This window comes from Streptomyces sp. NPDC006435 (assembly GCF_040612315.1).
Lineage (GTDB): Bacteria > Actinomycetota > Actinomycetes > Streptomycetales > Streptomycetaceae > Streptomyces.
Genome location: NZ_JBEXPY010000038.1, coordinates 1 through 57,671 on the forward strand (window position 1 = coordinate 1; position 57,671 = coordinate 57,671).

Consider the following 57,671-nt stretch of genomic DNA (forward strand, 5'->3'; position numbering starts at 1 on the left):
CGGCGCGCCACGGGGCTGAGTACGCTCGCCCCGTGCGGGCGGCGCGCCGACGCGGACACCGCGGAAGCCCGACCGGCCCGGCCGAGGGACGGAACACGGTGGCAAGGGGGAGCGGGCAGTGTGGCGGATCGGTGAGGTCGTCGACGGCCGGTACGAGGTGATCCGGGTACTGGGCCAGGGAGCCATGGGCGTGGTGCACCGGGTGCGGCACCTGGGCTGGGGCACCGACCTGGCGGTCAAGAGCCCCCGGGGCGAACTGGTCCGCGACCCGCGCGGCCGGGACCGCTTCGTCGCCGAGGCCGAGGCATGGGTGTCGTTGGGACTGCACCCGCATGTGTGCGGCTGCTACTACGTCCGCACGCTCGACGGAGTGCCCCGGGTGTTCGCCGAGTACGTCCGCGACGGAAGCCTGCGGGACTGGATCACCCGGGGCACCCTGTACGAGGGGAACCGGGACCAGGTCCTCGCCCGCATCCTCGACCTCGCCGTCCAGGCGGCCCACGGTCTGGAACACGCGCACGCCCAGGGGCTCGTGCACCAGGACGTCAAGCCCGCGAACATCCTCGTCGACGCCGGCGTCGCCAAGGTCGCCGACTTCGGCCTCGCCCGTGCGCGGGGCCCGCTGCCGTCCCTTCCGGGAGGATCGGGGGACGCGAGCACACTGGTCACCAACGGGGGCCTCACCCCCGCCTACGCGTCCCCGGAACAGGCCCTGGGGAAGCGGGTGGGGCGGCGCAGCGACATCTACAGCCTGGCCGTTTCCGTACTGGAGATGTTCACCGGCGAGATCGTCTGGGCGTTCGGATCGGTCGCCGGGCAGTCCCTGGAGGAACTGCGGGGGTCGGACGGGTTCGCCTTCCCGCTCCCGGACCGGGTCGCCTCCGTCCTCGCCCGGTGCCTGGCGGCGGATCCGCGGGACCGGCCCGGCTCCATGGCCGAACTCGCGGCCGAGCTGGGCGAAGCGGCCGAGCACCTCACGGGCGGGACCGCGCCGCGGACCCCGCCCCGAGCGGCCGACCTGCGCGCGGGCGAACTCAACAACCGTGCGCTGTCCCTGCTCGACCTCGGCCGGCCGGAGGAAGCGGTCGAGACCTTCGAACGGGCGGCGGCGACCGATCCGCACCACGCCGCCACCCAGTACAACGCCGGACTGCTGCGCTGGCGGCGCGGGGAGATCACCGACCGCCGGCTCGTCACCACCCTGGAAGAGGCCAGGGCATCGGCGGACGGCGACTCCCCCCTCGCGTTCCTGCTGGCCCAGGTGCACCTGGAACGCGGGGACCTGGAGGCGGCACGGGCCCTGCTGGAGAACCTGGCGGAGCACCCGGAGGCCCCCGATGCCGCCGAGGCCGAGACAGCGCTGAACACCGTCCGCTCGGGAGACGTACCGGACGCCCGCTGCACCGCGGTCCGGGAAGCGGCCTGGCAGACCTTCCCCTTCTCCCGGATGAGGGACGAACGGAAGCGCCTGTCCATGGAGATCCGGATGCGGATGGCCCCGGACGGGAAGACCCTGCTCACCGGAAGCTGGGACGGCACGCTCCAGCTCTGGAGCACCGGGGACGGCAGGAGCCTGAGCGTCATGCGGGGGCACACGGGCGCCGTGCGCTCCCTCGACCTCGGCCGGGACGGGCGCCTCGCGCTCTCCCTGGACTGGGACGGCGTGCTGCGCTGGTGGGACCTCGACGACGGCAGTTGCCTGCACGAGCTCTCCCTCACCGCGGCGGACCACGGCCGGGCCCGGTATCCGGTGGTGCGGCTGATCCCGGGGAGCAACGCCGTGCTGTGCGGAACGGCCGACGGCCGGGTGGTCCGCCTCCACCGGGACGGCCGGGTCGTTCCCGTCACCCACCCCGCCACCCCTGCCACCCCCGCCACCCCTGCCACCCCTGCCACCCCTGCCACCCCTGCCACCCCTGCCGTTCCCGCCGACTCCGCGGATTCCGCCGCTCCGGCGTACTCCGACGGCGAACCGGTCCTGGCGCTGGAGGTGAGCGCCGACGGCCGCAGAGCCCTGGCGGGCGGGACGCACGGCAGCCTCTGGCTGGTGGACCTCGTCGAAGGTTCCACCCGCCTGCTCCCGGACACCGGGGGCGGATTCGTCCACGCGGTGTGCCTGAGCGCGGACGGACGCCGCGCGTTGAGCGGCCACGGACGCTCCATCCGGCTGTGGGACATGGACTCGGGGCGCTGTCTGCGCACCATCGGCGGCCCCTTCCACGGCGCCCACTCACTCACCCTGAGCGCGGACGGACGCCGCGCGCTGTCCGGCCGGTCCGGCGCACTGCAATGGTGGGACCTCGACACCGGGCGCTGTCTGCGCACCTTCCACGGACACCGCGGAGAGGTGAGCGCGGTGTGGCTCTCGCCGGACGCCGGGCACGCGCTCTCCGCGGCCCAGGACAACACACTGCGCCAGTGGTCGCTGCCGGGCACCTACACCGCCCCGCCCCATCTCGACCGCCCCCGCCCGCCGGTCGATCTCAACCGGTCCCGGGAACACGTCACCGACCTGGTCGTGCGCGCGGAACAGGCCCTGGACCGAGGCCGGTTGACGCAGGCGCTGGACTGCCTCACCCGGGCCCGCTCCGTCCGGGGCCACGAGCGCGACCCGAAGGTGCTCGACGTCTGGCACCGGCTCGACGGCCGAGCCACCCGCGTGGGCCTGCGCGCCGGATGGCAGGCGCGTGAACTCACCGGCCACACCGCCTCGGTGAACTGGATCGACCTCACGAACGACGGGCGGATCGTCGCGTCCGCGAGCGCCGACCGCACGATTCGCCTGTGGCGGACCGGGGACGGCGAGTGCCTCTCGGTCCTCGAAGGGCACGACCACCTGGTCGACCGCGTCGCCTTCAGCCCCGACGGCGGGCGCCTGCTGTCCCTGGGCCGGGACCGCAGGGCCCGCCTGTGGGACGTCGCCACCGGCAGGTGCCTGCGTGTGCTCGACGCCTCGGCCTTCGGCACGGCGGCGAGCTTCTGCGGCGACGGCAGCCGGGCCCTCATCGCCGGCCAGGGACGGATGTTGCGCCTGTGGGACCTGGACGAGGACCGCCCGCTGCGCGGCTTCGACGGCTTCGACCTCTCGCTCAACGCGGTCTGGACGACCCCCGACGGCCGCCTCGCCGTCACCGGGGGCGACGACCGGACCGTACGGCTGTGGGACCTGGACAGCGGGCGGTGCGTGCGCACCATGACCGGGCACGCGCACCACGTGATGTCCGTGTGGCTCAGCCCCGACGGCCGGTACGTGCTGTCCGGCGGCACCCATCGCGAAAGCGTGATCCGGCTGTGGGACACCTCGTCGGGTACGTGCCTGCAGACCTTCGAGGGGTACACGCACTTCGGAGCCCGCCTCACCGCCGACGCCCGCTTCGCCGTGTGGAGTTCCGCCGGTGCCGTGCAGGTGTCCGACACCAGCACGGGACGCGTCGTCCACCGTATCGACGGCCACAGCCGGGGACTCTTCACGGCCGTACCGACCCCCGACGGCCGCCATGTGGTGACCGGTGACATGGAGGGGCTCGTCCGGATGTGGGAGCTCGACTGGGAGCTGACCGTGTGACCGGACCCGGCCCGGCTCGACGGGGCTCGACTCGACCGGGCCAGGCCCGGTCCGATCAGGCCAGGCCCGGTCCGATCAGGCCCGGTCCGATCAGGCCCGGCCGGGTCCGGTCCGGGCGGGGTCAGCCGGTGGCGGTGGAGCGGGGCGTTCGCGGGCCGCCCCGCTGTTCGCGCCACTCGCGGAAGGGGGCGACCTCCGCGAGCCCGGAACGCACCGCCACCAGGCCGTCGGCGAAATCGGCGGCCAACTCGCCCAGCATGGTGAGGAGTTCGTCCTGCGGCAGTCGTTCGCATTCCGGGTCGGGCACCCACCGCGTGCGCGAGGCGCAGTGGATGGCCACGATCCCGGCTTCCGGGCGGAAGGCCAGTGTTCTCTCCAGGCCCTGGGAGTAGAGGTCGACCTCCACTTCCCGGTGCGCCCGCACCCCCGCGAGCAGGTCCGGAAGCTGCTCCATGAACGCGGACAGGTCGTACGCCACGTCCACCGGCCACTCGGGAGTGCCGAAACCACCCATCCGGAAGCTGCCGTCCCCGGCCTCGGCGAGGACCTCGCACGCCTCCATGACCAGGGTCTCGTACTCCTCGTCCGGCTCCGGGGAGACCGGGTCGCCGACGGGGGTGCTCCTGGGGGCGGGCGGGCGGAACGATACCGAGAAACTCATGCTCCCAAGTCTCCTACTCCAGGTCGACGACTGGGTACGCCGTGCGGTAGAAGCCGCCCGGACCAGGGACGAGGGTCGCAGCCCGGGCGGGGGAGACGGTTCCGTCCGGCATGATCACCTGTCCGAGCCCGTCCGGGATGCGCACCGTACGGGGACCGGAACCGGGTACGTGGACACTGCGCAGGAACTGCGCGGCGGCCTCGTTGTCCAGCCACTGGCCCTGCTGGTTGCCGGTGCTGCGGGCGCGGTCGGTCAGCGCCCTGGTGTTCTTCGCGCCCGCGCCATGGGTCTTGAAGGTGTGCCCGAAGGTCTTCACGCTCCTGGAGGACCAGTTCACGCAGTTCTCGTCACCGACGGGCTGAGCCATGGGCAGCGCCACGGGGCGGGCCGGGCGATCGCGACGGGTGAACGCCGCGATGTACCAGGCTTTCAGGAACCCGCCCCGGACCGACCGCCCGGGAACGCCGGAGACGTCGGAAACACCGGAGACGTTGGGAACACCGGGGGCGCGGTAAGCCACCCCCGAGGCGCTGCGGGAAACGGGGCAGTCGGCGCCGTCGCGTTCCTGCCGCACCTTGTCGACCAGCTTCTTGACCTCGGTCGTCGCCAGGGCGCGGGCGGTGATCAGGGTGTCGGCGCGGTAGGGGATGCGGTACTGGACCGGACGGCCGCCGCTGGCCCGGGAACGGGCCCGTGCCTCGGCCTTCTTCCGTGACTCGATCGAGGCGAAGGTGGGACCGGCACCCGGGTTGGAGCAGGACAGGCTCCCGGAGACACCGGTGCCGGTGACCGCGAAGGAGCGCTGCGGGCTGGTGCACCGGCCCGCGGACCTGCCGTCGATGCTGAAGGAGGCGGCCATCACCGCAGTGACCTTGCCGCCCACGAGGCGGCTCCTGGCGTCGGTGGTGATCCGCCCGGCGAAACTGTTCCTGGCCGTGCACCCGCCCGAACCGCACTTCACCGTTCCCGAACCGCTGAGGGCCAGGGAAATGCCGCTGTCGGTGGCGCCGTTCAGTTCCTTGGCCTGCTTCTCCAGGGTGTCGAACATCGGATCGACGGCATCCCCGGTGACCGGCGCCAGGTCCAGGCCCCCGGAATCACTGCCGTCGAGCGGGCCCTCCGTGACCTCCGGGGTTTCGGAGGGGTCCTCGTCCCCGGAGGACGCCTGGACCTGTTCCTGGACCTGGACCTGGACCTGTTCCTGGGCCTGGTTTTGTTCCTGGGCCTGGACCGTGGTGGGGGCCGCCGATCGGGCCGAGACCGCTCGGGCCCGGCCGTCGGAGGGCCCGGACGAGGGGGAGGAACCGTAGGGCTCCAGGCGCAGCACCCGATGGGGCTTCTTGTCGGTGACGAGCAGACGGCCCATCGAGGTGTCCGCCACGAGTGCGGGCGTGCCGTTCACCGTGGGGGGCTCGGCGGGTTCGTCGGGAGCGGGCGTGTTCTCCAACCTGTCCAGGGACTTGGAGAGCTGGATCGCCAACAGGGCCGGGGACGGCCTGCGTTCCACGAGTTCCCGTGTCTCGTCGTCGCTCTCCTGCGCGACCGTCCACGTGCCGGAGGCCCGTGCGTCCGACCCCGTTCCGGGGGCCGGGTCCTTCTGCCGGGTGAAGGTCCTGCCACCGATGTCCAGGATCTCGCGGGCGAGTTCGGTGTCGCCCGACCCCGTGGTGCCGAAGCGGCTGCCGGAGGCGGTGACCGTGACGTCCCGCTTCGTCGGACCGGTGGCGGAGTCCTGGTACCGCAGGCCGGGGGCGCCTGCCAGTGCGGCCACGGCTTGCCGGAACGGCTTCAGGTCCCGTTCGGCCTCCGCTTTCTCCGGGCCGAGGACGCCGTTCCAGATCAGCAGCCCGGCCAGCAGCGCCACGACCAGTGCACCGATGCCGCCGAACAGCAGGAAGCGCCCGCGCCGTCGGGCGAGCGGTCCCTGCCCACCCGGCCCGCCCGGTGGCAGAGGCTGAAAACCGTACGGGTGGCCGGGCACCGGACCGTGGGGGGCGTGGGGGAAGTGCGGCGGTGGTACGGGCGGCGGGCCCTGCGGGGAGTACGGCCCTTGCGGGGAGTACGGGCCGTGCGGGGAGTACGGGCCCTGTGGCGGGTACGGGCCCTGCGGCGGCCCGAAAGCGCCGGTCGGTGCGGCGTGCGGGGAGTGCTGGGGCGGCACGGCCGGCGGGGCCGGAGCCGGGGGCGGTGGCCCGAAAGCACCTGGTGGCGGGCCGTGGGGAGAGCCCTGCGGCGGGTGGCCCGCCGGGGGCCCGGGTGCGTCTTCGTGCTCCGTCATGGTCGTTCCCCCGTATGTGGGTTGTGGGCCGGGCCGCCGTCCCGCGGGCGTGGCATCGCGCCTCCGGCCGTCGTGGACTCCGGGGCCGTAACAGGCGCCGGAGGCGGCGGGACTTCGATCGTCAGGGGAACAGTGTGGAGGTGACGCGACATCAGACGCTGCCGGTTTTCGGATATTCGACCGGAAGTGAGGTGGTGGCAAGGCCGTGTTCGCGCCCCTGCCGGACACACCCGTCGACTGCGTGGTCCGGTCGGGGCCCGGAGGATTTATCGGGGCCCGGTGGAGAGGGCGCTCGCGGTATCGTGCGGGGGCTCGGGCTCGGGCTCGGGCTCGGCAAGGAGTACTCGTATCTCTTCAACGTGGTGAACGTGAAGGAAGGCGTGACCTTTCTCGACGGACAGTTTGGGTGCGCCGGGCCGGGTGTCTACCGGAACTACGAATTCCTCGGGACCGGCCAGTGATCAGTCCCGAACACGCGGCGGAGTTGGCACGGCGATACGTGGACGAGGATCCCCTCAACTCCCAGGTGGACCCGGTCCCCCGGCTGGCGCACCGAGTGGTGCGCCTCATGCCACCTCTGCCACGAGGACGGTGACACATTCGTGCCGGACTACTGGCGGTCTCCGTACGACGTGCCCGAGGCATTCGAGATGAAGTTCGCCCCGCGCTGCATCGAGGCCGCTCGCCGGGCGAAGCTCGAAGCCGACACCGATCGGAACGGCTGAGACAGGCAACGACGGCCGTGCTTCCCACCACATGATCGGCAGGGAAGCACGGACCGCCGGCCCGGCCCACCGGGCGTTGCTTCGCGTGAGGAGACGGAACGCCGGGCGATCCCGCCCGTCGGGCTCATGGGAGGCAAGCCCGCCGGGTACGGCCGGAACACGTCTATTGGGCCGGGACACTGCTCCGACGACCCCGGCCGGGCAGGAGCCGCCCGCCGAGCAGCAGCACCGCGCAGGCCCCGGCCGCCAGCAGCCCGCCGGCGAGGAAGGTGCCGCGGACATCGGCGAGCGGCAGGACCAGCCCCCCGAGCGCGGCGCCAACCGCGATGCCGGCGTTGTAGGCGCCGGAGTTCGCCGCGAGCGCGATGTCGGTGCGGCCCGGTGCGCAACGCAGCATCTCGTTCTGGGTGGCCATGAACACCGGTCCGAGCGCACCGCCCATCAGAGCCAGGAACACCACCGCCGCCACCGGATGGGAGCCGGCGGCGTACAGGCCGAGCATGCCCACCACCTGCACGCCCACGGCGGTGGTCAGCGCGGTCTGCGGGAAGCGGTCCAGCACCGCCCCGGTGATGCCCACCCCGACCAGGCACGTGATGCCGAAGACCATGAGCAGGGCGCTGATCGCGCTCGGGGAGAACCCGCCCACGTCGCCCAGGAACTTCACGATGTAGGTGAACCCCGCGAACGCCCCGGCGGCGGACAGGGTTCCCGCCGCCAGCACGATCCCGAACCGGCGGGCGTCGGGGCTCGTCGCGTAGGCGGCGGACTCCTCCTCCGGGCGCGAGGTCGGCAGCAGGACGGCGACCGTCACGAGGGAGACGAGCCCCAGGGCCGCCGGTATGCCGATGGGCACCTCCCAACGGCTCTGCTGGCCCAGCCAGGTACCGACGGGAACACCGAGCACGAGGGCGAGCGAACCGGCGACCGACAGCGCCCCGACCACACGTCCGCGGACCGAGGGCAGGAACAGTCCCACCGCGACCGGCCCCATCACGGCCCAGAACAACGCCTGGGCGAGCGCGGTCAGCAGCCGTGCCCCCAGGAGCAGCCAGTAGGAGGCGGCCAGCGCCGCGACGAGACTGGACACCACCAGCACGGCCAGCACCCCCGTGAGCACATGACGCCGGGGCACGGCCCGCATGGCGTGGGCGAGCGGCAGGGACGCGACGGCCACCGTCACGCCGTACCCGGTGACCAGGAGACCGACCGCCGACGTGGACACCCGGAGGCTTTCGGCGATGAGTTCCAGAAGGCCGACCGGCAGGTTCTCCGCGGTGTTGAAGGTGAACGCGGCGAGCATCAGCGCCGCGAGCACCGCGAACCTGTGCCAAGGAGCCGGCCGCGGCGCGCCCCCGCGGTCCCGCTCTGCCCCGGACCGTCGGGCCTGCTCCGTGTCACCGTCCATGCAGGCACCCCACTGGTCCCGCACGCCCTTCCGCAACCGAATTTGCTTGCCATGCGGGGGTGTTCGAACAAATCGAGTCGATTTCCGGGATCGGCCGGCCGCATCACGGAGACCGTCGGGACAGGTCCTGGGCGGTGAGTCGGCCGATCCCGGGCAGGAAGCGTCCGGTCCGGGCGGCGTAGGTCCGGTACGCGGGGCCGTGCGTGCCGGTGAGGTACGGCTCCTCGACGACCCGGACCTGGAGCTGGACCGCGGTGACGAGGGCGGCCAGGGCGAGGAGGGAGACCCCGTTCGGCACGGTCAGGGCCAGGCCGGTCGCGGTCAGGGCCATGGCGGTGAAGACGGGATTGCGCACGTGCGCGAACAGCCCGCCGGTGACCAGCGCGGTCCGTTCGCCGGGGCCGACGCCGACGCGCCAGGAGGCCCCCATGTTCGTCTGCGCGGCCAGGGTGGCCGTCATCCCCGCCAGCGTGATGCCCAGCCCGGTCCACTGCACGGCGGGGAGCGCGGCGGTGGGGAGCCCGGCGAGCGTGGCCACGGGGGCCGCGATCCCGCAGGCCAGGGCGGCCGCGAACAGCACACCGGCCCACCAGGAGGCTTCGCCGGGGCGTCCGGAGATGCCGCGGAAGCCGGCGTCCCCGGTGCGGCGGCGCTGGAGGACGGCGCGGATGCCGAAGGCGAAGAGTGCCCATGCCGAGTAGAGGACGAGCGCGGTCAGGGCCCAGTTGCTCATCGGGTTCCCGCCGTTCCGGTCGTACGGCTGTCGCAGCCGATCGGGGCAGTGGTGGGGGAGGGGGAGGAGGGGAGCAACGGGGGTGTCCTGGTGGTCACGATCAGCAGCAGCCCTTCTCGTCGGCGTCCGGACAGGTGCGGTCGGTCTCGACGGCGAGCACGGCGGTGCGCAGGTCGTCCAGCGCGTGGCCGAGGCGTTCGTCGGAGAGTTCGTAACGGGTGCGGCGGCCGTCGGGCACGGTGACGACCAGACCGCAGTCGCGCAGGCACGCCAGGTGGTTCGACAGCCGGGTACGGGAGATGCCGAGGGTGTCGGCGAGGTCGGAGGGGTAACCGGGGGCGTCGCGCAGGGTGAGCAGGATGCGGCAGCGGATCGGGTCGGCGAGCGCGCGGCCGAAACGGGCCAGCACCTCGATGTCGGAAGCGATGATCGGCACATCACAACGGTACATATAATCCTGAATTCAGGAAATCCTGAATCATTTTTGGCTTCGGGCCGTGGGCCGGGGCGCACCACCCCTTGACCTTCGAGCCGGGTCGAGGGTTTACCGTCGGCGTTGTGAGCACCATGCGGATCTCCCGGCTCGCCGAACGCTCCGGCGTTCCGGCCACCACGCCGCGGTTCCACGAGAGCGCCGGGCTGCTGCCCGCCGTCCGGCCGGTCGATGTGGTGCTGCTCCACGGTGCCGAGCGGCACGAGCGGCAGGAGACCGGTGGGGCATCCGGCTCACCCTGCCCTGCTTCCGTTCCGATCCGCTCCCTGCCCCCGTTTCCCGTTTCCTCGTTCGTCAGAAGGTTCCGCACCGTGCTCGTCGCCCGCTCCGTCGCCCTGTTCGTCGTCGCCGCCCTGTTCGAGATCGGAGGCGCCTGGCTGGTGTGGCAGGGCATCCGCGAGCACAAGGGCTGGATCTGGATCGGTGCCGGTGTCGTCGCGCTCGGTCTGTACGGCGTGGTGGCCACCTTCCAGTCCGACGACGACTTCGGGCGCATCCTGGCCGCGTACGGCGGGATCTTCGTCGCGGGGTCGATCGTCTGGGGCATGGTCGCCGACGGCTACCGCCCCGACCGCTTCGACGTCATCGGCGCCCTGGTGTGCCTCGCCGGAATGGCCGTGATCATGTACGCCCCGCGCGGCCACTGACCGGCCGGGCCGCTGCTCGGTGATCCACCGGGCGGCCAGGAGGCCGGAGGCGGCGGTGAGGACGGCTGCGGCGATGACGGTGGCGTCCAGGCCGAGCCGGTCGGCGAGGACACCGGCCACGAGGGCTCCGGCGGCGTAGCCGATGTCGCGCCAGAAGCGGTAGGTGCCGAGGGCGTTGGCCCGCCACGCGGGATGGGCGTGGTCGGAGACCGATGCGATGAGGGCCGGGTAGACCATGGCGGTGCCGAGGCCGAGGGCGACGGCGGACAGGACTCCGGCCAGCAGCGGACGGTCGAGGAGGACGAGGGCGAGGACGAGTCCGCCGGCCTGGACGAGCATGCCGTGGACGATGAGGGGCTTGCGGCCGAAGCGGTCGGCGAGGTGGCCGGCGGGGATCTGACCGAGACCCCACAGGACGGGGTACAACCCCTTGATCAGGCCGACGGCGGCCAGCCCGAGTCCGTGGTCGGTGAAGAGCAGGGGGAAGACGCCCCAGGTGAGGCCGTCGTTGAGGTTGTTGACCAGCCCGGCCTGGCTGGCGCCGCGCAGGGAGCGGTCGCGCCAGGAGGTGCGGATGAACGTGGCCTTCGGCCCGGTGTCCTCGCCGGTGGGCAGGGGCCCGGTGTGGTGGGCCAGTTCCAGGGCGACATGGGCGGCGGTGTCGCGGACGGCCAGGGCGAGCGCGAGACCGGCGACGAGGAAGACGACGCCGATGAGCTCGGGGACGGGGCGCAGGCCGTAGCCGGTGGCGAGGTAGCCGGTGAGCAGGGCGGTGACGCCGACGGCGGTGTATCCGGCGGCCTCGTTCAGACCGGTGGCCAGCCCCCGGCGGGCGGGTCCGACGAGGTCGATCTTCATGTTGACGGTCATCGACCACGTCAGGCCCTGGTTCAGGCCCAGCAGGACGTTGGCCGCGACGATCCACCCCCAGGAGGGCGCGTACGCGAGGGCGAAGGGGACGGGTGCGCCGATCAGCCAGCCCGCCACGAGCAGCTGCTTGCGGCGGAAGCGGGCGGTGAGGGCTCCGGCGGCCAGGTTGGTCAGGGCCTTGGTGAGACCGAAGGCGATGATGAAGGAGAAGACGGCCAGGTCGCTGGTCAGGCCGAAGGTCTCGGAGCCGATCAGCGGCACGGTGGTGCGCTCCAGGCCCACCAGACCGCCCACAGCCATGTTCACGATGACCAGCAGGGTGAACTGCGGCCAGTTCTCGCGCAGCCCCAGCCGTACGGGGCGGACGGAGCCGCCGGACGGCTGGGCGGGCGCGGCGATGGTGTTCACGGGCGGGTGTCCTCAAGGTCCGGGGGCGGGGCGGGGCAGGGCGAGGCGGGGCGGGGGAACGGCGCCGGGCGGGTGCGCCGCGCGCGAGGTGGCAGCCGGGCGAGATGGCGGCCGGGTGCGCGCCGCGCACGGAGGGGCCGCCTGGCGTACGCGGTGCGCGCGGAGGGGCCGCCGGGCGCACATCACCCGTGAGCGAGGGCGGCCCCGGGCGTGCTGCCGACGGCGACAGGCGACGCAGTTCCGCAGAGCGGGAATGTGTATGTGCAGGCCAATATACCCCTACCCGTATTTTTCCCAGAGGGTGAGGCATTTCGCGTCCCATGCCGGTGAGATACCCAGGGGGGTATTTGACTTCTCGCCCGGGTCGACTTACGGTCGAATACATCAATACCCCGGGGGGTACCCGAGAGAGTGAGGGAAGCCTCGATGTGTGAAGTGGACCTGGAGGTCTTCGCCGCGGAACTGGCCGCCGGTGCGTTCGTCGTCGATGTCCGTGAGCCCGACGAGTACCTGGCCGGTCATGTGCCGGGCGTCCACAGCGCACCGCTGTCCGCGTTCGACTCCGTCCCCTACGCCCTGCCCGAGGGTCGGCCGGTGTACGTGATCTGCGCGAGCGGCAACCGGAGCCTGTGGGCCGCCGAGCGGCTCACGGCCCGTGGGGTCGACGCGCTCTCGGTCGCGGGCGGCACCACGGGCTGGGCCCGCGCCGGACGGCCGCTGGTGAGCGGCGCGGACGCCTGATCGCCGGAGCCGGCCGACCGGCCCCCACCCTCACCAGTACCCGCCTCCACCGGTACCTGTCGCCGGTGCCCGCCCCACCGGGCGCACCGCCGCCCCGTGACCAAACCTTTCGCACCCGCTGCGGGTGAGCGTTCCTCAGGAGGGAATTCGCCGTGTTCTTCACCCAGTACTACCTCGACTGCCTCTCCCAGGCGTCGTACATGATCGCCGACGAGGGGACCGGCCGAGCGGTGGTCGTCGACCCGCGTCGCGACGTCTCCGAGTACCTGGCCGACGCCCGGGCCCGGGGCCTCACCGTGGTCGGTGTCATCAACACCCACTTCCACGCCGACTTCGTCGCCGGCCACCTGGAGATGGCGGACGCGACCGGCGCCTGGATCGGCTACGGCCGCCGCGCCGAGACCGAGTACCCCATCCGCAAGCTGGCGGAGGGCGAGCGGATCTCCCTCGGTGACGTCACCCTGGAGGTCATGGAGACCCCGGGGCACACCCCGGAGTCGATCAGCGTCCTCGTGTACGAGCGGGCCGACGACACCGTCCCGTACGGCGTCCTGACCGGCGACGCGCTCTTCATCGGCGACGTCGGCCGCCCCGACCTGCTCGCCTCCGTGGGCGTGACCGCCGAGGAACTGGGCGGGATGCTCCACGACAGCGTCCAGAACAAGCTGATGGCCCTGCCCGACGAGGTCCGCGTCTTCCCCGCGCACGGCGCCGGCTCCGCCTGCGGCAAGAACCTCTCGACGGAGAAGCAGTCGACCATCGGCGAGCAGCGCGCCACCAACTACGCCTGCGCCCCGATGAGCCGCGAGGAGTTCGTCGCGCTCGTCACCGCCGGCCAGTCCGCCGCGCCCGGCTACTTCGCCTACGACGCGGAGCTCAACCGCAAGGACCGTGTCCGCTACGACGCGACGGCGGCGACCCGGCCGCTGACGCTGGAGGAGTTCGCCGGGCTGAGGGAGGGCGGCGCGGTCGTCGTCGACGCCCGTGACCCGCAGGAGTTCGCCGCCGGGCACCTGCGCGGCGCGGTCAACGTGCCCGCCGACGGCCGGTTCGCCGAACAGGCCGGCACCGTCCTCGACCCGGCCGACGAGCTGGTCGTCATGGCGCCGCAGAACCGCGAGGAGGAGGTCGTCACCCGCCTCGCCCGCATCGGCTTCGACCGGGTGGCGGGCTACCTGCGCAACCCCGAGGACGCCCTCAGGGCGATGGAGGACGAGGTCACCCCCGCCAGCCGCCTCACGGCCGCGCACCTGAAGGCCGCCCTCGCCGGTGACAACCCGCCCGTCGTCGTGGACGTCCGCACCTGTGGCGAGCGCGAGGCCAACGGCTTCATCCCCGAGGCCCTGCACATCCCGCTGAGCGAACTGGCCGCGCGGGCGGACGAACTCCCCGCCGACCGGCCGCTCGTCCTGCACTGCGCCGGCGGCCACCGCTCCTCCATCGCGGCCAGCCTCCTGCGCCACCGCGGCGCCGAGGACGTCTCCGACATCCTGGGCGGCTACGCGGCCTGGGCCCTCGCCGCGGAATCCACCGGCGCCTGACCGCCCCCTCCACGGGCCACCGGTCGACGGCTCCCCGAGCCCGTACGTCCTGCACACCCCGTACGTCCCGCACGCCCCTCGTACCCCCTTGTATACCCCCATGGGTATATTTTCCCTCCGGAGCCACACATGAGTGCCGAGCGCACCGTTCAGTCCATCACCCCTGCCGTGCTGCACAAACTCACCGAGGAGGGCCGCGCGCCGCGTCTGCTCGACGTGCGCACCCCCGCCGAGTTCCGCACCGCCCACATCCCCGGCGCGTGCAACGTTCCGCTCCACGTCCTGCGCGAGCACCGCGCGGAACTGCTTCCCCACCTCGACGAGGACGTCGTGCTCGTCTGCCGCTCGGGGAACCGCGCCACCCAGGCCGAGCGGATGCTCACCGAGGCCGGTCTGCCGAACCTCCGCGTCCTGGACGGCGGCATGAACGCCTGGGAGGTGGCGAGCGCGCCCGTGAAGCGGGGCCCCGAGCGCTGGGACATGGAGCGCCAGGTCCGCCTGGTCGCCGGTTCGATCGTCCTCACCACCGGTCTCGTCGGCATTCTCGTGCCGGGCGTCCACCTCGTCGGAACGGCGGTCGGCGCGGGTCTGACCTATGCGGCGATCAGCAACTCCTGCGCCATGGGCGTCCTGCTGTCCAAGCTCCCGTACAACCGCGGTCCCCGCACCGACATCGGCATGGCGATCGCGCAGTTGCGGGGCGCGCGGTGAGACATTGAAACGCCCCGGGGCATTACCGGGCACCGAAGAGGGAGTGGAGGAGGAAAGCCCGTGCAGGTGGACGAAGAATCGATGAGACCCGTCCTGAACCGGCTCCGCCGGGCCCAGGGACAACTGGCCGCCGTCATCGCCATGATTGAGTCCGGTCGTGACTGCAAGGACGTCGTCACCCAGCTCGCCGCCGTCTCCCGGGCCCTGGACCGGGCCGGCTTCAAGATCGTGGCCGGTGGCATGCGTCAGTGCCTCGCCGAGGACTCGGACGCCCCGCCCATGACCCAGGAAGAACTGGAGAAGCTCTTCCTCGCCCTCGCCTGACGGTTCGAGCCCGGCCGGTACAGCCCCTGTACCGGCCGGGCTCGGGTGTTTCCGGGCTGCAGGCAGGGCGGCCCGGTGGTACGGCGCGGCGGGGCGGTGACGGTGGGGCGGGGCGGTGGTGAGGTGCGGCGGTGCGGGGGCGCTGTCCGTGGCGGAATGGGGGGTTCCTGCAAATGGAATTGCGATGTACGGTTCTGCAATCAGGTTTGCAGCATGCTGTGTCTCGTACCAGGGAGCAGGACCCGTGTCCGCATCGCAGAACCATGACCCCACCGACAGCGACGGCCAGTGGCTGGGCGACGCCCTGCCCGACGTGCCGTTGTCCAAGGCCCAGGCCAGGGTCGTCGACGTCATCGTCCGCAACCCGCAGCTGTCCTCGTACGCGGAGATCGCGGAGATCGCCGAACGGGCGGACGTGAACAGCTCGACGGTGGTGCGGGCGGCCCAGACGCTGGGCTACCGGGGCTGGCCGGATCTGCAACGCGAGTTGCGGGCCCGCTACCTGGTGCACATCTCCACCGAGGAGACCCTGACCGAACACGGCGAGCACCGCAGCCCGCTGCACGACTCGCTCACGCACGACATCGAGAACCTGCGCCAGACCCTGGAGAGCAACTCCGCCGCCGACGCGGAGGCGGCCATCGCCACACTGGCCTCGGCCAGATCGATCCTGGTGGTCGGGGTCGGCTCCTTCGCCGGTCCGGCCACCGTCATGGCACACCTCGGCTCCACCATGGGCTACCCCGTCACGCTGGAGAACCGGGCCGGTGTCCACCTGGCGACCGCCGTCAACTGCCTCGGCCCGGGGGACGTGCTCGTGGTCGTCAACATGTGGCGGTCCATGAAACAGATCATCGTCGCCGCCGACGCGGCCCGTGCGGCGGGCGCCACGGTGGTGGCGATCACCGACATGCGGCGGGGCCGGCTCGCCACCTCCATCGCCCACCACCTGCTGATCGTGCCGTCGGAGGGCATCTCCTTCTTCCAGTCCGTCACGGCCGCCACCTCGGTGGTCTACGGACTTCTCGCCGGCATGCAGACGGCCCGGCCCGAGCGCAGCCGCGCCGCCATCCGCCGTACCCAGCAACTCTGGAAGGACCTGGACGTCTACCTCGACTGAACCGTTCCTCCCCCACGCGCCGTGCGGACCTCCGATCCGGTCCGCACGGCCGGTGACACCCCACAACAGCACAGCCCCCGCCGGGCGGCGCGCCCACTCCGCCGCAGCCGCCCCACCGCACACACTCCCGCGCCGCCCGACCGGTGCCGCCCCGGAGCCCGAGTGCCCGCGCGCCTGCGCATCCGCGTGCCTGCGCGCCTTTCGTTCCACCCCTTTCGCCGCCACGTGCGAGCGCCGACTGCGCCGACCGTGTCCGTCGCACCCATCACACCCGTCGCATCCGTCGCACCCGGCACCCATCGTGCCGACCGTGCCGACCGTGCCGACGGGCCCTGTGCCCCGGCCCGGCTCCTCCGCCCGGCCCCGCCCGTGTCCGTACGCGCACATCCCCTCATGACAGGAGCACTGAACTGATGAGCAAGCACATCGCCGTCGTCGGCCTCGGCTCGATGGGCGGGGCAATGGCCTCCGCCCTGCTGCGGGCGGGGTGGCGGGTGAGCGGATTCGATCCGGCGGCCGCCGCCCGGTCCGCCGCCGAGCAGGAGGGCGTGGAGGTCGTCGAGGACCTCGACCGGCTGGCCGGCACGCCCTACGTGCTCCTGTCACTGCCCTCGGCCCGCGTGGTCGAGACGACCGTGCCCGTTCTGCTGGCGCGGCCGGGCACGCTCGCCGTCGTCGACACCACGACGTCGGAGCCGGGCACGTCCGCCGAGGTCGCGGTCCTCGCGGCGGAGCAGGGCGTGGCCTTCGTGGACGCCCCCGTCTCGGGCGGTCGCGACGGTGCGGCAGACGGCCGGCTCACCGCGTTCGTCGGTGCCGAACCCGACGCGCTCGACGCGGCCCGGCCCGTCCTGGACGCGCTCACCGGCGGCCGGTACCGCCACCTCGGCGTCCCCGGCTCCGGGAACGTGGTCAAGCTCCTCAACAACGTCCTCGCGGCGGTCAACCTGGTCGCGGTCGGCGAGGCCCTCGCCGTGGCGAAGGCGTACGGCGTCGATCCCGCCGTCGCGGCGGCGGGCATCAGCGGCGCGTCCGGCGCCAGCAGGGCGTCCGCGGCGATGTACCCGGACTGGGTGCTCACCGGCACCTACGACTCCGGCTTCGCCCTGGGACTCATGGCCCGGGACGCCGCACTCGCCGTCGAGACCGCGGGGCGGCGCGGCGCGACCCCGCACCTGCTGGCCACCGCCAGCCACGTCTGGCAGGAGGCCCTGGCCGCGCTCGGCCCCGACGCCGACTTCACCGAGATCGCCCGCACCGTAGCCCCCTCCCTCACCTCCGAAGGAGCCACCGCAGCATGAGCACCACCACCACTGCCTTCCCGGCGGATCCGGGCACGTCCGGCGCCGCCACCGCCCGTGCCGTTCTCGACGCCGCCTTCCCGCAGGGCCTCGGCTCGTTCGTCGACGGCCGGGTCGTCACCGGCGGCGGCGAGAGGGTGCACCTCACCGCCGCCGCGACCGGGGAGGGCTTCGCCGACTACGCCGACGCCGGGGCCGAGGGGGCCGACGCCGTGCTGGCCTCCGCCGCCCGCGGGGCCGGGGTCTGGGCCGCGACCGACCCGTTCGAACGGGCCGCGATCCTGCGCGAGGTCTCCCGGACGATCGGCGCGCACACCGAGGAACTCGCCCTCCTGGAATCCGCCACCACCGGCAAGCCCGTGCGCGACACCCGCGCCGAGGCCGCCAAGGTCGCCGAGATGTTCGGCTACTACGCGGGGTGGGCGGACAAGCTGCTGGGCCACACGATCCCCGTCCCGGGCAACTGGCACACCTACACCGAGCGGGTCCCCTGGGGCGTCGTGGTGGCCGTCACCCCGTGGAACGCACCCCTGTTCACGGGCGGCTGGAACTCGGCCGCACCGCTCGCGGCCGGCAACGCCGTCGTCGTCAAGCCCAGCGAGTTCACCCCGGCCTCCACCCTGCGGCTGGCCCAGCTGGCCCACCGGGCGGGGCTGCCGGACGGGGTGTTCAACGTCGCCACCGGCCTCGGCGCCACCGTCGGCGCCGCCCTCACCTCCGACTCCCGGGTCGGCAAGGTGTCCTTCATCGGCTCGGTCGCCACCGGCCGCCGGGTGGCGGTCGCCGCGGCGGGCGCCGGCATCCCGACCGTCCTCGAACTCGGCGGCAAGAGCGCCAACATCGTCTTCGCCGACGCCGATCTGGACCGGGCCGCCGACGGCGCCGTGTCGGCCGTCTTCTCCGGGGCGGGCCAGTCGTGCGTGGCCGGCTCCAGACTGCTCGTGGAGCGTTCCGTGCACGCGGAGTTCATCGCGCGCGTGGCCGAGCGGGCGTCCCGGCTGCGGCTGGGCGACCCCCTCGACCCCACCACCGAGGTCGGCCCCATCATCACCCGGCCCCAGTTCGGCACGGTCACCTCGCTGATCGAGGCCGGACTCGCGGGCGGCGCCCGCCGGGTGACCGGCACACGGCTGCCCGACCGGCTCACCGGATCGGCACTGGCGGGCGGACACTGGGTGTTGCCCACCCTGCTGGACGGGGTCACGCCCGCCAACCCGCTGGAGACCACCGAGGTCTTCGGGCCGGTGGTCGGCGCCGACGCCTTCGACACCGAGGCGGAGGCCGTCGCCCGCGCCAACGCCACGGACTTCGGCCTGGCCGGGGCGGTCTGGACCCAGGACGTCGCCCGCGCCCACCACGTGGCACGTGCCGTGAAGTCCGGCACCTTCTGGATCAACTCCTACAAGACCATCCACGTCGCGGTGCCCTTCGGCGGCTTCGGCGACTCCGGACACGGCCGTTCCTCCGGCCCCGGAGTGCTGGACGAGTACACGCAGACCAAGGCCGTCTGGACGCCCACCCGGGCCGCCGGCGCCCCGTTCCCCTCCCTGAGCTACTAGGAGACACCGTGGCCACGAACAATCCCACCGATCCCACCGATCCCACCGATCCCACCGACACCGGAGCCGACGTCCGCGGCCGGCTCGGGACCGGCATCTCCACCGGCATCTCCACCGGTGTGTCGGACTGGCAGGACCGCGTGCTCGAACTGGCACGCAGCCTGCACGCACACCCCGAAACCTCCTTCCAGGAGACCGGGTCCGCCGCGGCGATCACCGAACTGCTCGCCGCGGGCGGGTTCACGGTCGAGCACGGCACGGGCGGCCTGCCGACCGCGTTCACCGCCACCGCGGGCAGCGGCGAGCTGACGGTCGCGCTCTGCGTCGAGTACGACGCGCTGCCCGAGATCGGCCACGCCTGCGGCCACAACCTCATCGCCGGTGCCTCGGTGGCCGCCGCACTGGCCCTGGCCCCGTACGCCGACGAACTCGGCATCACACTGAAGGCGATCGGCACCCCGGCCGAGGAGCACGGCGGCGGCAAGACGCTGCTGCTGGAGGCCGGCGCGTTCGACGGAGTGGGCCTGGCCCTGATGGTCCACCCGGTGCAGGACGGGATCGGCCACAACCCCGCCGGGAGCACCTCGCAGGCGGTCGGCCGGTACCGGGCCGTGTTCCGGGGACGCGCGGCGCACGCCGCGGCCGCACCCCACCAGGGCGTGAACGCCGCCGACGCCGCCACGCTCTCCCAGGTGGCCGTCGGCCTGCTGCGCCAGCAACTGCCGGGCGACCAGCGGGTGGCGCTGTTCGTCTCCGAGGGCGGTGCCGCCACCAACATCATCCCCGAGCGGACCGCCGTCGACTTCGAGTGCCGGGCGTTCACCCTGCCCGAGTACGAGACGCTGCTGGAGCGCGTCCGGCGGTGCTTCGAGGGCGCGGCCCTGGCGACCGGCACCGAGCTGACCGTGGAGGCCACCGAGCCGCTCTACGAACCGCTCGTGCAGGACGAAGCGCTGGCGGGCTTCTGGACGGCGGCCATGGCCTCCTTCGGGCGGGACGTCACCTCCGGCGGCCGGCTCGCCGGCGGCTCGACCGACATGGGCAACATCAGCCGGGTCATCCCCAGCCTGCATCCGTGGCTGAGCATCCCGGGAGCCGACGCGCCCATCCACTCCCACGCCTTCGCGGCCGTCGCCGACACGCCCGTGGCGTACGACATGATGTTCGAGGCGGCCCGTGCCCTCGCCCGGACCGTCGCGGACGCCGCGGTCGACACCGAACACCGGCGGCGTTTCGTCGCCGCGGCCCACCGCCGCGACGGCGGCGAGGAGGCGGTGACGAGATGAGCACCCCCACCACCACCGTTGCCGAGGACCGCGTCGCCGGGGCGCGCCAGACCCTGCCGATCGCCGCCCTGGCCCTGGTCATCGCCCTGGTCGTGCAGGCCGTCGGGCAGCTCGACATCGACCTGGGCGTCGGTTCCGTCATCGTCTTCCCCATGGTGTGGGGGCTGATCCTGGGCCTGCTGGTGTCGGTCCAGAAGGTCCGCCCCCTCGGCATCCGCCTCCAGAAGGTGGCGTCCGCGCTCGTCGGCGTGGCCGTGATGCTCCTGGTCGCCCGGCTCGCCTTCAACATCGGCCCCAGCCTGCCGACGCTCGTCAAGGCCGGGCCCGCACTGCTGCTCCAGGAGATCGGCCACCTCCTGGGCACGGTGGCGGTGGCCCTGCCGCTCGCCGTCGCACTGCGTCTGGGCAAGGCCACGGTCGGGGCCACCTTCTCGCTGGACCGCGAGCCGTCCTTCGCGATGGTCTCGGAGAAGTACGGGCCGGACTCCGACCAGTACCGGGGTGTCCTGGCCATGTACGTGTTCGGCACGATGTTCGGAGCGGTGTTCATCACGCTCCTGACCTCGCTGGTGTCGAACTGGAACATCTTCGACCCGCTGGCCCTCGCCATGGGCGCGGGCGTCGGCTCGGGATCGATGATGGCCGCCTCGTCGGCCAGCATCGTGGCCGCCTACCCGGGGCACGAGGAGGCCATCCTCGGCATGGCGGCGGTGTCGAACCTCATCACCACCATCCTCGGGGTCTACGTGGGCATCTACGTGGCACTGCCGCTGGCGGACCGGTTCTACCGCTTCCTCACCCGCCGCCAGAACACCCGCACGCCGGGGACGACGACGCCCGCCGCCCCGGCCGTCCCCGGTACTCCCGCCACCCCGGCCGTCCCCGGTACTCCCGACGTCCCGGCCGTCCCTGTGGCCCCGGCCGCCCCCGCTGCCCCGGCCGTTCAGAAGGACGACGCCGCCGCGAACCGCGCCTTCCGGGAGGAGGTCGCCGCCGCCTCGGGCGAGATCAGGCTCCCGCTCCCGCTCTCGCTCGGCGTCCTGACGGTGCTCGGCCTCGGTACCGCCTCCGTCGCGGCCGGCACGATCGGCTGGGACATCGTCGGCGGCTACGCCGTACTGCTGGGCCTGGTGCTGCTCGGCCTGTTCCTCGCCAGGGTCAGCCGGAAGGTCTCCGCGATCGTGTGGATCACCACGGTCGGCGCGTATGTGTCCAGCCCGTGGTTCTTCGCCTCCGACAGCCTCAACGGCCTGGTCGGCTCGGTGGACTTCCTGTCCATCGCCACGATCATGCTGACCCTCGCGGGACTGTCGCTGGGCAAGGACCTGCCGCTGCTGCGTCACATCGGCTGGAAGATCGTCCCGGTCGGACTCGTCGCGATCACCGCCTCGTTCCTGCTCTCGGTGGTGATCGCGGAGTTCACCCTCGGCGCGTGGGGCTGACCCCGCCGGACATCCGCCGGAGACGGCCTCCGCCCCGCCCCGCGCCGAACGGCGCGGGGCGGGAGCGTCTCCCGTGTCCGGCGCCATCCCCGCTGCCGACCGGCGGTCAGGAGCGGGTCCGGCACAGCTCCCGGTCCACGAGCGCGCTCATGGCCTGTCGGGTGTCCTGGCCGCCGTCACCGGTGGTGTACACCACGACGGTCCGGGTCCCGTCCCGGGTGACGCCACCCCAGGTGTGATAGCCGAGCAGTTCGCCCGGATGGCCGAAGTAGCTGCCGCCGCAGGACAGCGGGATCTCGCCCAGACCGAGTCCGTACCTCGCACCCAGGCCGGGCGCGGGCCCGGTGGCCGTCATCTCGTCGAGTTGTGCCGAACCCAGCAGACGGCCGCCGAGCAGTGCGGCGTAGAACCGGCTCAGGTCGTGCGTGGTGCTGATGATCGAGCCGGAGCCGACGGCCATGCTCGGATCGAGCGTCGTGACGTCGATGTCGGTGCCGGTGCCGAACGCGGCGTAGCCCCGGGCATGCGGGCCCGGGACGAACGGGAAGGTGCCGGGTGCACCGGTGTCCCCCAGGCTCAGCGGGCGGATGATCCGGTCGGTGACCTCCCGCGCCCAACTCCGGCCGGTGACCTCGTGGATGATCATCGCGGCGAGGGTGTAGTTGGTGTTGGAGTACGACCAGCCGGTGCCCGGGGGAAAGACGGGAGGGTGCCGCATCGCCAGTCGCACCAACTCCTCGGGAGTGTGGGTGCGGAGTCGCTCGGCCCGGTAGCCGGCTGCGGTGTTCAACGCGGGTATCTCCGGCTCGACGTCGGGGATGCCGCTGGTGTGCCGCAGCAGCTGCCGCACGGTGATCCGGCCGCCGTCGTTGCCGTTGCCCCGGACCAGTCCCGGCAGCCAGTGCTCGACGGTGTCCTCCAGGGACATCCGCCCCTCGCCGACGAGTTGCAACACGATCGCGGCGGTGAAGGTCTTGGTGGCGCTGCCGATCCGGAACCTTCCGTTCTGAGGCATCGGCCTTCCGGAGCCCTTCATGGCCGTCCCGGCGTGCGCGCTGTCGCGCGTGTCCGGTGACGTCACCTCGGCGGACACACCGATGGCCCCGGTGCGGTGGATCGCCTCCACCTGTTGTCGGAGCGGATCGGCCGACCGCGGCCCCGCCGCCGCCGTCGGACCGGTCGACGCGGCGAGGACGACCGCGGCCAGGCCACTCAGGGCGAGCAGGCAGCGCCGACGCCTTCCCGATACACGCATGGTGATCGCCTTCCCTGTTCAGGTCGCCTGCGAGTTCGGGGACCTTCAGCCCATGGCCCGTCGCCCCCGCAGCCGACAGTTGGCGACCATCCCACCAGCGGGGAGCGGGCCCGCCCATCCGGCCTTCCCCCGACGTGCCGATGGGCTGTCCTCAGGGCGGCGCCGGGGGCTGCCCCCCATAAGAACACCGAGACTTCTCCGCGGTCTTCGTCGCAGTGCTTTGCCTCGCCGCCGTTTTCTTCCGGTCAGTCAGGTGATCCGGAAGAAGACGGCCCCCCACGAGTCCGTGCCGCACCTGGCCGCAAGAATGCCGCGTACGGCCCCGGTGGCGGGTTTCGGCGGAGTCGGCGGCGGGGGAGCGATGGCGAGGGCTCAGTGCTCACACAGGGAGAACGGCCGTTCGTAGAGCTCGTAGTTGTGCTCGTCGACGAAGAACTTGCGTTCCTGCATGAGCTGTTCGCGGTATTCCTTGGCCTGCTCCAGCGTCATGGTCGAAGTCTCCGCCCACGGCTGCTGCGGCGGCACATCGGATGTCGAGACGATCCTCTCCGACGGGTCGACCAGGAAGAACGCGAGGATCTTGCGGTACCCCGGCGCGGTGGGGTCCGCGAGGCGGAACGAGCCGATGCGGTGCTGCAGGATGTTCGGGAACGCCAGGCAGCGGCCCGCCGGGGTCGACACCGATCCCAACAGCTGGTTCAGCGGGTCCTCGTTCGACAGGCCGTACATCTCGCTCACGCCGTCGTCGTCGTTCTGCTCGTAGTCCGGGTCGTCGAGTGCCGCCCGGAAACTCAACTGGCTCTCGGTGATGTTCTCGCTGTCCCAGTAGTAGATTCCGGTCGAGACGATCCGCTCGTTCAACATCCCCTCGACATGCCAGGAACCGCCGGAGTACTCGGGCTTCTCCGGGGTGAGGTGAATGGTGGCGAGCTTGACGATGACCTGGAGCCGGCGGCCGCGCAGGTCGACGCGGGAGGAGTCGTCGGGCAGCGCGGGCGGGACGAATTCCGGGGCGTCCGGGACGACCGGAAGACGTTCGTACCACCATTTGGCCTCGGCCATCTCCCAGGCGAGATGGGCCTTTTCGTCGTCGGGGTCGGGCTCGACCGGCTTGTCGGGGGCCTCGTTGTACCACGCGTAGGGATCGGCGTCGATCCGCGGGGGACGCGGATTGTGCAGATCGGTGAGCACGTTCTCCAGCAGCGGGCGCATGCGTGCGAACAGGTCCGGCAGGACGGAGGCGAGTTCCGTGTGATCCACGGGGTGGACGTTGTTGACGTACGAACGGAAGGCGATTTCGCCGTCGTCACCGATCTCGACATCCGTGGGCAACCACTGGAAATTCTCCGAGAATTCGTACCGGGTCCTGCTGGCCTCCGAGGTCTCCCAGACATGCTCGGGCGCTCCGCTCGCCTGCCGCACGAGGCAGAACAACGAGGGATGGACCAGATCCAGCACCTGGCCGTCGGATCCCGGATGCCAGTCCTTCTCCGCTTCGGGAACCTGCTCCAGGACCCGGACCGCCCCGCGCAGCCGGGACCTGAGCTCTTCGTCGATCAGTGTGTCCGACTGCCACACCCCGTCGACGGTGGACGCCTCGATGCCGGTCCGTTCGTCCCGCAGCCCGGCGTAATACGCCAGTTCGGCGAGCACATAACGAATCTGGGCTTCGGTCAGACCCTGCTCGGTCGCTTCTTTCGTCCACTTGGCAACGATTTCGGCGTCGTTCATCTTTTCGAACCACTCCGATTTCGCCCGGATGTGGGCGCTGCACTGCATCATCTCGAGTTCCCGCAGCGTTCGGGGTTTCTTGAACGATATTCCGTAGGAAGCAAGAAAGGGCAGCGGGAAAGCGGACAGGCCGGTCAATTCTCTCGATCCTCCCAGTCGATGTTCAGCGGCCGGAAGGATACTTCAGCGCACTGACACCGCAGCCGCAGCCGCAGCCGCGGCCCTGGTCATGACCGGTGCGGGATCGGGCAGGTAGGGAGTGATGTTGCGCCAGGCGCGCTCCACGTACTCCTCCTTCTCGCCGACCGGGGCGACATAGTGCAGTGCGTCGTCGGCGGCCTCCTTGCCCGCGAGGCGGGCGATGACCCAGGCGGCGAGGTAGTGCGAGGCCAGGCAGCCACCGGCGGTGGCGATGTTGCCCCTGGCGTAGAAGGGCTGGTCGAGCACCTCGACGCCGGCGGCGGCGACCCAGGGCCTGGTGATCAGGTCGGTGCAGGCGGGGATGTCGTGGAGCAGGCCGAGCCTGGCCGACACGAGCGCGCCGGAGCACTGCGCGGCGATGAGCCGGCGCGAGGGGTCCAGGCCCCGCAGGATGCCCATGATCGCCGGGTCCTCGACGACCTCGCGGGTGGCGATGCCGCTGCCGATGATCACGGCGTCGGCGGCGCACGCCTCCTCAAGGGTGGACATCTGCTCGATGACCACCCCGTTCATCGACGTCACCCTGGGGCCCGGGGTGGCGATGGTGACGCGCCAGTCGTCGGCCCTGACGCGGTTGAGCACACCGAGTGCGATCAGGGAGTCGAGTTCGTTGTAGCCCTCGAAGGTGAGGATGGCGATGTGCACGACGGCTGTCCTTCCGGATGGGTGGACCCCGACGGTAGGAAGCCGCGAACAGGACAGTCAAAGAATTGTCATGGATACAATCCGGCACATGGCAGCCCCGCGGTACAAAGCATTGGTCGACTCGTTCGCCGCCGACATCCGGACCGGGCGGCTCGCCGCGGGCGTACGGCTGCCGACGCACCGCGGACTCGCCGCCCGCGAGGGCATCGCCGTGGTGACCGCGACCCGGGTGTACGCCGAGCTGGAGGCGATGGGGCTGGTGAGCCGGGAACAGGGCCGCGGCACGTTCGTGCGCGACATCGCGGTTCCCGCCGGCCACGGCATCGATCAGCAGGCCGTGGCCACCGACGCGGTCGACCTCAACTTCAACTGCCCGTCGCTGCCCGGACAGGCCGATCTCCTCCGGCAGGCCCTGCGCGAGGTGGCCACCTCCGGCGATCTCGAATCGCTGCTGCGCTACCAGCCCCATCGGGGGCGCCCCCAGGACAGGGTCTCGGTCGCACGGCACCTGGAACGCCGGGGAATCACCACCGACGCGGACCGGATCCTCATCACCAACGGCGCGCAGCACGGCCTGGCCGTCACCGTCATGGCCGCGCTCGACGCCGGCGACGTCGTCGCGGTCGACGCACTCACCTACCCGGGTTTCAAGGTGCTCGCGCACGCCCTCCACCTCGACCTGGAGCCCGTCCCCGCAACAGCCGACGGACCGGATCTCGACGCCCTCGAAAGGCTGTGCGCGACCCGCCCCGTGCGCGCGATCTACACCATGCCCACCCTGCACAACCCCCTGGGCCGGGTCATGCCGGCGGCCGACCGGATCCGCCTGATCGAGATCGCCCGCCGGTACGGCCCGCTCCTCATCGAGGACGCCTCCTACGCCTACCTGGTCGAGAACCCGCCACCGCCCCTGGCCGCGACCGCGCCGGACATCACCGTCCACGTCTCGGGACTGTCCAAGAGCGTCGCCACCGGCCTGCGGGTCGGCTTCGTCGTCGCCCCGCCGGCTGCGGTGCCGTCGCTCGAACGCGCGATCCGGGCGACCACCTGGAACACCCCGGCCCTCACCACCGCGATCGCCTGCCGCTGGCTCGACGACGGCACGGTGGACCACTTGGAGGCCCGGAAGCGGGAGGACGCCAGGGCGCGCCAGGCGATCGCGCGGCAGGAGCTGGCGGGGCTCCCGCTCATCGGCCACCCCTCGTCGTACTTCACCTGGCTGCCGCTGCCCGACGAAGCGCGCGCCGACCGTCTGACGGCCGCCCTCGCCCGCCGGAACATCTCGGTGACCACGGCCGAGCCGTTCAGCACCTCGGCCCGCACACCGCAGGCGCTCCGCCTCGCCCTGGGCTCGACCGATCCGGACAGCCTCCGCTCGACGCTGCGCACGGTGCGGCGAGTCGCCGTGGAGGACGCCTGCGCCTGAACTCCCCCTGGCCGGGCGGCTCCTGTCCGTACGGGCGTCGAAGGGCTCACTGGCCCCGGTTGCGGTGGGCGGCGACCCGGACCCGGGTTCCGCAGCGGGGCGAGCAGTAGCGTTGCGGTGCGCGGCGCCCCGTGTCGATGAAATACCGGTCGCATCCGGGCGCGGCGCAGCGGCCCCATGCGCAGTAGCCGCGTTCGCCGAGCCAGAGCGCCAGGGCGAGTGCGGCGGTGGACAGCAGCCACGGGGCCGGTCGTGAGTCCTGGGGCGCCTGGGTGTGGAGCGACCAGCGGCGCCCCGGCAGGCGGGCCAGCCGGGGCCGGGCGGGGTACCGGTCGAGCAGGACGTTGATGGCCTCGGCGGCGCTGTCCTCGTCCTTCGTGTCCAGGATTCCGGCGACGACCGCGACGGCCTCCCGCATCTCTTCCGCGGTGGTCGCGGTCAGCCGCAGCGGCTGACCGCCGTGCGCTTCCACCACGGCCTCGAGTCCGGCCGGTGTGGCCCCGCTCCCGTCCTGCACGGCGTTGACCAGATCGGCAAGGAAGTACAGGCCGCGTGGGTTGTCGTCGGCGAACCGCTGGTCCATGGGCTTCTCCCGTTTCGATGGGGCGGCATCACCCCACCATGGTAACGTCTAAAAAATACTTAGTCGTTACGCGGTCGTTCGCGCAGGTGGAAAGAGGCTTCCCGTGGCCGAGTCGCATACGTCCGTGCTGGTCGTCGGGGGCGGACCCGTCGGTCTGACCCTGTCTTGTCTGCTGTCGGGCCACGGCGTGGACCATGTGCTGATCGAGGCCCACCCCGCCACCTCGCTCCATCCGAAGGCCCGGGGCGTCTCGGCCCGGTCCATGGAGATCTTCCGGCGCATCGGGCTGGAGGGAACGGTCCGCGCCGCGGGGCTGCCGCCCGAGCAGGTCCGCTTCTACCGGGGCCGCGACCTGGTCGACCCCGACCACGTCCGCACCGGTCCCGCCCAGGAGCCCGACGAGGGCCCCGAGCACACGCCGTCGCCGGGCCTCATCTGCTCCCAGGACGTCCTGGAGCCCCTGTTGCTGCGGCGTGCCGAGGAACTGGCCGGTTCCCGGGTCCGGTTCGGCACCCGGCTGGTCTCCTTCACCGATGACGGCCTCGGCGTGCGGGCCGTCGTCGAGGAGCGGGCCACCGGCCGCCGGGACCGTCTGCGGGCGGACTGGCTCGTCGGCTGCGACGGCGCCGCGAGCACCGTGCGGGCCGGGGCCGGCATCGCGATGGAGGGCCCGACCGGCCTGGGGCGGTACCTGAGCATCCGCTTCGAGGCGCCCCTGGGCCGGGCGGTGGCCGACCGCGCCAGCGCCTCGTACTTCCTCACCGTCCCGGGGCGGGGCGGGTTCATGGCCGTCGACAACGACCGCCACTGGATCTACCAGTACCCCCTCGGCGCGGACGCGGCGGCGGATCCGACGGACCACCGGCTCCTGGCCGGGCTCGTCCGTACGGCCGCGGGCATCCCCGACCTGGACGTGACCATCCGCGACACGATGACCTGGCGCATGGACGCCCGGCTCGCCGACGCCTACCGCCGCTCACGCGTCCTGCTGGCGGGCGACGCCGCCCACGTCGTCCCGCCGACCGGCGGGCACGGCATGAACACCGGAATCGGCGACGCCGACAACCTCGCCTGGAAACTCGCCGCCGTCATCGCCGGACACGCCGACGAGGCACTGCTGAACACCTACGGGGACGAGCGGCGCCCCCTCGCGCGCCAGGTCATCGACATCTCCACGGCCAACGCGACGAACCGGGCCGGCTACCGCATCGACGACGAACTCCTCCTGACCGCCGCCTACCGCTCCGCCGCGGTCATCCCCGACCCCGCCGACGACCCGGTCCCCGCCCCCGGTCCCGCCGACGACTCCGCCCCCGGACCCGCCCCCGCCGGCGACTCCGTCCCCGACCCCGAACCCGCCGGCGCCCCCGGCCCCCTGAACGCGTCCGGCTACCGCCCCGGCTGCCGGCCGGGGGAGCGCGTCCCCCACGTCCGCCTCACCGGAGGCCCCGCAGGAGTGACATCCACCCTCGACCTCATCGGCCCCGGCTTCACCCTGCTCGTGGCCGACGGCGACCCGGAGTGGCAGCGGCAGGCCGAGGCCGTACGGCAGGCGGGCGTCCCCCTCGCCCTCCGCACCATCCGCACCGGCACCCAGCGGGAGGCGGAACCCGGCCGATGGCCGAGCGTGCTCGGCACCGAACACGCGGACGCCGCGCTCCTGGTGCGCCCCGACGGGCACATCGCCTGGCGCGGCGCCCGCCCGGCGGACCTGTCGACGCTCCCGGCCCTCGTACGGCGCGTACTCGCGGCACCGTGATCCCCCGCCGGCACGGTCCGGCGGCTCGGCGGGGCGAGGACGACTGCCCACCGGCACGGCCCGGACCCGCCCCGCGGAAGGGAATCGGGGAACGTGCACCACCGCGACCCCCGGGCCACAGGACGCGTTCACCGGGCGACGTGGATTCCCCGGGCCGATTCCCCGTCGGGCGGGTACTGCCGGACAGGAGCCGACGGACGGGCGTTGCCGAGTCGGAGCGTTTCTCCCTGATGAGCGGTGGAGGTCAAGAGGAAGTGGCGGACAGGTGGGTCGCTGATGCTTTGCCGGGCAGCACGGAGAGGTCTTCCTCCGTGGCGCCCTGAGCCCGGAGGAAGGCGGGTACGGAACCGTGGTGACTGCGGATCCACAACAGCGCGCGACGAAGATGTCCGGCCGTGACCGGCAGGGTGTTGTGTCCCCGTGGGCCCGACGGCTGCGCGACGGGCAGACCCAGTTCGGTGTTGGAACGCACGAAGTCCGCGATCACCTCCGTCTCGGACGCCCCGAACAGTGTCTGCACGAGGGCGACCACGACACCGGTCCGGTCCTTCCCCGATGCGCAGTGGACGAGCACTGGTCCCGCGCCCTCGGCGCGCAGGTGTCGCAGCACTGCCAGCACAGCACGGCCGGAATGCTCGGCCATCGACGGGTAGAGCTCCATCTGCTCCTGCGGCCACCGCTGTTCGGCGAACACCGGGACATGCAGGTATCTGATCGCCGCCCCGTGCAGGGCATCCGGCCGGTCGGTGACCTCGGGGCGACTGCGCAGGTCGACGACCGCACGCACCCCCAGGCCCTCCAGCTCGCGTGCCCCCTTCGCCGACATCGTGTGCAACGCGCCGGACCGGTGGAGGACACCGGGGCGCAGTTCCCCGACTCCGCCGGCGTCCCGGAAGTTCCGCACCCCGTCGATACCGGCCGGCGCGGTTGCTCCCACCCCATTGATCATCATCGGTTCACTGTACGTTTTCACGTTCAGAGGGCTGTTTCAGGGGTTGCGCATGCTTCCGGGGCATGATTCCGGTTTGCGGTGCGGGCCGGGAATGTTGTGGCAGCGGTCTGTCGCCGGGCCCGGACGAGTGCCCGGGGAGACACGCTCTACTCGCGGACCCGGGCGTTCACCGCGAGATGCGCGTCACCGCTGTCCGCGTCCAGGCCCGCGAGCAGGCGCAGCCCGTCCTCGGCGGGGCTGCCGGGGGCCGCGGACAGCACCAACAGCTCCATGCCCGACTCGTCCGGCAGCGCGAAGTTCTCCTGGTGCAGGTCCAGCGGTCCGACCAGCGGGTGCCGGTACGCCTTGCGCCCGTGCGTGCGGGCGCGCACGTCCGCACGGGCCCACAGACGGCGGAAACGCTCACTGCCCATCGCCAACTCGCCGATGAGCGAGGCAAGTCGGGGATCGTCGGGGTACTTGCCGGCGGCCAGGCGCAGGTGTCCGACCACGTCGAGGGTGCATTGCTCCCAGTCCGCGTAGAGGCCGCGCTCGGCCTCCTCCAGGAAGATGTGCCGGGCGGTGTTCAGACCCGGCATCGGCCGGCCGAAGAGGAGCCCGGCGAGCCGGTTCCCGGCGAGCACGTCCAGGCGGTGGTCCATGATGAGCGCGGGCGCGTCGACGACCAGGTCGAGGACGCGCAGCAGTTCCGGCCGGACCCGCCCGCCCGGCGCCTTCGCGCGGCGGCGGCGCTGCCGCGCGAGCCGGTCGAGGTGCCCGCGTTCGGTCTCGTCGAGGCCGAGGACGCGGGCGAGCGCGTCGAGCACCTGCTCGGAGGGCTGGGTCGCGCGGCCCTGCTCCAGGCGCACGTAGTAGTCGACGCTGACTCCGGACAGGTGCGCGATCTCCTCGCGGCGCAGCCCTTCGACCCGGCGGCGGCTGTCGACGGGGATGCCGACGGTTGCCGGGGCGACCCGGGAACGCCGGGTCCGCAGAAAGCCCGCGAGATCGTCCATGCCCTCCAGTATGGCCTCGGCGCCGTCGGCGAAGGTGGCCCTGCCGATACCAGGAAGTCCCGTCCTGCGGAAGGGGCGCCCCTGAACGCCGGGCGCCGGGGAGCCCAGGATCGAAGGCATCCGATCCGAAGGAGTTCCCATGAAGACGCTGATCGTCCACGCCCACCCGGAGCCGAAGTCGCTCAACGGCTCGCTGAAGGACCTCGCGGTGTCCACGCTGGAGGGCGCCGGGCACGAGGTGCGGGTGAGCGATCTGTACGCGATGAACTGGAAGGCGGTCGTGGACGCCGGGGACTACGGCTCCCACGCGTCGAGTCCGCTGAAGGTCGCCCGGGACTCGGGCCGGGCCTTCGGCGCCGGGACGCTCACTCCGGACGTCATCGCCGAGCAGGAGAAGCTGTTGTGGGCCGACACGGTCATCCTCCAGTTCCCGCTGTGGTGGTACACCATGCCCGCGATCCTCAAGGGCTGGGTGGACCGGGTGTTCACCCACCGCTTCGCGTACGGCGTCGGCGAACACAGCGACACCAAGTACGGCGAGCGCTTCGGCGAGGGAACCCTCACGGGCAGGAGGGCCCTGCTGTCGGTGACCGTCGGCGGCCCGGAGTCGCATTACGCCGCCCGCGGGATCAACGGCCCCATCGACGACCTGTTGTTCCCGATCCACCACGGCATCCTCTACCACCCGGGCATCGAGGTGCTGCCGCCGTTCGTGCTGTACGGCGCCGACCGGATGGGCGACGCGGAGTACCCGGCCGTCGCCAGGGCCTGGGAACGGCGCCTGCTCACCCTGGAGTCGACCGAGCCGATCGCGTTCCGGCGGCAGAACTTCGGCGACTACGAGATCCCCTCGCTGAACCTGAAGGAGGGCCTGGAGCCCGCGGGCCGCACGGGTTTCGGGCTGCACGTGCGCGGCTGACCGCCGACGAGGAGGACGAGGGGAGGGCCTCGGGAAGGAACCGCTGTGTTGTGCGGGCCTTCCCGCGTGCGGGGGTCGGTCGTGCCCAGGGCGCCGGTCTGTCCCGGGTACTGGCTCGTCCCGGGAACCGGTCCGTCCCCCGAGGGGCCGTCCGCCGTGGGCGTCGGTCCGTGGCGGGGAGTCAGTCCGTGGCGGGGACGCCCAGGACGGCGTGCATGCCGCGCAGCGCCCACTCCTCCGCCCGGCTGTCGCCGTGGAGGAGCCGCGCCGGGGTGATGCCGGCGGCCAGGGACTCCAGCCCGTAGACGACCTGGGGCGCGTCCGTCCCGGGCGGGAGGTCCCCGGCGGCGACGGCGGTGTCGATGTCGTGGCGGAGGGTGTCCCGCCAGCGGGTGCGGCCCTCGGCGATCCGGTCGTGCACGGCGCCGGTGCGGCCGTCGTAGTCGTAGGTGACCTGGGTGAGCAGGCAGCCCCCGGAGTAGCCGGGATCGGCGGCGTAGCGCACCCAGGACGCGCAGACGGCCAACAGCCGGGGCAGCCCCGCGTCGAGGTGGCGCACCGGTTGCCAGACCCGGGTGCGGACGTCCTCCAGGACCAGGTCCACCGTCTCCAGCTGCAGCTTCTCCTTGCTGCGGAACTGGCCGATCACACCCGCCTTGCTCATCCCCAACCGGTCCGCGAGCCGACCGATGGTGACGCTGTCCAGGCCCTCCGAGGAAGCGATCTCGGCGGCGGCGCGCAGGACCGACCGTCGGGTTTCGAGCGCTGCCTGAGCCGATGCACGTCCTGCCATGCCCGACAGCTTAGCAAACGACCGTACGGCATTGACGTACGAACGATCGTACTCTTAAATCCTCGCCATGACGCCTTCCGCCGCCACCCGCCGGGCCTCCCTCGCCCTGTTACTCGCCTGCGCGGGCACCTTCCTGAGCTTTCTCGACGCCACCGTGACCAACCTGGCGGTGCCGCCGATCGCCGACGACTTCGACGTCCCGCTGACCACCGTCTCGTGGGTCGCCACCGCCTACGTGATCCCCTTCGCCGCCCTGCTCGCCCCGGCCGGGCCGCTGGCCGACGCGGTCGGCCGCGCCCGCCTGTTCCTGATCGGCGTCGCCGTCTTCACCGCGTCGTCGCTGCTGATCGCCGTGGCCCCGGCCCTGCCCCTGCTGCTCGGCGCCCGCGCCGTCCAGGGCCTGGCGGCGGCCCTGCTGGTACCCGCGTCGCTGGGGCTGGTGCTCGCGGAGATCCCCGCCGAACGCAGGCGCGCCGCGATCGGCACGTGGAGCGCGGCGGGAGCCCTGGCCGCCGCCGCGGGACCCGCCGTCGGCGGCGTCATGGTCGAGGCGCTCGACTGGCGGGCGCTGTTCTGTCTCAACCTGCCGGTGGGCTGCTGGGTGCTGATCGCCGGACGGAAGCTGCTGACCGGCGAGTCCCGTACCGGCGAAGGCCCCGACCTCGTGGGCGGTCTGCTGCTCGCCCTCTGCATCGGTTCGGCGGTGTACGGCCTGACGCAGGGCCCCGACCACGGCTGGACCTCGGTGCACGTGTCGGCCGCCTCCGGCGTCGCCGTGCTCTCGGGCACGGCGACCGTGCTGCGGGCGCTCCGGCACCCGCGACCGGCGCTGCGACTCGACCTCTTCCGCAGCCGGCCCTTCGCCGTCGCGAGCGGCGTCTCCCTCGCGTACGGCGCCGCGCTGTTCACCACGATGCTGCTCGGCGTGCTCTTCATGACGGACGCCTGGAACTACTCCGCCCTGGAGGCCGGTCTCGCGATGAGCCCGGCGGCGCTCGTCACCGCCGCGGTCGGCATCGGCATCGGACGGCTCCCCGTCGCCCTCACCCCGCGCACGACGGTGGCGGGCGGCTCGGTCCTCGTCGCCGCCTCGACGGCCGCACTGGCCCTGCTGATCGACACCGAGCCGCGCTTCTGGACGCTCTGGCTGCCGGTCGGAACGGTGATGGGCGTCGGCATCGGCATGGCCACCGTCGGCATCTCCGGTGCCGCCGCGCTCTCCGTCGTGCCCCGGCACTTCGCCGCCGCGACAGGCATGGTCATGGCGGCCCGTCAGGTCGGCGGCGGCCTCGGCATCGCCGCCACGGCCGTGATCGTCGCGGAGGTCTCCGGTACGGGCGCGCAGCCTTACGCCGCCGTGTACTGGTTCGCCACCGCCGTCAACCTGGCCGCCGCCGTCGGCGGCCTCGCCCTGCGCGTCGCACCCCCGCCCCTGCCACGCCCCGCATCCCCGGCCGCCACCCGGCCCCTCGAAGGAGACCGACGATGACCTCCCGGCCGTACCGGACCCCCACCGACCTCGCCGACCCCACCGACCTCGCCGCCGAGCTGTCCGACCCGTACTGCATGGCCCCGGACACCGCCGCCGAACTGCTCCGCGACCTCCCGTGGAACCGGCTGGTCGTGATGGGGGACAGCGTCACCGCCGGTGTGATGGACCTCCTCCCGGGCTACCGCGAGCGCTCCTTCGCCGACCGCTTCACCGACGCCCTCGCCGCCACTCGCCCGGGCTTCGCCGCGGTCAACCTGGCCACGCCCCACCTGCTCCTCGACGGGATACGGGACCAGCAGCTCATCCCCGCCCTGGACTTCGGGCCGGACGTGGTGATGGTGAGCGCGGGCGGCAACGACGCCTTCCGCAGCTTCGACCCGAAGACGCTGCGGGCCCGACTGGCCGCGCTCCTGACGCCCCTCGCCGAGAGCGGTGCCCTCGTCGTCACCATCGGTCTGTTCGACCTCGCCCGGTCGGGCCTCGTCCCGCCGGAACACGCCGACAACATGGCCCGCCGCTTCGACGAGCTCGACCGCGTAACCGCCGAGCTGGCACGCGCACTCGGCGGCATCCACATCGACACCCACCACCACCCGCTCGCCGCCGACCCGGGCATCTACGCCGCCGACCGCGTCCACGCCAACGCCCGAGGCCACGCGGTCGCCTTCGCAGCCATCGCGACCACACTGGCCCAGTACGCCCGGGAGCATCCGGGCGACCGACCCGGCCCCCTTCCTTTCCCGGTCGGCCGGTGCCGGACCTATGCCCCGTCGGCCCCGGACACCAGCTCCGCCATGACGGCCGGTGGCAGGGACGGGTTGGCGGCGGCGGCTTCCCCCACCTGCCAGTCGTCGTCGGCGAGCAGTTCGACGAGGACCTCCGGCGGCACGGCCGGATGCCCGGCGGCCACCCGCCGAGCCTGCCGGTCCGCCAGACAGACGAGCAGCGCCGGGCCGGTCGCGCCGGGGTGCCGGGCGATCTCGCGCAGCGCCTTCCGGGCAGGCGGTACGTGCCCGGCCAGATCCTCCAACAGGGCGGGCGGGGTCCCCGGGTTGGCCGCCACCCCGGCGGCGACCTGGGCCCCGTGACGTTCGACCATGGCCCGCAACCGGGTCTCCGAGAGGCCGGGGTGCCGCGCGACGGACTTGGCCACCTTCGCGTCGGGGTCGTCGGTCAGCGCGTCGCGTATCCCGGCCGGCAGATCGCGCCGCTCGGCCAGGAGCATCCGCAGCACCGGATTCGACGACCTGGCCAGATCCTCGACCTCGGAGGAGGAGGCGGAGGCGATGCGCGGCAGCAGGGACGGGCCGATTTTGGTGGCGGCGGCCAGCTCGGAGAGCACGTCGAGCGGCACACGAGGGTTGTGCGCCAGGCAGCGCCGCACGTCGTGACCGCGGTCGGCGGCCAGCACACGGATCACGGCGTCACCGATCGCCGGGTTCCCCGCGAGTTCGTCCCGGACACCGGGAACGGGATCACCGGCGAGCCGCGCCGCTGTCTCCGGCGGCAGGTCGGGACGGGCGGCGAGCAAGCCGCGCAGCAGCGTCGAAGGGTGATCGGCGAACCCGAGAAGAACCTCGATCGGAGTGGCGGGGTTCTGCAACGCCTGCTCCGCCAGATCGTGGAGGGTGGACTCGTGCGAACCGTCGCACGAGGCACCGGGCCGCAGGTCGCAGTCGGGCCGCGGACAGTTCGGATCGTGCGCGAAGGGCGTCTCCTCCGCGTCGCAGACCAGACACCGCTCCGCCGGTGACAGTCCCTCGCCGGTGACCAGCATGGCCAGGACCCGCGGTGGTGTCGCCTCGTTGGCCACCACCGCGCGGCGGACCTCGGCATGCGGGTGGTGCGCCAGACGGGCCGCCAGGTCCGCCGTGGTCCACGACGCGAGTTCCACGACGACCCGTACGTCCGGGTCGGCGGCGAGCGTCTCCCGCACATCGGCCGGAAGCCCGGGACAGGCGGCCAGCTTCGACCGGTGCTCGACATCGGGGTCCCGGGCGAAGAGCCGCGCCCACTCCGGGTCGCCGGAACCCTCGTCGAGCAGGGCGAGCGCGGCCTGCGGCCGGGTACGGGGGTCGACGTCGGCAGCGGTCAGCCGACCCTCGTACGCGAGTCGTACGGCGCTCTCCTCGACGCGGGCGGCCAGGGCGACCGCCTGCTCGCGGCTGAGGTCCGCGCGACCGGCGAGGCCGTGGGCGACGTCCTCGTCCGCGACCGCGATCAGACGCCGGACCAGCTCGAAGGGCAGGGCTTCATTGGCGGCGAGGCCGCACAACACATGGTTCACAGGAGGACATCCTGCCCGGACCGCGGCCGGAACGACGGGGTTCAGGCTCGGAGCAACCGGAGTTCGGGTTCGGAACGGCCCGGGTTCAGGCGTCGAGCTCCGAGACGCGTGCGTGCAGGGCGCTGAGGACGGGCGCGTACTTCTTCGCGTTCTCCGGCGACTGCCGCGCCCGGCTGAAGGCCATGCCCAGGGCGTACTCCGTCGGCGCCGCACCGCGACCGAGCAGCCAACGCGCCATCAGCGTCCTCCCGGTGGTGACCGCGTACTCGAAAGCCGTCCCGCCCTTCATCACGGCATCGATGTCCGCCCCGCGGTCCAGGAGCAGAACCACGGTCCACGGGTGGCCCTGGTCCCCACCGGTCGCCACCACCAGCGGAACCCACTCCATCAGGCCCTGGGCGTCCATGGAGGCCCCGGCATCGAGCAGCACTCCGACCATCTCGGCGTCGGGGCGCATCGCCGCCCGGAGCATCGGCGTCAACTCGTCGTACTCACCCGTCCGCCGGCACGGATCCGCCCCCGAGGCGAGAAGAAGCCGGACGACATCGACATGCCCCGCGCCCACCGCGAGATCCAGCGCCGTACGCCGAACACTGTTCGGTGAGTCCACCTCGGCACCCGCGTCCAACAACTGCGCCACCGCGGCCACGTCGCCGTCCTCCGCGGCCCGCGTCAGCCGATCAGGCATGTCCATGTCCCCATCATCCCCGGCGACAGGGAACCCGGGCCGTCCGCGGTCCGCTCGGACGCCGGGGTGACGAGGAGTTTCCCGTTCTCCTCCGCGGACGTCGGCACGACGGCCGCGGCCCTCCACCCGGCCGGGGCCCTCAACGAGCGGGCCCGCGTTAATCGCTGGTGCACGGCCCGGGGGCCTTGTACGTTGGCAGCGCGACCGCGCCTCCGATGCGCCCGGCTGCGGCTACTTCCTCTGACAACCAAGTGACGCCGCCGCCTCTTCTGATCTCGGCAGGCGCGGGCGTCTCCACCCCGTCGGGCCCCTGGGCCGGGGGTGTCCGATCCTTTGAATCCGGGAGGATTCGCTGCCCCGTCACACCCCGCGCGTCTCCAAGGTCTGGTCCGAGATGCTCGTGGCCCCGCACATCGCGTCGGCCGCCCGCTCCCGGCCCCAGCCCGGGCTCCGGTCACAACCCCTGCTCCTGCCCCTGTCCCAGTCGCAGTCCCGAAGCGGGTCGGCCGGGCAGGGCTTCCGCACCCACGAGGGTGGCCCGGCCTTCGCCCGCGAGCCCCGCGAGGAGCTCTTCCTCCTCGCGGTCGGCAACTTCGTGTCCCAGCAGACCTTTTACGAGAGCGGCGAGGAGCGGGACGACCGGTACACCCGTCTCGTCGGTGAACTCGCGGTCCAGGACCCCGTGTGGACGGCCGGTCTGCTGCGCTGGCTTCGCGGCGAGGGCAACATGCGCACGGCGTCCCTGGTGGGCGCCGCCACGTACGTACGGGCCCGGCTCGCGGCCGGGGTGTCCGAAGGCCCGTCCAACCGGTCCGTGATCGACTCGGTGCTCCGGCGCGCCGACGAGCCCGGCGAACTTCTCGCCCACTGGATCTCGGCGTACGGGCGGAACGTGCCGCAACCCGTGAAGCGGGGCATCGCCGACGGCGTGCGCCGGCTGTACACGTCCCGGTCCCTGCTCAAGTACGACACCGGGTCCAAGGACTTCCGCTTCGGCGACGTACTCAACCTGGTGCACGCCTCCCCCGACCCGGAAAAGCCCTGGCAGGGGGCGCTCTTCCGATACATCCTGGACCGTCGGCACCACCCGGAGCAGGCGGTACCACCGGCCTCCGACCGACTGCTGTCCGCCCACCGGGCGCTGACGGATTCGGCAGTGGGCGAGCGGCGGGCGGTGCTGACCGGGCCCGGCGGACCCGAGCGGCTGGCCGAGGCGGGCATGACGTGGGAGGCGCTGGCGGGCTGGCTCCACGGACCGATGGACGCCGCCGCCTGGGAAGCCGTGATCCCCTCGATGGGGCCGATGGCACTCCTGCGGAACCTGCGGAACTTCGACGAGGCGGGGGTCTCGGACGAGGTCGCGGCCAGGGTCGCCGCACGGCTCTCGGATCCCTCCGAGGTCGCCCGGTCCCGGCAGTTCCCCTTCCGCTACCTGGCCGCCCACCAGCGGGTGCCGTCGCAGCGCTGGGCAGCCGCGCTGGAACGGGCACTGGGCCACTCCCTGGCCAACGTACCGTCCCTGCCCGGCCGGACGCTGATCCTGGTGGACCGGTCGGACTCCATGTTCTGGGACACCGTCTCCGAACGGTCCGAGCTGACCCGGGCGGACGCGGCAGCCGTGTTCGGCACCGGACTGGCCATGCGCGCCGAGCAGGCGGATCTGGTGGAGTTCGGCTGGAGCAGCGCAGAGGTGCCGTTCGAGCCGGGCGAGCCGGTGCTCGATGTGCTGAAACGGTTCCACGCTCTCGGCGGCACCCACACCACGAAGGCGGTGCGGACCCATTACCGGGAACACGACCGGGTCGTGATCGTCACCGACGAGCAGGAGGCCCCCCGCAACCCCCGCGGACCGGCCGAACCGGTCCCGGCCGACATCCCCGTCTACACGTGGAACCTGGCGGGGTACCGGCCCGCCCACGGCCCCACGGGCCCCCACCGGCACACGTTCGGCGGCCTCACGGACGCCGCGTTCCGGATGATCGGTCTCATCGAGGCCGGCCACGAGGCATCTTGGCCATGGACCGCCGAGCCGGCTCGGGTCGAGCGGGCCTGAGCCGACCCGGTCCGGCCTGAGCCGACCCGGTCCGGTCCGCCCGACCCGACCCGGGCCGACCTGATCAGGAAGCAACGGCGGGGGTCGTCGGCCTACTCGAAGAGGGTGCCGGTCTTCTTGCCGATGGCCTGCTTGCGGCGGAAGTAGTCGTTGATGACGACCCGGTACAGATCTGCGTCCGGACGGGCCCAGTTGCGCATGAGTTCGCAGCCGAACGCGAGCGAGGTGATGGGCTGCGCACCGGCCTGAGTCATCCGCTCGATCGCCGTCGTGTGCGTGACCGCGGAGACGCCTCCGACGGCGTCGACGACCGGGTAGACCTCGAACCCCTCGCGGAGCATGTCCAGTGCGGGGAAGGCGAGACAGACCTCGGTCCACAGCCCGGCCATCACGATCTTCCTGCGCCCCGTCGCCCGGACGGCGGCGCGGAAGTCGGCGTCCTCCCAGGAGTTGACCCCCGTACGGTCGATCTCCGTCACGCCGGGCAGCTCCTGTGTGATCTCCGGGACCGTGGCCCGGTTGACGCCCATTCCCACGGCGACCGTGCTCAGCACGGTCGGGAGCTCGTAGGCGCGGGCGAGCTTGGCGAGCGTGACGGCGCCGAGGTCGATCTCCTCGCGGCTGGCAGAACCCACCGTGGCGTACTGGCCCTCCTGGTAGTCGATGAAGACCACGGCGCAGTTGTCCGGTGTGAGCAGGTGGTCGGCCCGCGGGTCACGAATGGGCTCGGGGGTGGTTTTGGCGTGTGCGGCATCGACGGTCATGACGTGTTCCCTTCTCGCGGCTGGATCTTCCGCTGGATCTCCCGTTCCAGTGGTAGTTAAATATTAAACCAAACTTGCGGGTGTGTCGTGCTCCTTCCTGTCCCGGGCCGGTCGGCATGGATGTGGGACGCGGCGTGGCGCCGGTTTCTCGGCCCCGTCCGGTGGACCGCGGCAGCCGAAGAGCCCCGGTCCGGGGTTCGGACCGGGGACGAGGGGCCGACGGCCGGGGCCTACCGGTCCGGGGCGTCGTCGTCGGCGGCGTGCCGGCCGGAGGAGAGCAGCTCCGCCCAGAGGTCCGGTACGGCCAGCAGGGAGCTGCGGTCGGTGTCGGCCGCCGCGCTGCAGCGGACCAGGGCCGTGGTGCGGGTGAACGAGACGTAGGCCGGGAAGCCCTCGAAGACGTTGAGGAGCAGCGCCGCCGAGCACAGCGGCGCGCCGAAGGCGGTGAGCCCGCCCGGTACGGTCACGCTGCTGACGACGAGCGGTGTGACGCGGGCGCGCAGCGCGGCCCGGTACGCCCGCGCGGCGGCCTGCGGGGCGGTCCGGTTCTCCAACAGGGCGCGCAGGGCGTCGCGCTGACGGCTGTTCCGGACGGCGCCGGTCTGCCGGGCCACCGCCGCGATGGATTCGTCCAGGGTGCCGGCCCGGTGCGGGAGGATCAGCCGGTGGACGCCCAGACGGTTGCCGGGGAGGTGGCGTTGCTGCGGCGTCCGGGTCGACACGGCGACGGTCGCCAGCACGTCGCGTCCCGTGCCCGTCGTGCGGTGCTCGCGTCGCAGTCGTGCGAGGGCCATGCCGAGGGCGGCGAGGGCGACCTCGTTGACGGTGACACCGTGGGTGTCGGCGAGGTGGCGCAGTACCGGGAGCGGGACGTCGCGGCCGGTGGTGCGGCGGGAGGGGGAGGGGCCGGTCGAGGGCGGGGGAGTCCAGGGGCGGGGGCCGGCCAGGGTGCGGGCGAGGTCGTGCAGGGAACGCGTCAGGGCCCGGGCGGTGGGCACGGCCGGCGGGTGCAGGCGGGCGCCTTCGGCGGATGTGTCGGACAGCAGTGCGGCGGCGGCGTGGGTCGCGCCGACACCGTCCAGGAAGCCGTGATGGGTGCGCAGGCAGACCCGGAAGGAATCGGGGCCGGTGATCAGTCGTACGTCCCAGGGCGGGACGTTTCCGGCGAGGTCGAAGGGCAGTTGGGAGATCCGGTCCGTCTCCCGGTCGAGCGCGGCGCTGTCGGCGGCGTCGGTGTGCGGCACCCGCAGGTTCGACGCGGGGGTGCCGCGGAACGTCGGCAGGGCGGGCGCGCGTTCGGCGATCCGCTGCTGGAGCGCGGACGGGGCGGGCGGCGGGCCCGCGAAGTCCAGCGCGAGGGTGACCACCGGCTGCTGCGGCCCGTCGAAGGACAGCAACGCCCGGTCGAGCGGGTTCGGATCCGGGGCGGGGACGGGTGATGGGCCCGGGGCGGCGGCGGGAGGTTCGGCGTGTGCCGGGTGCGGATCGGTGGTGGCGGGGTCGGTCACAGCGGAATGTCCAGACAGGCGGGGCTGCGCTCGGCGAAGCCCGTACGGGTGGGATCGGAGGAGGGGTTGGGACGCAGGACGGGGGTGGCGCCGAGCAACGGGCTCGGTCCGGTGGGGAGTTCGACGCGGAACGGATGCGAGTGCGAGCCGGGGCGGAAGCGCCGACCGGAGCCGAACGCCGGGTGCGAGGAGGTGGCGCCGCGCCCACGGCCGGCCGTGCCAACGCTCAACACCCCGGATTCCTGCCGCAATTGTCCACCGTCGGCCCGTGGCCGCAACACCTCGAACGGCAGCCGGACGCGCGGAACCGCGAACGGATCCGACGGCGACGACAACGAGCAGGAAGAACGAGGTGAACAGGGAGGGCGAGGCGTGGACAGCGGCACCCGGCAGCCTCCTCACCCGAACTCGAACTCGAACCCGAACCCGAACTTGAACCCGACCGCGTACGGACGCCCTCGGCGCCCGAATCCGACCGCCACCGATAACTCGCCCACGAACGGCCAAGTCACGGGCCCGCTCCCGCATTTCACCCGATTACCTGACCTGCCCGCTCCACCTGACGCCGAATCGCGCCACCTGGATGCCGGCTTGCGCCGCTCCGCACCGACTCGTGCCGGTCCGGGTGGCGCAGAGTCCGGACGATCGAGGAGGCGCCAGCCATTGACCTCAACCATGCTTGAGGTTCTAGGGTCCCGGTATGACGATCACGGAGTACTCACAGGACCGGCTGGCCGCCCAGCCCATTGGCTACTGGACCGGAATCGCGAACGAGATCATCGTCGGCGGCATTCGTGCCGCCCTCGCCGAGGAGGGGCTCACACAACCGCACTGGTGGATCCTCAACCACGTCGCCGGTGCCCCCGGGCAATGGACTCGCGCCTCCCTCACCGACAGGCTCTCCCCCTTCGACCGCCAGGACACCGATTTCGAAGCCGTCCACACCGACCTCGCCTCCCGTGGCTGGATCGCGGAACCGGAAGGCCGCCTCGTCCTCACCGAAGCCGGCGAGGAGGGGCGGCAGCGCGCGAAGGCCCGCACCCTCAAGGTCCATGAGCGGATGCACGACGGCGTGGAGACCGCCGATTACGTCACCACCCTGAACGTGCTCCGCCGGATGATCGGCAACCTCGGGGGCAACAGCGATCTCCCCTGAGGGTTGCTGCGGTGGCGTGGCGACCAGGGGCGGCGGACGGCGGCGGACCGTGTGGTTTGGGAGTCGGCCTCGAACGCGTCGATGACCGGCGGTGTGGTGATGCGCGGCATGGCCTCGTCGTTGTTGTGCAGGGCCGGGCCGCTCCAGTTGTGGCTGCCGGTGAACATCACCTTCTGGGCGGTGCCGGCGTACATGCCGTCGACCATCCAGTTCTTCCATCCAGTTCTTCGAGTGCACGATCCGGTTGGGTGCCGTGGAGTCGCCGTGCAGGGCGTTTCCAGGTGCCGGAGTCGGTCTCGCTGTAGACCAGGGCGACCAGGCGGCCCTGGCTTGCCGGCGCGCGCAGCAGCGGGGCCACGCGTCCCACAGGTCATCAGGCACAAGATCAGCAGAAACCCAACGGATCCTGCCGACACGACGCCCAACTGCCAACACCCACAAAGAACTTCATTCTGGAACGATCAGCAAGTTCAAAGTTTCAAACCGCTTGGAACTGGCCAAGGATGATCTCGAACATCTGAGCTTGCATCTTCGAACGAAAGTCGACATACGGTCGGCAGTCGCCGACACTGGTAACCAATGGAGTGAAACGTGTCAAGTACCAGTACCCGCGCGTCCGTTCTCTCTGCGGCCATAGCACTGCCCCTCGCCTTCTTCGGTCTCCTCACCGCAGGGCCGGCCAATGCTGCTGCAGCAGCAGCGTGCCCGCAGGGCGTGGTCTGCTTCTATCCGCAGGCCAACTATCAGGGAGCCGTACAGGTGAAGGACTTCACCGCGACGCCTGGATGCCAGTCCACGATTTCGGCACGCTCTGTGATCAACAACAGTAGCCACCCCGTCGGGCTTTACGTGGACAACGAGTGCACCCAGTACCTCGACCAGGTGGAAGCCGGAGGAAGCCGCGCCTCCCTCATCGCGGGCGTTGTGACCGCCGAATAGTCCAGAACCAGCCGTAACAAGTGGGGGAGAGCGACGACAGGACCCGGGGCTCTCTCGACGGTCCAGTACACAACGCACCCTGTGTACTGGACCTTGAGCCTGACTCTGTCGAGGACCTGGAGTTTCCCGGTGCGGCAGTGTGATCAACGGGCGTGCTCGGGGCTGTACGGAGGCCCCGGGGCATCGACATCCACGACCTCTGCGCGGCACGGACCACCGAATCGGTGACGCGGGCAGGGACCCAACCGGTGGAGAACCCCATGGCAGCACTCGGCTCGTGAGACGGACCACGGAGGAGAACACCGCAGCCGGTGGGCACCTCGACACTGCCCCCCCGGACAGGCCCGTCGCGTTGGCTCCGGGCGCCCTTCCGGGCACGTGCCCAGCGGGGCGCGCCCGGCCACGCCCGGCCGGGCGGCCGTTCCGCCGTCATCGGCCGGTGCGCCGAACGTCGAGCTCAGTCCAGGGGGGACACTCCGGCCAGTACGGCGGGCATTCCGCGGGTGTGGATGAACCCGACGCCGCGTGTGGCGCGGGTGAGTGCCACGTAGAGGTCGCTCAGACCGCGCGGGTTCGCCGCGATGACGGCCTCGGGTTCCACGATCAGGACCGTGTCGAACTCCAGCCCCTTGGACTGGGCGGGAGTCAGCACCACGGCGGGGGAGTCCAGTGCGTCCGGGTCCGCCGGCCGGGCGGTGCCGTCCTGGCCGTCCAAGGCGCGGCAGACCGGCTCCAGCATCGGGTCGGCGACGATCACCGCCAGCCGCCCGTCCCCTACCGCCGCGGTCTCCTCGGCCACGATGGCGCGCAGCCGGTCGGCGAGTTCGGCTGCGGGAACCTTCCGGCTCCACGGGACGGCGTCGGTCGAGCGGACCGCCGTGGGGGTGGGGAGGGAGGGGTCGACGGCGTGCAGCACACCGGCGGCGACGCTCATGATCTCGGCCGGCGTACGGTAGTTGACGGAGAGCTCGACCGCGCGCCAGCGACCGCCCGCCGGGCCGTCGAGAACGTGCTCCCACGAGGGCGGTGCGGCGGGGTTGCTCGCCTGGGCGAGGTCGCCGACGACGGTCATGGACCGGCTCGGGCAGCGGCGCAGGAGCATCCGCCAGGCCATCGGTGACAACTCCTGGGCCTCGTCGACGATGACGTGGCCGAACGCCCAGCTCCGGTCTGCGGCGGCGCGGTCGGCCACCGAGCGGATCTGCCGCTCACCGCGGTACTGGCGCACCAACTGCTCGGCCTGGACGATGCCGCCGCCGTGGTCGTCCAGAACCAGCCGGGCGAAGGCGAGCTCGGCCTGCTCCTCGGCGTCGGCCAGGGCTGCGGCGCGCGCCGACTCCCCGTCCGGCAACGGACCGAGCAACTCGGCGGTCTCGTCCAGGAGTGGGACGTCGGCCTCCGTCCAGTACAGCGCGTCCGGGTCGTGGGCGGGCGGGCGAAGCAGGGCGAGACGCTCCGCCTCGGTGAGGACGGAGCCGACCCGCTCCAGCAGCTCCGGACAGGAGAACAGGGTGCTCAACAGCGACTCGGGCGAGAGCGCCGGCCATATTGCCTGGACGGCGGTCCGCAGCTCCGACTCGGCCAGCAGCTGGGCCCTCAGTTCGGCGACGTCCTCGCCGTCCGTGGCGAGGCCGAGCCGACGGGCGATGCGATGGGCCAGCTCGTCGGCGATCTCGGCGACGAACACCGCCCGGGCGGTGTTGTGCGGCTCGCCGGCCTCGAGCCGGGCGGCGTCCGCCGCCCGCGCGCAGAGCGCTCTGCTCAGCCGCAGCTCCTCCTGGTACAACGTGCCGCGTCCGACCGTCACCGTCAGGTCCTTCGAGGGAAGCCGGACACAGTCGCGCACGGCAGCCGCGAGGACGGTGGCCATCCTGGCGTCGCCCTTGACGGTGAGGGCGGCGACCGGCTCGGTGACCGTCCTGGTCACCCCGGGGTACAGCTCACCGACGCTGCGCAGGACGACGTCGCCTTCGCCGAGGGCGGGCAACACCTGGTCGATGTAGCGCATGAAGGTCGGGTTCGGGCCGACGATCAGGACGCCGCTGCGGCTCAGCCGTTCCCGGTGGGTGTACATCAGATAGGCGGCGCGGTGCAGGGCGACGACCGTCTTCCCGGTCCCGGGACCGCCCTGGACGACGAGGACGCCGCGCAGGTCGGCGCGGATGATCCGGTCCTGCTCCGCCTGGATGGTGGTGACGATGTCGCCCATCCGGCCGGTGCGGGCCGCGTTCAGGGAGGCGAGCAGTGCGGCTTCGCCGCTGAGCCGGCCGCTGTGGGCCCCGGCGTCCCCGGCTATGCCGAAGGCGTCGTCGGTGAAGTCGACCACCTGCCGTCGGAAGGTCTTCAGATGACGACGGCGGACCACCGCACCGGGATCGGCCGGGGTGGCCCGGTAGAACGCCTCGGCGGCAGGTGCGCGCCAGTCGATCAGCAGCGGCTCGTACTCGTCGTCGGTGAGGGAGATCCGGCCCACGTACCGGTTCTCGCCGTCCGCGAGGTCGAGGCGACCGAAGCAGAGCCCGTGCTCGGCGGCGTTGAGCTGGGCCAGCCGACGAGTGTGTTGTGTTTCCATGGTGGTGCGCTCCAGACGGGCCTGGAGCGTGCCCCCGCCACCCTGCCGGTGGACCTGGTCGAGCTGGTCCGCAGTGTATCCGCGCTGGGTGTCGAGCCGCTCGTAGAGGCGGGACACGTACGCGATCTCGTGCAGGAGCTCCCGTTTTCGCCAGTGCTCGTCCGGGCTGTCGGACGGCTGGGACTGCTCGGAATTGGGCGAGGACATGGCTCCAGAGGATAGCGGTGCGCGGGCCCGCACAACGGTGGAAAGGAGCGCGTGGAAGAAATCCGTTGTCCCGGATTCGCGCGACGTTCCCGGGAGTTGTGTTGCTGTTAGCGTCGCGGGGGATACCGTCGGCGAATCGAGATGTCGAGGTCGTTGCTGATGAGTGGAGCGTTCACCACCGATCGGGACCCGGCGAAGGACTGGTTCGTACGGTTGCCGCCGCGCCGCGCGGAGGGAAAGCGGATTCTGGTGTTCCCGCACGCCGGAAACGGACCGGCGGGCTTCGGCCCGTTCTCCCGGGCCGTGGCTGACCGGGCCGAGGTGTGGGCGCTCAACCTCCCGGGGCGGCAGGCCAGGGCCCGGGAGGTCCCGCGCCGTGAATTCGCGCCGCTGGTACGGGAGTTGGTGGACGATCTGGCGGATTCCCTGTTGGACCGTCCTTACACCGTTGTCGGCTACTGCGCCGGGGCCGCGTTGGCGTACGGGGTGGTCCGGGAGATCGGACGGCGTGGTCTGCCCGGCCCGGACGTCCTCGTCCCCGTCGCGTATCCGCCGCCCGGCCGCGCCGGTGACGTGTCGATGCTCGGAACACTGGAATCCGACGAATTCTGGCGGGTGCTCCACGATTTCGGAGGTGTGCCGGAGGCGCTGTCGGTCGCGCGTTACCGTCCGCTGTTCGAGCCGGCGCTGCGTGCGGACTACGCCCTGCTGGCGGACTTCCACGAGGACGGGCCGCGACGGGGCGGCATTCCTGCGGTCACCGCGATCATGGGGACGACGGACCACGTCGTGGAGGCGGCGGCGGTCGTGCGGTGGGCCGACCACGCGGAACGGTTCCAGCTGGTGACCGTCGAGGGCGGGCACTGGCTGCTCGACCACGCGCCGGCCGAGCTGGCCGAAGCAGTGCTCGCCACGTCCTGATTTGCCGAACGGGCCGGAGGCGGATCACCGATCCGCCTCCGGCCCGTTTCTGTGGTCAGCCCTCGACGGACTCGGCGAGCAGCCGGATCGTCGGGAACTCGAACATCGCGCCGGCGCCGAGTTCTACGCCGAAGCGACGGTTGATCAGGTCGATCAGGGCCACCGCGGCGAGGGAGTTGCCCCCCACCTCGAAGAAGTCCTCATCCAGGCCGATCCCGGTGATGCCGAGCGCATCCGTCCACAGACCGCCCAGGATCTCGACCGTGGAGCTCTCCCCGGCGCCGCCGTCGGCGGGCCCGACCTCCGTCGTGCGAGGTCCCGGCACCGGTGCTGCCGGTGCTGCCGGGGGTACGGGGGAGGGCTCCGGCGGCGCGACGGCGGGGGCGCCGGGATCGACCGCCGCCGGGGCCGGGGCGAGGACCGGGGCGGTCGGCCGGAGGTCGAGCCACGGCACACCCTCCACCTGGATCCGGGCACCCGGCGCATCCACCGAGACGACCGGTGGCAGACCGCCGGCCAGGAGGGTGACGAGCACCTGGGCACCGGAGCTCGGATCGAGCAGCCCTGGCACCTTCCCGGGCGCATCGGGTGCGCTCGCGTCCGACCGCGCCGGCGCCTGCGCGACGTCCGCCCCGGCGGGCCCGGCGGCGGGCGTGCCGGTGCCGAAGCTTCCGGTCCGCACCTCCCGCAGGGTGAAGCCCGTGAGCCGTACCAGCAGCTCACCGGTGTCGGTGTCGTAGAGGTCGAAGTCGGTCGGCCGGGGCTGCCGGCCCTGCTCCGACGCCAGCCGGGCGTGGACCGTCACCCGTGGCGTCAGCGGCCGCAGGAAGGTCACCTTCCCGTACATGAACGGCGCGTAGGAACGGTCCGGCGCGATGTCGGTCAGGACGCCGGAGGCGGCGTCGACCACCGCCGGGTGCATCGGGTAGCGGTCGAGCTCGGCGTGGAACTCCTCCCGCAGTTCGAACTCGGCGATGCGCTCGGTCCGGTCGCCGTGCGAGCGGCGGACCTCCGGCCACCGCGTGCCGAAGTCGATCCAGCCGGCCAGGCCGTCGTACTCCAGCTTCGGCAGGTCCGCCCAGAGTGCGTCGAGGTCGATGCCGGGGACGGCCTCCGCCACGGCGACGGTGCCGGTGGCGTGCTCGGTCCAGCCGCCTGCGGAACCCTCGGTCCGGCCCTGGATGCGGAAGCGCAGTGTGCCGGCGACGTCCTCCAAGAGGATCCGAAGCTCCGTGGCCCCGATGACCGGGGCGAGGAAGACGACGTCCCGCAGTTCGACGGGACCCGCCTCTCCCAGCTTCTCCTGCCCGGCCAGGACGGCCAGTTCGAGCAGTGCGGTGCCGGGCAGCACCGGATTGCCCTCGAAGACGTGCTCGTCCAGTTCCCAGGAGGACCCCGGCCTGTACCGGCGGGTCAGCACCGTCCGTGGATCGGCCTCCTCCCGCTGGGGTGCGGTGGTGACCCGGGCGCCGGTCAGCGCGGCCAGTCCCACGTTCGAGCGGGTCGCCATCCCGACTTCGCTCCAGCCGGGCCACTGGACCGACAGGGTGACCCGCTCGCCCGCCGTCCGGCTCCGCGCGTGGGCGTCCAGGAAGGCGTTGGCGGCCGCGTAGTCGGCACTCCCGTACAGGCCGGCCAGTGCCGCCTGGCTGGAGAACAGGAACAGGAAGTCCAGCTCCGGGCGGCCGGCGAACACCTCCTCCAGCCGAAGCACACCGAGCACCTTCGGCGCCAGGACAGCCTGGACGTCGGCCCGCTCGCGGCGCTCGGCGAGGCCGCCGCCGGGCACACCGGCTGAGTGGAACACGCCGTGGACCGGGCCGAACCGGGCCTCCAGCCGGTCGACGGCCGCGGTCAGCGAGGCCGCGTCGGTGACGTCCGCGGTGAGCAGTTCGACCTCGGCGCCGGCGAGCTCCAACGCCGCCAGCTCCGTGCGCAGTCGCTCGCCGTCGGCGGTCGCGGGGCCGGGGACCTCCCGGCCGAGCAGGCCGAGCCTCGGCCGCAGGCCGGTGTCGGCCAGGGCGCGCGCGGTGACCAGGCCGATACCGCGCATGCCGCCGGTGATCAGGTGGACACCGTGCCGGCGCAGCCGCGGTTGTCCGGCCGGGTCCGGGGCCGCGAGCGGCCGGAGCCGGGGCAGCCACCGCGCGGTACCGCGAAGCGCGACCGACGGGGCCGCGAGCTCGCGCAGTTCCCGGGCCAGCACGGACTCGGGGGTACCGTCCGATACGTCGACGCAGACCCCGGTCACGCCCGGCAGCTCCCGCTCGATGCTGCGCAGCAGCGCCTGCGCCCCGGCCGCGGCCGGGTTCACCGGCTCCGCGCCGGTGACGTCCACCTGATGACGGCCGAGGAGCACGACCTTCGCCGGCACCCGGTGCCGGCGTTGCCAGCCGGCGCAGGCCCGGGCGGCGGCGTAGAGACTGTGGACCGCGGCGTCGAGGTCCTGTGCGAGGCGCTCGTCGTCGGCTCCGGGCTCGGCGTCGAGCAGGAGGGCGTGAGCGATCACATCGGGGCGGGTGCCGAGCTCGTCCAGCCGGTCCAGCAGCTGCTGCCAGCCCTCGGCGTCGGTCGGATCGAACTCGTCGGGCGTGGCGGTGACGGTGCGGTACCCGGCACGGCCGAAGACGGCGTGGGCCCGGGACCGGCTGCGCTCGGAGGTGACGACGAGCGCGGTGCCGTGCGGGAGACCGACGTAGCCGGCGGGCTCGCGGACGTCGCCGTCGCGCACCCACTCCAACGCACCGAGCGACCAGGCCCCGGCGGACGCGGCCGGCTCGACCGGATCGGGTTCCGCCGTCGGGCCGGCCGTCGCGGCGGGGGACACCGGGACGGCGGCCGGGGCGGTCCCGGCCGACGGCTGCGCGGCCCGTGCGGGCTCCGCCGGGGCCGCGGCCGCCGACGCCGACGCGCGCTCCAACCAGTAGTGCGTGCGCTGGTACGGGTAGCCGGGGACCGCGGTCCGGCGGTAGCCGTGCTCGTCCTGGTCCTGCCAACCGGTGATCCGGGTGCCCGCCACCCAGAACTCGGCGAACAGCTCGTCGAGCACCGTGGCCGGCTCCGGCGCGGACCGGGTGGTGGGCAGCGAGCGGGAGTCGGTGGCGCGTACGTCCGGGCGGCCGCGCAGCAGGGCGGAGAGCGTCCGTCCCGGGCCGACCTCGACGACATTGGCGGGGCCGTCGGCGAGCACCGTGCCCAACGCGGCGTCGAACCGGACGGGTTCGACCAGCTGGCGGGCCCAGAACCGGGGCGAACGCGCCTGCTCGTCGGTGACCGGCTCCCCGGTCAGCGCCGACACCACCGGGATCTCCGGGGCGTGCAGCGGCAGCCCGGCCAGCACCCGCTCGAACTCGGCGGCGGCCTCGGTCATCGACTCGGAGTGGAAGGCATGGGAGGCCGACATCGCCCGGGTCGCGATCCGGCGCTCCGCCAGTGCGGCTTCGACCGCGGCCACGGCCTCGGCCGGGCCGGACAGCACCGTCTGCCGCCCGCCGTTGACGGCCGCGACACCGACGCCGTCGCCCAGCAGGTCCGTGAGGTCCGACACCGTGGCGGCGGCGGCCACCATCCGGCCGCGCGGCATCCGGGCCATCGCGGTGGCGCGGGCGGCGACCGCGCGGAGCCCGGACTCGAAGTCGAGCACCCCGGCCACCCCGGCGGCCGTCAGTTCGCCGACGCTGTGACCGATCAATCGGGAGGGCTCGACGCCCCAGCGCATCAGGCAGTGCGCGAGCGCGTACTCCAGGGTGTAGAGCAGGGGTTGAGCCACCTCGGTCTCGCCGAGGTCCTCCGCGTCGCCGTGCAGCCAGAGGTCGCGCAGATCGGTGCCGAGCAGCGGCTCCAGCACGTCGAAGGAGGCATCGCAGCCCGCCCGGAAGGTGCGGTTCGCGTGGTAGAGGTCGGCCAGTGCGCGGGGCTGCTGGGCACCCTGTCCGGGGAAGGCGAAGACGGTGGCGCGCCGCACGCCGTCGTCGCGGACGATCCGGGCCGGGTCGCGCAGCGCGAGGGCGGCGTCCGCGGCGTCGGCCGCCAGCACGGCGGCCCGGATCCTGCGGTGGGTCCGGCCGATCCGGAGCGTGTGCGCGGCGTCGGCGAACCGTTGCCGGGCCCGGTCCCGGGCCTCCCCGCCGGGCCCGTTCTCGCGCTCCCCGCCGGAGCGGGCGTCGCCGTCCCGCTCGTTGTCGGCGTCGTCGAGCTGTTCGAAGTGGTCGGCGAGCCGCTCCCGCAGGACTTCGGCCGCGGTCTCGTCGGCGGCCGACCAGGGCACCACCTGACGCTCCGGCAGCGCGGCGACGGACGGCTCGCCGACGGGTGCCGGGGCCTCCTCGAGCACCGCGTGCGCGTTGGTGCCGCCGACGCCGAACGAGCTCACCGAGGCGCGCCTGGGCAGACCGTCGGGCACCGTCCACGGCCTGGTCGCGGTCGCCACGGAGAACGGCGAGGTCTCCCAGTCCACCGCCGAGTTGGGGGTGGTGAAGTTGATGCTGGCCGGGATCGTCCGGTGGTGCAGCGCCAGGGCGGCCTTGATCAGCCCGGCGACGCCGGCGGCCTGCCCCAGGTGACCGATGTTGGACTTCACCGAGCCGATCGCGCAGGCCCCGGGCTCGAGCTCCTGGTCGGCCACCGCCCGGAACGCCTCGGCGAGCCCGGCCAGTTCGATCGGGTCGCCGACCGGCGTCGCGGTGCCATGCGCCTCCACCAGGGAGATCGTCCGCGGGTCGACGTCGGCGGCGCGCAGGGCGGCCTGGATGCACTCGCTCTGGCCGGCCACGCTCGGTGCCGAGAACCCGGCCTTGCGGTCGCCGTCGTTGTTCACCGCCGTCCCGCGGATCACCGCGTAGACGGTGTCGCCGTCGGCGAGTGCGGCGGCCAGCGGCTTGAGCACCACGGCGCCGCCTCCGTTGCCGAAGTTGGTGCCGGTGGCGTGCTGGTCGAACGGACGCGGCACCCCGTCGTCGGCGGTGATGCCACCGGGCAGGAACTGGTAGCCGCGGTTGAACGGGAACTCGATGTCCACGCCGCCCGCGACCGCGATGGTGCTGTCACCGTTCGCCAGCGACGCGCAGGCCAGGTGCACCGCGACCAGCGACGACGAGCACGCGGTGAGCACCGTCATGGCCGGGCCCCGGAGCCCCAGCTTGTAGGAGATGAAGGTGGACAGGTAGTCCGGCGCGTTCGCGATGTCCACGGCGAGCAGACCGACCGTCCGGATGAGGTCGGGGTGCTGCTCGACGTAGTCGTAGCGGTACCGGTTCACGTTGGTGCCGGCGTAGACGCCGATGGTGCCGTCGTAGCCGGAGGGGTCGTAGCCGGCGTGGTCCAGCGCGGCGTGGACGGTTTCGAGCATCAACCGGTACTGCGGGTCTCGGATCTCCGCCTCGCGCGGTGTCATCCCGAAGGCGCGGGCGTCGAAGGCATCGGCGTCCTCGATCAACGGGCGGTGGCGCACGTAGTACGGGTCGTCGAGGTTGCCGGGGTCCTCGCCCCACTCCAACAGCTCCTCGTCGCCGATGGTGGTGAGGCTCTGCCGTCCGCCGACGATGTTCTGCCAGAAGTCGTCGAGGCCGTCGGCACCGGGAAACCGCCCGGCCATGCCGATGATCGCGACAGGTTCGCTGTTGGCCATGGGCCCGAACTCCTTCGTCAGGAACGGGCCTCCAGGCACTTGCCCCAGGCCCGGGATCTCGCTCACCATCGTGCGTTCGGCGGGGGAAGCGGACACGTCCCCGAAACCTGCGACAGGTCACTGACCGGCGCCGCTGACTATCGTCCCGGTACGAAAATGCCGCTGCGCGTACCGGAGGGCCGTCCATGCTCGATGCGATGACGAGGCCGGCCCGGGTCGAGATCGGCCGGGGGTGGCGACTGTGGCCGGCGGCCGCGCTGCGCTCGGCCGGACTGTCCTTCGAGCGTCTCGGGGTCCTGGCCGTCCACGAGGGCGAGGACCGGGAGCCGGGCGCCGGGCGGACGGCCGCACTGCGGGACGGGACCCGGCGGGGTGTCGACGCGTTCGTGGCCGCGGAGGACTTCCGCCGCGCACTGACCTGGCAGAACCCCGGAGCGATGGCCAACTGGGTGTCCGGCTACGCCGCTTCGGTGCTGGCCGGCGCGCCGGCCGAACTGGACCGGATGGACCGGCGCGAGGCGCTGGTCGCCCGTTACGCCCAGCGGTACTGCGCCAAGAACGACACCATCGGCTTCTTCGGGCCGGTCGCCTGGGCCGGGTTCGAGGGGACGCGGACGGTGGTCCGCGGCACCGGCGGGCTCGCCCGCACCGACATCGGGCTGGAGGTCTGGGCGCTGCAGGCGGTGGCGCGGGCCTGGAACGCGGACCCGGAGCTGGCGGCCGTGCTGCCGGTCCGGCTGGACCCGGCCGTCACCCTGGCCGAGGGCCGCGCGCTGCGCCCGCTGCGCCCGCCGCTGCCGCTGGACGCGGCGGCCCTCGCCGTCCTGGACCGCCTGGCCGGGCCCGGGGCGGAGCTGTCGGCGTCCGAGTTGACCGCCGACCCGGGGACCGCGGCGGTGCTCGACGAGCTGAGCCGGGCGGGTGTGCTCCAGGTCGGCTTCCGGGTGCCGATCGACGGGCATCCGGAACGCCACCTCGCGGCGCAGCTCCGGCGGATCGCGGACCAGGACGTGCGCGGACGACTGACGGCGGTGCTCGCCGACCTGACGAGGGCCAGGGACGCCGTCGCGGACGCCGACTCGGCGGACGCGGTGCTGGCCGCGCTGGAGCGCGTCGACCGGGCCCTGACGGACGCCGCCGGGCACCCGGTGCGGCCCGCCCCCGGGCTGACGCCCGGCGGCCGCACCCCGCTCTACCTGGACTGCCGCCGCGATCTGGACGCTGACATCGGCGAGGAGGAACTCGACGCGCTGGACGTCCCGTTGTCCATCCTGCTGGACGCCGCGCGATGGCTCTCCGCCGAGGTCGGACAGCTCGCCCTCGATGAACTCATCCGCCGTTACCGCGAGTTGCGCGAGAGGCGCGGTGAAGTGACGCTCGCCGAATTGCAGTTCGCCGCCGCCGACCTGCTGAGCCCGTCCTGCGAGCTCTACGCACCGGTCCGGGCGGACTTCCAGCTGCGCTGGGCGGAGATCCTGCCCGACGGCCCGGAGGACGCGGTGGTGCCCGCTGCCCGGGCACGCGAGGTCGCCGACGTCGTGTTCCGCGCGCGGGGCCGGCTCTGGGCGGCCGCCCGTTCGCACAGCCCGGACGTCATGCTCCGGCGCCGTGCCGACGGCCGGCTCTCCTGGGTGCTGGGGGAGTTGCACGTCGCGCTGAACACCCTGGAGAGCCGGGTCTTCTCCGCCCAGGCCGACGAGCCCGCCGCGCTGGTGGCGGCCGTCGCGGCGGACAGCGCCGTCGGCCGGGTGGTGCCGGTCTACCCGAGCACCGCGCCCGAGGTCAGCAGCCGCACCTACCCGCCACTCGCACTGGACCCGCCCGGTGCGTACCGGTACTGGTCGTACGGCTCGGACGACGGGCACCCCTCCGGGGCGGTGACGACCCCGGCGACCGACCTGGTGCTGAGCGAGAGCGACGGGGACCTGCTTGCCACCTCGCGGCGGGACGGCTGGCAGGCGCCGGTCGTCGAGTGCTTCGGGGAGTTCCTGACCGCCGTGGTGGTGAACATGTTCCGCCTGCGCGAACCGGGCCCCCGCGCGCCCCGGGTGGAGATCGGCGAGCTGACCGTCTGCCGCCGTCAATGGCGCTTCCGGGCGGAGGAGTTCGGTGCGCTGCCGACCCGGGGGCGGGACGCGGGGCAGGACGCCTTGCGGAGCTGGGCCGCCGCACGGGACCTGCCCCGGCACGTCTTCGTGAAGACCTCGGCCGCGGCGAAGCCCTTCTACGTCGACTTCGCCGCACCGGTGCTGGTCGACAACCTGGCGCGGGCGGTCCGGCGGTCGGCCGCGCACGCCCCGGTCGACATCGCCGAGATGCTCCCCGCGCCGGAGGAGCTCTGGCTGAGCGACCCGTCCGGTGCCAGGTACACCTCGGAGCTGCGGCTCGTGGCTGTGGACCCGGAACCGCATCCGGCCGCGTCGTGGAAGCTCGGGGAGGCACCGCATGCCGGACTCTGACAACGACGGGCTGCTCGTCGGCCGGCTCTTCGGCACGACCGCGGCCCGGTACCCGGACCGGGTGGCGGTGGTGGCGGGCGCGGAGTCGCTGACATACGCCCGGCTGGACGCCGAGGCCGACCGGCTGGCCGGGCAGCTGCGGCGGGCCGGCGTGGGCCCGGACGTCCCGGTCGCGGTGCTCTTCGACCGGGAACGGGTGACGTCGGTGGTCGCCGCGGTGGCGGTCTGGAAGGCCGGAGGCTGCTACCTTCCGCTCGACCCCGGCGTCCCGGTCGCCCGCAACCGACGGATGATCGTTGCCGACGGGCCGGCGGTGCTGGTGGGCGGCCCCGAGTCGCTCGCGCCGTTCGCCGACCTGGTCGCGACGTGTCCCGACACCGGCACCGAACCGCCGTCCGGCCCGGACGCCGCGGACGGGCCGGCGCCGCAGGGCACGACACCGCACGACGTGACGCCGGAGCACCTGGCCTACATCGTGCACACCTCCGGCTCGACCGGTGAACCCAAGGCGGTCGCGGTCCCGCACCGGGCCCTCGCCACCATCCACCGCGCCTGGGCCGACTGCTACGACCTCACCGACCGCCCGCGGGTCTGCCTGCAGGCGGCCGGGCCGGCCTTCGACGTGCACGTCGCCGACCTCGTCCGGGCCCTCCTCTCCGGCGGACGGCTGGTGCTCTGCCCGACCCGAATCCTGCTCGACCCCCCGGCGCTGGCCGCGCTGATCGAGGCCGAGGCGGTCGACACCATCGAGTTCACGCCGGCCGTCCTGCGGCTGTTCGTCGCGGGTCTCGACCGCCCGCTGCCGTCGCTGCGGCTGATCGCCGCCGGCGGCGAGCGATGGTCGGTCGAGGACTACCGGGCGGTGCGGTCGGCGCTCGGCGAACGGGTCCGGGTCGTCAACTCCTACGGCGTCGCCGAGGCGGCGATCGACAGCACCTGGTGCGAGGTGACCGAGGAGGTGCTCGTCGCGGCGAACGGCTCGGTGCCGATCGGCCGTCCGTTCCCCGGGGTCGTGACGGCGGTGGTCGACGGCGACGGGAACGAGGTCGGCGAGGACGCCACCGGAGAGCTGTGGCTGAGCGGGCCGACGCTCGCCCGCGGCTACCACCGGAACCCGGAGGCCACCGCGGAACGCTTCCCGTTCCGCCGGGGGAGGCGCTGGTACCGCACCGGGGACGTCGTCCGCCGGGCCGACGGCATGCTGGTCCACCTCGGCCGCGGCGACGACGAGGTCAAGGTGCGGGGTGTCCGGGGCAGCCTGAGCGGGGTCGAGGCGGTGCTCTCGGCGCACCCGGCGGTCGCCGGGGCGGTCGTCCTGCACGAGGAGAGGGCGGGGGAGTCCGTCCTGGTCGCCCACGTGCTCGCCGATCCCGGATCGCTCGGGGCGGTCCGCTCCCGCGCGGCGGGCGTCCTGCCGCCGGCCCTGGTGCCCGACCTGGTCGCGCACCGCCGGTTCCCGCTGACCGCCTCCGGCAAGGTGGACCGCCCGGCGCTGGCCGCCGCGGCCGCCGCCGGACGGACCGTCACCGCCCGCGACGCCGTCGAGCGGACCGTGATCGAGCTGTGGACCCGGCACCTGGGCCGGGGACCGCGCGACCGCGCGGAGAACCTCTTCGAAGCAGGCGGCAGCTCGCTCACCGCGGCTCTCCTGGCCGCCGCCCTGCGCGACGCGACCGGCGCCGCGGTCTCCACGGCCACCGTGTTCGCCGCGCCGACACCCGCCGGGCTGGTCCGGGCACTGGCGGACGCAGGGGCCGCCGCCTCGTCGCCGGGGCGCGGGGCCGGTGACACGGGCCCGCTCTCGCCCGACCAGCGCCGCCTCTGGCTGCTGCACAAACTCCGCCCCGACGACGCTGCGTACCACCTGCCCACCCTGCTGCGGATCCGGGGACCGGTCCGGCTCGACCTGCTGCGCCGGGCGCTGGAC

The 57,671-nt window shown here is 72.7% G+C and carries 41 protein-coding genes and 2 pseudogenes (1 of these 43 running past the window's edge); 23 read left to right on the forward strand and 20 right to left on the reverse strand.

The window, feature by feature from the left end:
• The first annotated feature begins 118 nt into the window (after window positions 1–118).
• On the forward strand, window positions 119–3,565 hold the full coding sequence (locus ABZZ04_RS29690) for a protein kinase (RefSeq protein ID WP_356935303.1): 3,447 nt from the start codon (window positions 119–121) through the stop codon (window positions 3,563–3,565).
• A gap of 121 nt (window positions 3,566–3,686) precedes the next feature.
• Here the strand turns inward: ABZZ04_RS29690 and ABZZ04_RS29695 are convergent, their stop codons facing one another.
• Complete coding sequence (locus ABZZ04_RS29695) at window positions 3,687–4,226, reverse strand: hypothetical protein (RefSeq protein WP_356935304.1); 540 nt, start codon at window positions 4,224–4,226, stop codon at window positions 3,687–3,689.
• Between the two features lie 13 nt (window positions 4,227–4,239).
• A complete protein-coding gene (locus tag ABZZ04_RS29700) occupies window positions 4,240–6,207 on the reverse strand; it encodes a hypothetical protein (protein WP_356935305.1) in 1,968 nt (655 codons plus the stop codon).
• Between the two features lie 899 nt (window positions 6,208–7,106).
• On the opposite strand from ABZZ04_RS29700, the gene ABZZ04_RS29705 reads away from it, so the two are divergent.
• On the forward strand, window positions 7,107–7,229 hold the full coding sequence (locus tag ABZZ04_RS29705; protein ID WP_356935306.1) for a hypothetical protein: 123 nt from the start codon (window positions 7,107–7,109) through the stop codon (window positions 7,227–7,229).
• 163 nt (window positions 7,230–7,392) lie between these two features.
• On the opposite strand, the gene ABZZ04_RS29710 is transcribed toward ABZZ04_RS29705, so the two are convergent.
• The 3 genes from ABZZ04_RS29710 to ABZZ04_RS29720 all read right to left on the reverse strand — a co-directional run bounded on the left by ABZZ04_RS29710 (window position 7,393) and on the right by ABZZ04_RS29720 (window position 9,806).
• On the reverse strand, window positions 7,393–8,532 hold the full coding sequence (locus tag ABZZ04_RS29710) for an MFS transporter (RefSeq protein ID WP_356935346.1): 1,140 nt from the start codon (window positions 8,530–8,532) through the stop codon (window positions 7,393–7,395).
• 208 nt (window positions 8,533–8,740) lie between these two features.
• Window positions 8,741–9,370 carry an isoprenylcysteine carboxylmethyltransferase family protein gene (locus ABZZ04_RS29715; protein WP_356935307.1) on the reverse strand — a complete coding sequence of 210 codons (630 nt, stop codon included), beginning with the start codon at window positions 9,368–9,370 and terminating at the stop codon, window positions 8,741–8,743.
• Window positions 9,371–9,470: 100 nt separating this feature from the next.
• Window positions 9,471–9,806, reverse strand: a complete 336-nt coding sequence (locus tag ABZZ04_RS29720; protein ID WP_356935308.1) for a metalloregulator ArsR/SmtB family transcription factor — start codon at window positions 9,804–9,806, stop codon at window positions 9,471–9,473.
• Window positions 9,807–10,174: 368 nt separating this feature from the next.
• On the opposite strand from ABZZ04_RS29720, the gene ABZZ04_RS29725 reads away from it, so the two are divergent.
• Complete coding sequence (locus ABZZ04_RS29725; RefSeq protein WP_356935347.1) at window positions 10,175–10,510, forward strand: YnfA family protein; 336 nt, start codon at window positions 10,175–10,177, stop codon at window positions 10,508–10,510.
• Window positions 10,511–10,564: 54 nt separating this feature from the next.
• Here the strand turns inward: ABZZ04_RS29725 and ABZZ04_RS29730 are convergent.
• A pseudogene (locus ABZZ04_RS29730) lies at window positions 10,565–11,680 on the reverse strand (MFS transporter); the annotation flags it as partial.
• Between the two features lie 534 nt (window positions 11,681–12,214).
• Here ABZZ04_RS29730 and ABZZ04_RS29735 point away from each other — a divergent pair.
• The 9 genes from ABZZ04_RS29735 to ABZZ04_RS29775 all read left to right on the forward strand — a co-directional run bounded on the left by ABZZ04_RS29735 (window position 12,215) and on the right by ABZZ04_RS29775 (window position 21,813).
• A complete protein-coding gene (locus ABZZ04_RS29735) occupies window positions 12,215–12,529 on the forward strand; it encodes a rhodanese-like domain-containing protein (protein WP_356935309.1) in 315 nt (104 codons plus the stop codon).
• Between the two features lie 152 nt (window positions 12,530–12,681).
• Entirely contained in the window at window positions 12,682–14,070 is a 1,389-nt protein-coding gene (locus tag ABZZ04_RS29740) for a rhodanese-like domain-containing protein (protein WP_356935310.1), read from the forward strand.
• 129 nt (window positions 14,071–14,199) lie between these two features.
• Window positions 14,200–14,781 (forward strand): rhodanese-like domain-containing protein, encoded by a 582-nt coding sequence (locus ABZZ04_RS29745; protein WP_356935311.1) that lies wholly within the window; start codon window positions 14,200–14,202, stop codon window positions 14,779–14,781.
• A gap of 81 nt (window positions 14,782–14,862) precedes the next feature.
• Window positions 14,863–15,105, forward strand: a complete 243-nt coding sequence (locus tag ABZZ04_RS29750) for a metal-sensitive transcriptional regulator (protein WP_222872246.1) — start codon at window positions 14,863–14,865, stop codon at window positions 15,103–15,105.
• Window positions 15,106–15,349: 244 nt separating this feature from the next.
• Complete coding sequence (locus ABZZ04_RS29755; protein ID WP_356935312.1) at window positions 15,350–16,225, forward strand: MurR/RpiR family transcriptional regulator; 876 nt, start codon at window positions 15,350–15,352, stop codon at window positions 16,223–16,225.
• A 143-nt stretch (window positions 16,226–16,368) separates the two neighbouring features.
• Window positions 16,369–17,526: an NAD(P)-dependent oxidoreductase gene (locus ABZZ04_RS29760; protein ID WP_356935313.1), complete on the forward strand. Its 1,158-nt coding sequence runs from the start codon at window positions 16,369–16,371 to the stop codon at window positions 17,524–17,526.
• Entirely contained in the window at window positions 17,523–19,085 is a 1,563-nt protein-coding gene (locus ABZZ04_RS29765) for an aldehyde dehydrogenase family protein (RefSeq protein ID WP_356935314.1), read from the forward strand. Before ABZZ04_RS29760 ends, ABZZ04_RS29765 begins: the two co-directional genes overlap by 4 nt.
• 8 nt (window positions 19,086–19,093) lie before the next feature.
• A complete protein-coding gene (locus ABZZ04_RS29770; protein ID WP_356935315.1) occupies window positions 19,094–20,371 on the forward strand; it encodes an amidohydrolase in 1,278 nt (425 codons plus the stop codon).
• Window positions 20,368–21,813, forward strand: a complete 1,446-nt coding sequence (locus ABZZ04_RS29775; protein ID WP_356935316.1) for a DUF3100 domain-containing protein — start codon at window positions 20,368–20,370, stop codon at window positions 21,811–21,813. Before ABZZ04_RS29770 ends, ABZZ04_RS29775 begins: the two co-directional genes overlap by 4 nt.
• A gap of 106 nt (window positions 21,814–21,919) precedes the next feature.
• Here the strand turns inward: ABZZ04_RS29775 and ABZZ04_RS29780 are convergent, their stop codons facing one another.
• The 3 genes from ABZZ04_RS29780 to ABZZ04_RS29790 all read right to left on the reverse strand — a co-directional run bounded on the left by ABZZ04_RS29780 (window position 21,920) and on the right by ABZZ04_RS29790 (window position 25,645).
• Window positions 21,920–23,068 carry a serine hydrolase domain-containing protein gene (locus ABZZ04_RS29780; protein ID WP_356935317.1) on the reverse strand — a complete coding sequence of 383 codons (1,149 nt, stop codon included), beginning with the start codon at window positions 23,066–23,068 and terminating at the stop codon, window positions 21,920–21,922.
• Window positions 23,069–23,440: 372 nt separating this feature from the next.
• A complete protein-coding gene (locus ABZZ04_RS29785; RefSeq protein ID WP_356935318.1) occupies window positions 23,441–24,937 on the reverse strand; it encodes a DUF4246 domain-containing protein in 1,497 nt (498 codons plus the stop codon).
• Window positions 24,938–24,982: 45 nt separating this feature from the next.
• The gene (locus ABZZ04_RS29790; RefSeq protein WP_356935319.1) at window positions 24,983–25,645 is read right to left on the reverse strand and encodes a DJ-1/PfpI family protein; all 663 of its coding nucleotides are present in this window, start codon (window positions 25,643–25,645) and stop codon (window positions 24,983–24,985) included.
• Between the two features lie 88 nt (window positions 25,646–25,733).
• Here ABZZ04_RS29790 and ABZZ04_RS29795 point away from each other — a divergent pair, with 88 nt between their 5' ends.
• Complete coding sequence (locus ABZZ04_RS29795) at window positions 25,734–27,071, forward strand: PLP-dependent aminotransferase family protein (RefSeq protein WP_356935320.1); 1,338 nt, start codon at window positions 25,734–25,736, stop codon at window positions 27,069–27,071.
• A 46-nt stretch (window positions 27,072–27,117) separates the two neighbouring features.
• On the opposite strand, the gene ABZZ04_RS29800 is transcribed toward ABZZ04_RS29795, so the two are convergent.
• Window positions 27,118–27,654 (reverse strand): CGNR zinc finger domain-containing protein, encoded by a 537-nt coding sequence (locus ABZZ04_RS29800; protein ID WP_356935321.1) that lies wholly within the window; start codon window positions 27,652–27,654, stop codon window positions 27,118–27,120.
• A 103-nt stretch (window positions 27,655–27,757) separates the two neighbouring features.
• Here ABZZ04_RS29800 and ABZZ04_RS29805 point away from each other — a divergent pair, with 103 nt between their 5' ends.
• Window positions 27,758–29,413 carry an FAD-dependent monooxygenase gene (locus ABZZ04_RS29805; RefSeq protein ID WP_356935322.1) on the forward strand — a complete coding sequence of 552 codons (1,656 nt, stop codon included), beginning with the start codon at window positions 27,758–27,760 and terminating at the stop codon, window positions 29,411–29,413.
• Between the two features lie 244 nt (window positions 29,414–29,657).
• On the opposite strand, the gene ABZZ04_RS29810 is transcribed toward ABZZ04_RS29805, so the two are convergent.
• A complete protein-coding gene (locus ABZZ04_RS29810) occupies window positions 29,658–30,365 on the reverse strand; it encodes a tyrosine-protein phosphatase (protein ID WP_356935323.1) in 708 nt (235 codons plus the stop codon).
• Between the two features lie 146 nt (window positions 30,366–30,511).
• Complete coding sequence (locus tag ABZZ04_RS29815) at window positions 30,512–31,360, reverse strand: helix-turn-helix transcriptional regulator (protein WP_356935324.1); 849 nt, start codon at window positions 31,358–31,360, stop codon at window positions 30,512–30,514.
• Between the two features lie 139 nt (window positions 31,361–31,499).
• On the opposite strand from ABZZ04_RS29815, the gene ABZZ04_RS29820 reads away from it, so the two are divergent.
• Complete coding sequence (locus ABZZ04_RS29820) at window positions 31,500–32,279, forward strand: NAD(P)H-dependent oxidoreductase (RefSeq protein ID WP_356935325.1); 780 nt, start codon at window positions 31,500–31,502, stop codon at window positions 32,277–32,279.
• Between the two features lie 181 nt (window positions 32,280–32,460).
• Here the strand turns inward: ABZZ04_RS29820 and ABZZ04_RS29825 are convergent, their stop codons facing one another.
• Window positions 32,461–33,072 (reverse strand): TetR/AcrR family transcriptional regulator, encoded by a 612-nt coding sequence (locus ABZZ04_RS29825; RefSeq protein WP_356935326.1) that lies wholly within the window; start codon window positions 33,070–33,072, stop codon window positions 32,461–32,463.
• A 67-nt stretch (window positions 33,073–33,139) separates the two neighbouring features.
• Here ABZZ04_RS29825 and ABZZ04_RS29830 point away from each other — a divergent pair, with 67 nt between their 5' ends.
• Both ABZZ04_RS29830 and ABZZ04_RS29835 read left to right on the forward strand, forming a co-directional pair.
• On the forward strand, window positions 33,140–34,561 hold the full coding sequence (locus tag ABZZ04_RS29830) for an MFS transporter (RefSeq protein WP_356935327.1): 1,422 nt from the start codon (window positions 33,140–33,142) through the stop codon (window positions 34,559–34,561).
• Window positions 34,562–34,698: 137 nt separating this feature from the next.
• Window positions 34,699–35,229 (forward strand): annotated as a pseudogene (locus tag ABZZ04_RS29835) (SGNH/GDSL hydrolase family protein); the annotation flags it as partial.
• A 95-nt stretch (window positions 35,230–35,324) separates the two neighbouring features.
• Here the strand turns inward: ABZZ04_RS29835 and ABZZ04_RS29840 are convergent.
• Both ABZZ04_RS29840 and ABZZ04_RS29845 read right to left on the reverse strand, forming a co-directional pair.
• On the reverse strand, window positions 35,325–36,851 hold the full coding sequence (locus tag ABZZ04_RS29840) for a hypothetical protein (protein WP_356935328.1): 1,527 nt from the start codon (window positions 36,849–36,851) through the stop codon (window positions 35,325–35,327).
• A gap of 85 nt (window positions 36,852–36,936) precedes the next feature.
• A complete protein-coding gene (locus tag ABZZ04_RS29845; protein ID WP_356935329.1) occupies window positions 36,937–37,545 on the reverse strand; it encodes an ankyrin repeat domain-containing protein in 609 nt (202 codons plus the stop codon).
• 388 nt (window positions 37,546–37,933) lie between these two features.
• On the opposite strand from ABZZ04_RS29845, the gene ABZZ04_RS29850 reads away from it, so the two are divergent.
• Window positions 37,934–39,592, forward strand: coding sequence for a TROVE domain-containing protein (locus tag ABZZ04_RS29850; RefSeq protein WP_356935330.1), 1,659 nt, complete (start codon window positions 37,934–37,936; stop codon window positions 39,590–39,592).
• Between the two features lie 92 nt (window positions 39,593–39,684).
• On the opposite strand, the gene ABZZ04_RS29855 is transcribed toward ABZZ04_RS29850, so the two are convergent.
• The 3 genes from ABZZ04_RS29855 to ABZZ04_RS29865 form a co-directional block, all read right to left on the reverse strand.
• Window positions 39,685–40,356: a hydrolase gene (locus ABZZ04_RS29855; protein ID WP_356935331.1), complete on the reverse strand. Its 672-nt coding sequence runs from the start codon at window positions 40,354–40,356 to the stop codon at window positions 39,685–39,687.
• A 230-nt stretch (window positions 40,357–40,586) separates the two neighbouring features.
• The gene (locus tag ABZZ04_RS29860; RefSeq protein ID WP_356935332.1) at window positions 40,587–41,864 is read right to left on the reverse strand and encodes a wax ester/triacylglycerol synthase domain-containing protein; all 1,278 of its coding nucleotides are present in this window, start codon (window positions 41,862–41,864) and stop codon (window positions 40,587–40,589) included.
• On the reverse strand, window positions 41,861–42,094 hold the full coding sequence (locus ABZZ04_RS29865; protein ID WP_356935333.1) for a hypothetical protein: 234 nt from the start codon (window positions 42,092–42,094) through the stop codon (window positions 41,861–41,863). Before ABZZ04_RS29865 ends, ABZZ04_RS29860 begins: the two co-directional genes overlap by 4 nt.
• A 470-nt stretch (window positions 42,095–42,564) precedes the next feature.
• On the opposite strand from ABZZ04_RS29865, the gene ABZZ04_RS29870 reads away from it, so the two are divergent.
• Entirely contained in the window at window positions 42,565–43,020 is a 456-nt protein-coding gene (locus ABZZ04_RS29870) for a MarR family transcriptional regulator (RefSeq protein ID WP_356935334.1), read from the forward strand.
• 591 nt (window positions 43,021–43,611) lie between these two features.
• Window positions 43,612–43,959 (forward strand): peptidase inhibitor family I36 protein, encoded by a 348-nt coding sequence (locus tag ABZZ04_RS29875; RefSeq protein WP_356935335.1) that lies wholly within the window; start codon window positions 43,612–43,614, stop codon window positions 43,957–43,959.
• A gap of 457 nt (window positions 43,960–44,416) precedes the next feature.
• Here ABZZ04_RS29875 and ABZZ04_RS29880 read toward each other — a convergent pair whose 3' ends face one another.
• The gene (locus tag ABZZ04_RS29880; RefSeq protein ID WP_356935336.1) at window positions 44,417–46,738 is read right to left on the reverse strand and encodes a DNA/RNA helicase domain-containing protein; all 2,322 of its coding nucleotides are present in this window, start codon (window positions 46,736–46,738) and stop codon (window positions 44,417–44,419) included.
• Window positions 46,739–46,897: 159 nt separating this feature from the next.
• Here ABZZ04_RS29880 and ABZZ04_RS29885 point away from each other — a divergent pair, with 159 nt between their 5' ends.
• Window positions 46,898–47,659 (forward strand): thioesterase domain-containing protein, encoded by a 762-nt coding sequence (locus ABZZ04_RS29885; RefSeq protein ID WP_356935337.1) that lies wholly within the window; start codon window positions 46,898–46,900, stop codon window positions 47,657–47,659.
• Window positions 47,660–47,714: 55 nt separating this feature from the next.
• On the opposite strand, the gene ABZZ04_RS29890 is transcribed toward ABZZ04_RS29885, so the two are convergent.
• Window positions 47,715–53,285, reverse strand: a complete 5,571-nt coding sequence (locus ABZZ04_RS29890) for a type I polyketide synthase (protein ID WP_356935338.1) — start codon at window positions 53,283–53,285, stop codon at window positions 47,715–47,717.
• A gap of 197 nt (window positions 53,286–53,482) precedes the next feature.
• Between ABZZ04_RS29890 and ABZZ04_RS29895 the strand changes: the two genes are divergently transcribed.
• The gene (locus ABZZ04_RS29895; protein WP_356935339.1) at window positions 53,483–55,744 is read left to right on the forward strand and encodes a lantibiotic dehydratase; all 2,262 of its coding nucleotides are present in this window, start codon (window positions 53,483–53,485) and stop codon (window positions 55,742–55,744) included.
• Window positions 55,731–57,671: the 5' end (the start) of an amino acid adenylation domain-containing protein gene (locus ABZZ04_RS29900; RefSeq protein WP_356935340.1), read on the forward strand. The gene runs 3,015 nt beyond the window's last position; 1,941 of the gene's 4,956 nt are visible here — the first part of the coding sequence; its start codon is at window positions 55,731–55,733; its stop codon lies beyond the right edge, outside the window. The genes ABZZ04_RS29895 and ABZZ04_RS29900 overlap by 14 nt, the downstream gene beginning before the upstream one ends.

Excerpts from the sequence above, each read along its gene's own strand:
- ABZZ04_RS29695 (WP_356935304.1), bottom strand. The coding sequence starts at position 4,226 with ATGAGTTTCTCGGTATCGTTCCGCCCGCCCGCCCCCAGGAGCACCCCC.
- ABZZ04_RS29710 (WP_356935346.1), bottom strand. The coding sequence starts at position 8,532 with ATGCTCGCCGCGTTCACCTTCAACACCGCGGAGAACCTGCCGGTCGGC.
- ABZZ04_RS29715 (WP_356935307.1), bottom strand. The coding sequence starts at position 9,370 with ATGAGCAACTGGGCCCTGACCGCGCTCGTCCTCTACTCGGCATGGGCA.
- ABZZ04_RS29735 (WP_356935309.1), top strand. The coding sequence starts at position 12,215 with ATGTGTGAAGTGGACCTGGAGGTCTTCGCCGCGGAACTGGCCGCCGGT.
- ABZZ04_RS29745 (WP_356935311.1), top strand. The coding sequence starts at position 14,200 with ATGAGTGCCGAGCGCACCGTTCAGTCCATCACCCCTGCCGTGCTGCAC.
- ABZZ04_RS29750 (WP_222872246.1), top strand. The coding sequence starts at position 14,863 with ATGAGACCCGTCCTGAACCGGCTCCGCCGGGCCCAGGGACAACTGGCC.
- ABZZ04_RS29765 (WP_356935314.1), top strand. The coding sequence starts at position 17,523 with ATGAGCACCACCACCACTGCCTTCCCGGCGGATCCGGGCACGTCCGGC.
- ABZZ04_RS29775 (WP_356935316.1), top strand. The coding sequence starts at position 20,368 with ATGAGCACCCCCACCACCACCGTTGCCGAGGACCGCGTCGCCGGGGCG.
- ABZZ04_RS29780 (WP_356935317.1), bottom strand. The coding sequence starts at position 23,068 with ATGCGTGTATCGGGAAGGCGTCGGCGCTGCCTGCTCGCCCTGAGTGGC.
- ABZZ04_RS29795 (WP_356935320.1), top strand. The coding sequence starts at position 25,734 with ATGGCAGCCCCGCGGTACAAAGCATTGGTCGACTCGTTCGCCGCCGAC.
- ABZZ04_RS29800 (WP_356935321.1), bottom strand. The coding sequence starts at position 27,654 with ATGGACCAGCGGTTCGCCGACGACAACCCACGCGGCCTGTACTTCCTT.
- ABZZ04_RS29810 (WP_356935323.1), bottom strand. The coding sequence starts at position 30,365 with ATGATGATCAATGGGGTGGGAGCAACCGCGCCGGCCGGTATCGACGGG.
- ABZZ04_RS29815 (WP_356935324.1), bottom strand. The coding sequence starts at position 31,360 with ATGGACGATCTCGCGGGCTTTCTGCGGACCCGGCGTTCCCGGGTCGCC.
- ABZZ04_RS29820 (WP_356935325.1), top strand. The coding sequence starts at position 31,500 with ATGAAGACGCTGATCGTCCACGCCCACCCGGAGCCGAAGTCGCTCAAC.
- ABZZ04_RS29825 (WP_356935326.1), bottom strand. The coding sequence starts at position 33,072 with ATGGCAGGACGTGCATCGGCTCAGGCAGCGCTCGAAACCCGACGGTCG.
- ABZZ04_RS29830 (WP_356935327.1), top strand. The coding sequence starts at position 33,140 with ATGACGCCTTCCGCCGCCACCCGCCGGGCCTCCCTCGCCCTGTTACTC.
- ABZZ04_RS29845 (WP_356935329.1), bottom strand. The coding sequence starts at position 37,545 with ATGGACATGCCTGATCGGCTGACGCGGGCCGCGGAGGACGGCGACGTG.
- ABZZ04_RS29850 (WP_356935330.1), top strand. The coding sequence starts at position 37,934 with ATGCTCGTGGCCCCGCACATCGCGTCGGCCGCCCGCTCCCGGCCCCAG.
- ABZZ04_RS29855 (WP_356935331.1), bottom strand. The coding sequence starts at position 40,356 with ATGACCGTCGATGCCGCACACGCCAAAACCACCCCCGAGCCCATTCGT.
- ABZZ04_RS29870 (WP_356935334.1), top strand. The coding sequence starts at position 42,565 with ATGACGATCACGGAGTACTCACAGGACCGGCTGGCCGCCCAGCCCATT.
- ABZZ04_RS29880 (WP_356935336.1), bottom strand. The coding sequence starts at position 46,738 with ATGTCCTCGCCCAATTCCGAGCAGTCCCAGCCGTCCGACAGCCCGGAC.
- ABZZ04_RS29885 (WP_356935337.1), top strand. The coding sequence starts at position 46,898 with ATGAGTGGAGCGTTCACCACCGATCGGGACCCGGCGAAGGACTGGTTC.
- ABZZ04_RS29890 (WP_356935338.1), bottom strand. The coding sequence starts at position 53,285 with ATGGCCAACAGCGAACCTGTCGCGATCATCGGCATGGCCGGGCGGTTT.
- ABZZ04_RS29895 (WP_356935339.1), top strand. The coding sequence starts at position 53,483 with ATGACGAGGCCGGCCCGGGTCGAGATCGGCCGGGGGTGGCGACTGTGG.